The sequence below is a fragment of the Pseudolysinimonas kribbensis genome, assembly GCF_039531715.1.
Classification (GTDB): domain Bacteria; phylum Actinomycetota; class Actinomycetes; order Actinomycetales; family Microbacteriaceae; genus Pseudolysinimonas; species Pseudolysinimonas kribbensis.
Genome location: NZ_BAAAQO010000002.1, coordinates 236,887 through 290,354 on the forward strand (window position 1 = coordinate 236,887; position 53,468 = coordinate 290,354).

The 53,468-nt window shown below is 68.9% G+C and carries 47 protein-coding genes (1 of these 47 running past the window's edge); 13 read left to right on the top strand and 34 right to left on the bottom strand.

Annotated features, from left to right (window positions below):
* The 3 genes in view from ABD285_RS01800 to ABD285_RS01810 are tightly spaced (at most 22 nt apart) and all read right to left on the bottom strand, a layout consistent with a single transcriptional unit that may run on beyond the window.
* Nucleotides 1–146: the start of a dihydrofolate reductase family protein gene (locus ABD285_RS01800; RefSeq protein ID WP_344199785.1), read on the bottom strand. 412 nt of this gene lie to the left of the window's left edge; only the first 146 of its 558 coding nucleotides appear in the window; its start codon is at nucleotides 144–146; its stop codon lies off the left edge, out of view.
* A 22-nt stretch (nucleotides 147–168) separates the two neighbouring features.
* Nucleotides 169–1,746 carry a multicopper oxidase family protein gene (locus ABD285_RS01805; protein ID WP_344199788.1) on the bottom strand — a complete coding sequence of 526 codons (1,578 nt, stop codon included), beginning with the start codon at nucleotides 1,744–1,746 and terminating at the stop codon, nucleotides 169–171.
* Nucleotides 1,734–2,138, bottom strand: coding sequence for a hypothetical protein (locus tag ABD285_RS01810; protein WP_344199791.1), 405 nt, complete (start codon nucleotides 2,136–2,138; stop codon nucleotides 1,734–1,736). The genes ABD285_RS01805 and ABD285_RS01810 overlap by 13 nt, the downstream gene beginning before the upstream one ends.
* A gap of 85 nt (nucleotides 2,139–2,223) precedes the next feature.
* Between ABD285_RS01810 and ABD285_RS01815 the strand changes: the two genes are divergently transcribed.
* The gene (locus ABD285_RS01815; RefSeq protein ID WP_284253570.1) at nucleotides 2,224–2,646 is read left to right on the top strand and encodes a MarR family winged helix-turn-helix transcriptional regulator; all 423 of its coding nucleotides are present in this window, start codon (nucleotides 2,224–2,226) and stop codon (nucleotides 2,644–2,646) included.
* A gap of 508 nt (nucleotides 2,647–3,154) precedes the next feature.
* Nucleotides 3,155–4,429, top strand: coding sequence for a DUF3644 domain-containing protein (locus tag ABD285_RS01820; RefSeq protein WP_284253571.1), 1,275 nt, complete (start codon nucleotides 3,155–3,157; stop codon nucleotides 4,427–4,429).
* Here the strand turns inward: ABD285_RS01820 and ABD285_RS01825 are convergent.
* The 8 genes from ABD285_RS01825 to ABD285_RS01860 all read right to left on the bottom strand — a co-directional run bounded on the left by ABD285_RS01825 (nucleotide 4,426) and on the right by ABD285_RS01860 (nucleotide 13,367).
* Complete coding sequence (locus ABD285_RS01825) at nucleotides 4,426–5,058, bottom strand: phosphatase PAP2 family protein (RefSeq protein WP_284253572.1); 633 nt, start codon at nucleotides 5,056–5,058, stop codon at nucleotides 4,426–4,428. The genes ABD285_RS01820 and ABD285_RS01825 overlap by 4 nt on opposite strands.
* A 56-nt stretch (nucleotides 5,059–5,114) precedes the next feature.
* Nucleotides 5,115–5,906, bottom strand: a complete 792-nt coding sequence (locus ABD285_RS01830) for a COG4705 family protein (RefSeq protein WP_284253573.1) — start codon at nucleotides 5,904–5,906, stop codon at nucleotides 5,115–5,117.
* Between the two features lie 155 nt (nucleotides 5,907–6,061).
* On the bottom strand, nucleotides 6,062–8,668 hold the full coding sequence (locus ABD285_RS01835) for a CDP-glycerol glycerophosphotransferase family protein (protein WP_344199798.1): 2,607 nt from the start codon (nucleotides 8,666–8,668) through the stop codon (nucleotides 6,062–6,064).
* 35 nt (nucleotides 8,669–8,703) lie between these two features.
* Nucleotides 8,704–10,206, bottom strand: coding sequence for a glycosyltransferase family 39 protein (locus ABD285_RS01840; RefSeq protein ID WP_284253576.1), 1,503 nt, complete (start codon nucleotides 10,204–10,206; stop codon nucleotides 8,704–8,706).
* Nucleotides 10,207–10,268: 62 nt separating this feature from the next.
* Entirely contained in the window at nucleotides 10,269–11,258 is a 990-nt protein-coding gene (locus ABD285_RS01845) for a sensor histidine kinase (RefSeq protein ID WP_284253577.1), read from the bottom strand.
* Nucleotides 11,255–11,920 (bottom strand): response regulator transcription factor, encoded by a 666-nt coding sequence (locus ABD285_RS01850; protein ID WP_344199804.1) that lies wholly within the window; start codon nucleotides 11,918–11,920, stop codon nucleotides 11,255–11,257. Before ABD285_RS01850 ends, ABD285_RS01845 begins: the two co-directional genes overlap by 4 nt.
* Nucleotides 11,921–11,956: 36 nt before the next feature.
* The gene (locus tag ABD285_RS01855; RefSeq protein ID WP_284253580.1) at nucleotides 11,957–12,730 is read right to left on the bottom strand and encodes a COG4705 family protein; all 774 of its coding nucleotides are present in this window, start codon (nucleotides 12,728–12,730) and stop codon (nucleotides 11,957–11,959) included.
* 34 nt (nucleotides 12,731–12,764) lie between these two features.
* Complete coding sequence (locus tag ABD285_RS01860) at nucleotides 12,765–13,367, bottom strand: DedA family protein (protein ID WP_284253581.1); 603 nt, start codon at nucleotides 13,365–13,367, stop codon at nucleotides 12,765–12,767.
* 81 nt (nucleotides 13,368–13,448) lie between these two features.
* Between ABD285_RS01860 and ABD285_RS01865 the strand changes: the two genes are divergently transcribed.
* Entirely contained in the window at nucleotides 13,449–14,009 is a 561-nt protein-coding gene (locus tag ABD285_RS01865; RefSeq protein WP_284253582.1) for a Chromate resistance protein ChrB, read from the top strand.
* Between the two features lie 32 nt (nucleotides 14,010–14,041).
* Here the strand turns inward: ABD285_RS01865 and ABD285_RS01870 are convergent, their stop codons facing one another.
* From ABD285_RS01870 to ABD285_RS01910, 9 genes are all read right to left on the bottom strand, one after another.
* Nucleotides 14,042–15,091 carry a COG4280 domain-containing protein gene (locus ABD285_RS01870; RefSeq protein ID WP_284253583.1) on the bottom strand — a complete coding sequence of 350 codons (1,050 nt, stop codon included), beginning with the start codon at nucleotides 15,089–15,091 and terminating at the stop codon, nucleotides 14,042–14,044.
* A 29-nt stretch (nucleotides 15,092–15,120) separates the two neighbouring features.
* Entirely contained in the window at nucleotides 15,121–16,266 is a 1,146-nt protein-coding gene (locus tag ABD285_RS01875) for an ABC transporter ATP-binding protein (RefSeq protein WP_284253584.1), read from the bottom strand.
* Entirely contained in the window at nucleotides 16,263–18,044 is a 1,782-nt protein-coding gene (locus ABD285_RS01880) for an ABC transporter permease (protein WP_284253585.1), read from the bottom strand. Before ABD285_RS01880 ends, ABD285_RS01875 begins: the two co-directional genes overlap by 4 nt.
* Nucleotides 18,041–19,114, bottom strand: coding sequence for an ABC transporter substrate-binding protein (locus tag ABD285_RS01885; RefSeq protein ID WP_284253586.1), 1,074 nt, complete (start codon nucleotides 19,112–19,114; stop codon nucleotides 18,041–18,043). The genes ABD285_RS01880 and ABD285_RS01885 overlap by 4 nt, the downstream gene beginning before the upstream one ends.
* Before the next feature lie 171 nt (nucleotides 19,115–19,285).
* Complete coding sequence (locus ABD285_RS01890) at nucleotides 19,286–20,059, bottom strand: ZIP family metal transporter (protein ID WP_344199815.1); 774 nt, start codon at nucleotides 20,057–20,059, stop codon at nucleotides 19,286–19,288.
* A 777-nt stretch (nucleotides 20,060–20,836) separates the two neighbouring features.
* The gene (locus ABD285_RS01895) at nucleotides 20,837–22,507 is read right to left on the bottom strand and encodes a dihydroxyacetone kinase family protein (protein ID WP_344199818.1); all 1,671 of its coding nucleotides are present in this window, start codon (nucleotides 22,505–22,507) and stop codon (nucleotides 20,837–20,839) included.
* A 6-nt stretch (nucleotides 22,508–22,513) separates the two neighbouring features.
* Nucleotides 22,514–24,457, bottom strand: coding sequence for a glycoside hydrolase 5 family protein (locus ABD285_RS01900; protein WP_344199821.1), 1,944 nt, complete (start codon nucleotides 24,455–24,457; stop codon nucleotides 22,514–22,516).
* Nucleotides 24,458–24,497: 40 nt separating this feature from the next.
* On the bottom strand, nucleotides 24,498–25,640 hold the full coding sequence (gene mtnK / locus ABD285_RS01905; protein WP_344199824.1) for an S-methyl-5-thioribose kinase: 1,143 nt from the start codon (nucleotides 25,638–25,640) through the stop codon (nucleotides 24,498–24,500).
* Nucleotides 25,637–26,389 carry a GntR family transcriptional regulator gene (locus ABD285_RS01910; protein WP_284253593.1) on the bottom strand — a complete coding sequence of 251 codons (753 nt, stop codon included), beginning with the start codon at nucleotides 26,387–26,389 and terminating at the stop codon, nucleotides 25,637–25,639. The genes mtnK and ABD285_RS01910 overlap by 4 nt, the downstream gene beginning before the upstream one ends.
* A 172-nt stretch (nucleotides 26,390–26,561) precedes the next feature.
* Between ABD285_RS01910 and ABD285_RS01915 the strand changes: the two genes are divergently transcribed.
* The 7 genes from ABD285_RS01915 to ABD285_RS01945 are packed head-to-tail and all read left to right on the top strand — an operon-like array spanning nucleotide 26,562 to nucleotide 35,149.
* The gene (locus ABD285_RS01915) at nucleotides 26,562–28,220 is read left to right on the top strand and encodes an ABC transporter substrate-binding protein (protein ID WP_344199827.1); all 1,659 of its coding nucleotides are present in this window, start codon (nucleotides 26,562–26,564) and stop codon (nucleotides 28,218–28,220) included.
* A 46-nt stretch (nucleotides 28,221–28,266) separates the two neighbouring features.
* Complete coding sequence (locus tag ABD285_RS01920) at nucleotides 28,267–29,250, top strand: ABC transporter permease (RefSeq protein ID WP_344199830.1); 984 nt, start codon at nucleotides 28,267–28,269, stop codon at nucleotides 29,248–29,250.
* A complete protein-coding gene (locus tag ABD285_RS01925) occupies nucleotides 29,247–30,185 on the top strand; it encodes an ABC transporter permease (protein ID WP_284253597.1) in 939 nt (312 codons plus the stop codon). The genes ABD285_RS01920 and ABD285_RS01925 overlap by 4 nt, the downstream gene beginning before the upstream one ends.
* Nucleotides 30,182–31,255 (top strand): ABC transporter ATP-binding protein, encoded by a 1,074-nt coding sequence (locus ABD285_RS01930; RefSeq protein WP_344199833.1) that lies wholly within the window; start codon nucleotides 30,182–30,184, stop codon nucleotides 31,253–31,255. The genes ABD285_RS01925 and ABD285_RS01930 overlap by 4 nt, the downstream gene beginning before the upstream one ends.
* Entirely contained in the window at nucleotides 31,252–32,244 is a 993-nt protein-coding gene (locus ABD285_RS01935) for an ABC transporter ATP-binding protein (protein WP_344199836.1), read from the top strand. Before ABD285_RS01930 ends, ABD285_RS01935 begins: the two co-directional genes overlap by 4 nt.
* On the top strand, nucleotides 32,241–34,337 hold the full coding sequence (locus ABD285_RS01940; protein ID WP_344199839.1) for a GMC oxidoreductase: 2,097 nt from the start codon (nucleotides 32,241–32,243) through the stop codon (nucleotides 34,335–34,337). The genes ABD285_RS01935 and ABD285_RS01940 overlap by 4 nt, the downstream gene beginning before the upstream one ends.
* Nucleotides 34,334–35,149, top strand: coding sequence for an MBL fold metallo-hydrolase (locus ABD285_RS01945; RefSeq protein WP_344199842.1), 816 nt, complete (start codon nucleotides 34,334–34,336; stop codon nucleotides 35,147–35,149). The genes ABD285_RS01940 and ABD285_RS01945 overlap by 4 nt, the downstream gene beginning before the upstream one ends.
* On the opposite strand, the gene ABD285_RS01950 is transcribed toward ABD285_RS01945, so the two are convergent.
* The 7 genes from ABD285_RS01950 to ABD285_RS01980 form a co-directional block, all read right to left on the bottom strand.
* Nucleotides 35,146–36,063, bottom strand: a complete 918-nt coding sequence (locus tag ABD285_RS01950; protein ID WP_344199845.1) for a Gfo/Idh/MocA family protein — start codon at nucleotides 36,061–36,063, stop codon at nucleotides 35,146–35,148. The two genes, ABD285_RS01945 and ABD285_RS01950, sit on opposite strands and share 4 nt — an antisense overlap.
* Before the next feature lie 42 nt (nucleotides 36,064–36,105).
* Entirely contained in the window at nucleotides 36,106–37,128 is a 1,023-nt protein-coding gene (locus ABD285_RS01955; protein WP_344199848.1) for an aldo/keto reductase, read from the bottom strand.
* A gap of 25 nt (nucleotides 37,129–37,153) precedes the next feature.
* Nucleotides 37,154–38,059 (bottom strand): carbohydrate ABC transporter permease, encoded by a 906-nt coding sequence (locus tag ABD285_RS01960; protein WP_344199851.1) that lies wholly within the window; start codon nucleotides 38,057–38,059, stop codon nucleotides 37,154–37,156.
* Nucleotides 38,049–38,987, bottom strand: a complete 939-nt coding sequence (locus ABD285_RS01965) for a carbohydrate ABC transporter permease (RefSeq protein WP_284253611.1) — start codon at nucleotides 38,985–38,987, stop codon at nucleotides 38,049–38,051. The genes ABD285_RS01960 and ABD285_RS01965 overlap by 11 nt, the downstream gene beginning before the upstream one ends.
* 87 nt (nucleotides 38,988–39,074) lie before the next feature.
* The gene (locus ABD285_RS01970; protein WP_284253612.1) at nucleotides 39,075–40,460 is read right to left on the bottom strand and encodes an ABC transporter substrate-binding protein; all 1,386 of its coding nucleotides are present in this window, start codon (nucleotides 40,458–40,460) and stop codon (nucleotides 39,075–39,077) included.
* Between the two features lie 244 nt (nucleotides 40,461–40,704).
* Nucleotides 40,705–41,223 (bottom strand): GNAT family N-acetyltransferase, encoded by a 519-nt coding sequence (locus tag ABD285_RS01975; RefSeq protein WP_284253613.1) that lies wholly within the window; start codon nucleotides 41,221–41,223, stop codon nucleotides 40,705–40,707.
* A gap of 76 nt (nucleotides 41,224–41,299) precedes the next feature.
* On the bottom strand, nucleotides 41,300–43,792 hold the full coding sequence (locus ABD285_RS01980; RefSeq protein WP_284253614.1) for a glycoside hydrolase family 2 protein: 2,493 nt from the start codon (nucleotides 43,790–43,792) through the stop codon (nucleotides 41,300–41,302).
* A gap of 158 nt (nucleotides 43,793–43,950) precedes the next feature.
* Between ABD285_RS01980 and ABD285_RS01985 the strand changes: the two genes are divergently transcribed.
* On the top strand, nucleotides 43,951–44,685 hold the full coding sequence (locus ABD285_RS01985) for a fumarylacetoacetate hydrolase family protein (RefSeq protein WP_284253616.1): 735 nt from the start codon (nucleotides 43,951–43,953) through the stop codon (nucleotides 44,683–44,685).
* Nucleotides 44,686–44,794: 109 nt separating this feature from the next.
* Entirely contained in the window at nucleotides 44,795–45,454 is a 660-nt protein-coding gene (locus tag ABD285_RS01990; protein WP_284253617.1) for a GntR family transcriptional regulator, read from the top strand.
* Nucleotides 45,455–45,470: 16 nt separating this feature from the next.
* Here ABD285_RS01990 and ABD285_RS01995 read toward each other — a convergent pair whose 3' ends face one another.
* The 3 genes from ABD285_RS01995 to ABD285_RS02005 form a co-directional block, all read right to left on the bottom strand.
* Nucleotides 45,471–46,463 (bottom strand): D-2-hydroxyacid dehydrogenase, encoded by a 993-nt coding sequence (locus ABD285_RS01995; RefSeq protein ID WP_284253618.1) that lies wholly within the window; start codon nucleotides 46,461–46,463, stop codon nucleotides 45,471–45,473.
* A gap of 3 nt (nucleotides 46,464–46,466) precedes the next feature.
* Complete coding sequence (locus ABD285_RS02000) at nucleotides 46,467–47,360, bottom strand: NAD(P)-dependent oxidoreductase (protein WP_284253619.1); 894 nt, start codon at nucleotides 47,358–47,360, stop codon at nucleotides 46,467–46,469.
* 135 nt (nucleotides 47,361–47,495) lie between these two features.
* Nucleotides 47,496–48,344, bottom strand: coding sequence for an NAD(P)H-binding protein (locus tag ABD285_RS02005; protein ID WP_284253620.1), 849 nt, complete (start codon nucleotides 48,342–48,344; stop codon nucleotides 47,496–47,498).
* A gap of 111 nt (nucleotides 48,345–48,455) precedes the next feature.
* Between ABD285_RS02005 and ABD285_RS02010 the strand changes: the two genes are divergently transcribed.
* A complete protein-coding gene (locus ABD285_RS02010) occupies nucleotides 48,456–49,055 on the top strand; it encodes a CGNR zinc finger domain-containing protein (RefSeq protein ID WP_284253621.1) in 600 nt (199 codons plus the stop codon).
* Here ABD285_RS02010 and ABD285_RS02015 read toward each other — a convergent pair.
* The 4 genes from ABD285_RS02015 to ABD285_RS02030 form a co-directional block, all read right to left on the bottom strand.
* Nucleotides 49,039–49,461 carry a GNAT family N-acetyltransferase gene (locus tag ABD285_RS02015; protein ID WP_284253622.1) on the bottom strand — a complete coding sequence of 141 codons (423 nt, stop codon included), beginning with the start codon at nucleotides 49,459–49,461 and terminating at the stop codon, nucleotides 49,039–49,041. The two genes, ABD285_RS02010 and ABD285_RS02015, sit on opposite strands and share 17 nt — an antisense overlap.
* Nucleotides 49,462–49,550: 89 nt before the next feature.
* The gene (locus ABD285_RS02020; RefSeq protein WP_284253623.1) at nucleotides 49,551–49,826 is read right to left on the bottom strand and encodes a type II toxin-antitoxin system TacA family antitoxin; all 276 of its coding nucleotides are present in this window, start codon (nucleotides 49,824–49,826) and stop codon (nucleotides 49,551–49,553) included.
* 86 nt (nucleotides 49,827–49,912) lie between these two features.
* Nucleotides 49,913–52,414 carry a glycoside hydrolase family 2 protein gene (locus ABD285_RS02025; protein WP_344199868.1) on the bottom strand — a complete coding sequence of 834 codons (2,502 nt, stop codon included), beginning with the start codon at nucleotides 52,412–52,414 and terminating at the stop codon, nucleotides 49,913–49,915.
* On the bottom strand, nucleotides 52,414–53,468 hold a 1,055-nt coding region (locus ABD285_RS02030), incomplete at its 5' end, for a glycoside hydrolase family 1 protein (RefSeq protein ID WP_344199871.1). The genes ABD285_RS02030 and ABD285_RS02025, both read right to left, overlap by 1 nt.

Genomic DNA, 53,468 nt, shown 5'->3' on the forward strand with positions numbered 1-53,468 from the left:
CCGTACAGGAGCGTGCCGACGGAGCGCATGAGGTCCGTGTGAGCCGCGAACACCTCGTCGTCGACCGGGAAGAAGTCGAACGCTCCGCTCGCATCCTCGATGTACCCGTCGAGGGTCGTGTTCGTCGCGTAGATCAGTCGTGTCATGGAGCGCGCCTCCCGGATCGTCTCATGCCGTGACGAAGTTGGCCATCATCGCCATGTCCTCGTGCTCGAGGTTGTGGCAGTGGAAGACGAACCGGCCGGGATGGTCGCGGAAGCGCACCGCGATCCGGGCCTGCTCGCCGGGGCTGAGGTCGATCGTGTCCTTCCATCCCGCGTCGAACGGGCCCGGTCCGTAGATCCCGCGACCCACCACCTGGAACGGGTCGAGGTGCACGTGCACCGGATGGTGGAAGTCGGCGAACAGCTGCCAGATCTCGATGTCGCCGAGCTTCGGCCGGGCCGCGACGGAGGTCGGGCTGAAGGGCTCCTCGTTGATGATCCAGCCGTCGCGGTGGCCCACCGAGCCTCGCTGGAATCGGAAGGTGCGCGTGACGGTCGCCTTCGTGGGGTCGAGCGGTTCGATCGTCGAGAGCGTCGCGGGCGCGGTGAAACGCGGGCCGACGCGCTCGCCGACGCGGAATCGCATGATCTGATGCATCCGGCCGTCGGCGAAATCGTCGTACAGGGTGACGAGCGCGCCGACCGGGAAGCGCGAGAAGTCGACGAGCGCGTCCAGCCGTTGCGCCGGCGCGAGCTCGAACGAGTCGTGCTGCAGCGGTGCCGCCAGCAGTCCGCCCTCCGTGCCGATCTGCAGGAGCCCGTCGTGCGGTTCCGGATCCAGCCGCAATCGCAGCCGGCGAGCGTTGCACGCGTTGAGGAACCGGAGGCGGTAGGTCGCGCGGTCCACGTCGGCGAACGGCCACGGCACCCCGTTGACGAGCATGACGTCGCCGAGCACGCCGGCGACGTACGGATCCGTGACGCCCGGCGTGTTGACGAGCGTGGCGTCGACACTCGGATAGAGCAACGACCCGTCGGCGTCGAACGCGCGGTCCGTGAGCACGAGCGGCAGTTCGTAGCGGCCGCGAGGAAGGCCGAGCGCGTCCTCCTCGTCGTCGCGCACGATGTGCAGACCGGCCAGGCCGCGCCACACCGAGGGGCCGGTGAAGTCCATCCGGTGATCGTGATACCAGAGCATCGCGGCGCGCTGTTGCATCGGGTAGCGGTAGACCCGCTCCCCGTGGCTGACGTCGCCGGCCGGCATCGGGGCATGACCATCCATCCCGGTCATGCCCTGATGCCGATGCAGATAGGTCATGTCCTGGGGATAGATGTCATCGGTCGGGTAGCCGTCGCTCTCGTGCGGGGTGTGCCCGCCGTGCAGATGGACCACGATCGGGATCGGCAGCCGGTTGCGGTGCCGCACCGCGACGGGACGCCCGCGCCGGCTCTCGATCGTCGGGCCGGGGAACACCCCCTCGAAGCCGAGGATCGGCGTCGTGAGCCCGGGCAGGATGTGCGCCGTCGCCCCCCGGGTCGTCATCATGTAGCGGTCCACGCCCTCCTCGGTCGAGGACGGTCGGAGGGTGGGCGGGAGCCGAAGCGGCAGCGTGAAGGAGCGCGGCAGACGCGCGGTGCTCCGCAACTGCTCACCGGTCGAATGCCGCCCCGTGCCCTCGAGAGCGAACGGCAGCCCCACCGCGAGGCCGACCCCGGCCAGTACGCCGCCGCCGATGAACGCGCGGCGGCTCACCGCGGCCATGTCCGCCTCCACGCCCAGACGGCGAGGGCCGTGGCGATCAGGATGATCGCGACGCCGAGCGGTATGTGCAGGGCCAGTGTGTGCATGAAGCCGAGCAGGATCTGCAGCCCGATGAGCCCGAAGAGCAGCACGTACCCGACGATCGGCCACCACGGCCCGCGGCCCGGCCGGAATTGCAGCACCGCCGCGACGGCGGCGACGAGCACGCAGATGCCGGCATAGGTGGCGTTCTCGCGATGCAGGTCCAGCGCCGGGTAGACGCCCGACAGGAACTGACCTGCGAAGATCGCCTGGTCGAAGAGCATGACCGCGGCCAGCGTCGCCGTGACGCGAAAGACCCAGCGCGGCCACCGCGGTCCGCTCCTGGTCACGGGCGTGACCTCGTCGTGCACGAGAGACCTGGTCAACGTTCCCCCAACTAGTTTCATCTGGAACGGTTTCAGATGAGAAAAACATGGGCGCGGAGAGAGGATCCACATGAGGGATGGCGCGATGCGCCTCGGGCTGCTCCTGCGACAGTCCCACCGACGCGCGGCGCAGGCCCTCGACGCGGCATTGGCTCCCCTCGGCCTGGCCGGGCGCCACTTCGGGGTGCTCCTGATCATCGACCGCGACGGCACCTCCACCCAGCGCGACCTCCTCGCTCAGACCGGCGGAGACAAGGCGGGCATGGCCCGAACGGTCGCCGAGCTCGAGGACCTGGCGCTCCTGGCCCGCGACGTGGACGCCGTGGATCGCCGCCTCGTCCACCTCCGCCTCACCGAGCTCGGCGAGACCCGGTTCCGGGAGGCGCGCAAGCTCGCCGCCGCCGTCGGCGACGAGCTGGTCCGAGACCTCGACGATGCCGAGCTCGCTCACCTCATCGCGCTCCTGCAGCGCCTTCACGGCGAAACGCGATAAGGGCCCGGATAAATCCGGGCCAGTAGCGAGGGCGGGACTCGAACCCGCGACACCACGATTAGTTCGACGTCGTCGCCACGGGATGACGGACTTGCCGACGACCCGCAATCACGGGGAATCGAGAAGCCCCCGATGACGTCGTCCCCGCTGACTGACGACCAATGTGCGGGGTAAGTGCGGGGTCTCACGCTGGTACCGGTGGGACTTGAATTCGTCGGGCGAGAGGAACCCACAAAGTCTGAGCCTCCGTCGGAGCATCAACTAAGGAAGTAGATATGAGCCCTCTCGAGGAGGCATCGACCGCTCCAGCACGTCAGCGTTGATGCGAGCCGATTGAGCGACCTCGACCCACGGCATGATCTGTTCGCGCTGACGGAACTTTCTCGCTTGATCGGGGCTCTCGGTCATCGCCACGTACTCTCGCTCGCCTCGCACCCGACCGAGAAATGGCCTGCTGATCACGATCGGCTGTGCTCAGTCAGGGGTCTGTGTGGGCGCGGCGCGTCGGTTGGGCGAGGAGCGTCGTGCCGAAATCGTAGGCATACCCGTTTCGGCACGATCCGGTTTCGGCACAGGGTTTCGGCATGGCCTCGATCGGCGTGTCGCGCGTGTGGATGTCGATGCGGCAGTTGTGCCGAAAACGATCGTTATCGGCACGGCCGAGAGCAGGGGAGATACTGACGCGGTGAGGATGCGTCGGCAGGCCGCCATGTATCTGGAGAGTGCGATCGAATCGTTGGTCCTCGCGATCGAGCTCTTCAACCGCCCTTCCCCGATCGCGCGGGATCACGCTGTCCCGATGCTGCTCGGGCACTCGTTCGAGATGTTGCTGAAGAGCATCATCTTCCAAGCGCGTCGGACGGTCCGTGATCGTGGGGACGAGCTGACCTACTCCCTGGCGCGCTGCATCGGCATTGCCGCGGACGACCTGCAGATCATTTCGAAGGACGAGCGGGCCCTGATCGCCGCGCTCAAGCAGGATCGGGACTGCGCGACGCACGATTCGATCTCGATGAGCGAGCAACTGCTCTGGGTGCACATGCGATCGGGCATTTCGGTCATTCGGCGCCTGCTGCGAGACGAGCTCCAGCTCGACTTGACCGACCTCTTGCCGGGGAGGGTGATCCCCGTGAGCACTGAGCCGCCGCATGAGTTGCACGCTCTTGTCGAGGATGAGCTCGCGACGATCGCTGCTCTCCTTGCGCCGGGCACGCGGAAGGGTCCCGAGGCGAGAGCGCGTCTGCGGCCTCTGCTGAGTCTGGACGGCGCGGCGACGGGACGAGTCGACCCGCCAACCGAGGCGGAGGTGGCACGCGCTGAGGCAGCCTTGCGCGCCCGAACAGAGTGGACGCGGGTGCTGCCCGGACTAGCGACGTTGAGCGTGACACCTGTCGCGCCCGACGGTGATGCGCAGGAGGTGATCCTGCGTGTCGGCAGAGGCGCCGAGGCGATCCCAGTCCGGAAGGCGCGCCGTGACGAAGAGGCTCTGGCTTATCGGTCGATGGATCCGTTCGAGGAGTACGGCGGCCGGCTACGGGAGTTCGGGTCTCGGCTTGGCATCACTCAGCAGCAGGGCTATGCGCTTATCGAGCATCTCGCGATCAAGGATGACGATGCGGCGTACTTCTGCCGGAAGACGAAGAACGGGAACGTGCAGTACCAGGGTCTGAGCGCCCGCGCCTACGACTTGGGCCGGAAGGCCATCGCCGCAGGCGTCGACCTTGACGCGATCACCGCGCGGTACAACGTCGCGCACGCCCGTCGAGCCCCCGGCGCTCGCTAGCGCGCGGGGGTCTGCGTCGATGAGGTCGGGCCCTTGCCGTTGGGGCGAAAGAGCCTGATCCGAGGCACTACGGCTCGCGACCACAGGGCACCGACCAGGGGCGCGACTCCTCCGCCCCAGATGGCTGAGGCGATGACGTCGGTCGGGTAGTGCAACCCGTCCGTGAGGACGCAGAACGCCACGAGTAGGGTCCCCGCGATTCCCGCGATCACCCAGATTCGGCGAACCGCGCGGGACCGGGTGATGAGCACCGCGGCGATCGCGAGGGCGATAAGGAATACGGTGTGTCCGCTTGGGTAGGACGCGTCAGGTTGCGTGTGCGGAGGGTGCGGCAGTAATGACTGCGGTGGGCGCGGCCGGGCGACCATGATCTTGATGAAGGCCGCGGGCAGCCAGGTGGCGGCGACCGTGATCGCGAATGTCGATGCTGCCGCGAGATCTCGTCGCACGGCCGCGATGATGACCGTGATGATCACGGTGCCGATGATCGCCGGCAGCGGCCCGACGAGTTTGTAGACGCCGTCCCCGATCGTCCCGATGAGGCCACGGTGCAATCCGTTGAGGGCTTGGACCGGGGACAGGTCGAACGAGCTCGAACGCAGGGCCAGCCCTCCCGCGATCACGAGCACGACGCTGATCGCGGCGATGACAGCCAGCGGCCGCAGCGGGCTCGGCGATACGTCGGTCACGCTTCCGCCGCCGTGTCGCCTGCCTCGCGCCGGCCGCGGAGCTGGATCGACTGCACGACGACGAGGACGACGATCACGATGAGGAAGATCAGGCTGGTGAACGTGGTGCCGAGTCCGGCCCCGCCGTTCTTGAGGTCTTGCGACAGCAGGTCGCCGGTGGAGGCGCCGAGCGGGCGGGTGAGGATGTACGCGATCCAGAAGGCGAGGATCGCGTTGATGTGGGCGAATCGGTAGATGAGTCCGATCGCGGCGATCGCGGCCGCGAAGACCACCAGCGAGAGCACGTAGCCGAGGTTCAGGCTCTCGGCCAGGAGGTCGCCGGCGGCGGTGCCGAGCGCGAAGGTGAACAGCACCGCGAGCCAGTAGAAGGTCTCGCGGCGGCGGGTGACGATGGAGTGGATCGACAGGGTCCGCTCGAAGACGTACCAGGTGGTGAACACGGCGGCGAGGACGACGGTGAAGACCGACGTGGTGACCCACAGCGGCACTCCGAGGCCGTCGGTGAGGTTGTCGGTGATGAGGGTGCCGACGACACTGATCAGCACCACAGCGAGCCAGTAGACCGCCGGCACGTAGCGGCGCAGGGCGAACTGCACGATCAGAGCGACGATGAGCAGGGCTCCCATGACGACGGAGGTCACCTGCAGCCCGAGGCCGAGCTGCACGTTGAGGAAGTCGGCGGCTGTCTCGCCGACGGTGGTGGCGAGCACCTTGATGATCCAGAACACCGCGGTGACCTGAGGCACCTTGTTGCTCGTCGGCGGTCGCAGCGCGGCGGTGGTGGTCATAGTTCGGTCTCCTGTTCAAGGGGGCTGACGGGTCCACGGAACCAGGACGGTTTTGAGATGCCTCAGATCGTTGCGGGCCGCACCGCTTCGCTCGAGCAGGACGATTAGAGGGACATGTGACCATCGTCGCGAGCATGGGACTCAGTTGATGCTGATCAGTCCGTAGAGGTCGTCATGTGGTGGATCGTCGGGATCGCCGCCGCTGTGGTGGTCGTGCTGGTGGCGATCATCTGGGCCTTGATCGCGGTGCTCGCGGAGGTGGGGTCGATGGTGGACGACGAAGCCGACGATGACTTCACCGAGGCGTCGCCCAAGATCGCAGCTTCGGCCTCGCGACGCGCGTCGCGGTTGTAGCTCTCGACGTCCAGGTGCGCGGGCGGGACCTCGCCGCGGAGGAAGGCGCGCATCCCGTCCGCGAGAGCATCCGGGTTCGGCGCGACGACGGTGATGGCTTCTCCGGGGAGGGCGTCTCGGACTGAGCCGAAGTCGGTGCTGATGATCGGCAGCTCGAGGGCTCCTGCCTCCAGGAGCACCATCGGTTGCCCCTCGTAGTCGCTGGAGAGCACGAAGCACTTCGCCGCGGCCATGAGCGCGAAGGGGTTGGAGATCGCGCCGGTGAGGATGGCGATGCCGTCGAGTCCGAGGCGGTGGACTTCGCGCTCGAGTGTGGGGGCTTCGGGGCCGTCGCCGACGATCAGCAGCCGCGCGCTGGGGACCGCCGCGTGCACCGTGGCGAACGCGTCCAGCAGGCGACGCTGGTTCTTCTCCGGGCTCAGTCGTCCGACGTTGATGAACCAGGACAGCTCTGGGTTGTTCAGCTCCTTCACCCACGCCGGAGGGCTCGGCTCCTGCAGCTCGGGAAGGGTCGCGACGGCGACCGCAGCACCCCTGCGGATGCGGTCCTCGTCGATGAGGTTGCGCGCCGAAATGAACACCTCCGACGACAGGTCCGTGGTGGGGGCGAGGGCGGCGCAGTTCAGCTTCGCGAGCTCGGGCGACACCGACACCAGGGCATCGAATCGGGGATAGAGGACGAACACCGCGGGGAGGCTGCGGCGCATCCGGGCGCGACCACGGATCGGGCGATGCACTTCAGCGGCCATGTCGTTGTGGAGCCAGATGCTGCGCCGAGCGATCGGCGAGTGGAGCAGGATCTGGCTCCAGAATCGGCTGTACCCGCTGAAGTCGGCGACGGCGTCGAAGCGGGCGTCACCAACGAGGCGGTGCCATTCGTTGCGGTAGACGCGGGTCTGGTGCGCGGTCTCGCCGGCGTCGGGTCGGAGCCGTTCCCTGAGCTTGAGGCGAGCCAGCGCGGTCTTGCCTGCCGTCATGCCGCCCTGTCGGATGAACTGCCGCACTCGGGAGTCGATGAGGGCCTGGTTGGCTCGCTGCTGCGCGTTCGCGGGCCGCGCCATCAGTACGGAGACGTCGATGCGGCTGTGGTCGATGGAGCGCAGCAGGTTCAGGGCGGCGCTGGTGATGCCGTTGGATCGCATCCCTCCGACGTAGATCAGGATCTTGCGGCGCGAGTCCGAGGCGTCAGCGGCGCGGATCATGCCATCTCGGAACACGGCGTCGATGAACCGGTCGGCGGCGTGCCCGTCGCTGCGGGGGGTGAATCGTTCGGCCCAGTCGCGTCTCTTGTCCAGGTGCGGGTCGACCTCGGCCTGGATCCGGTGGGCGAGGGTGTCGAGGTCGTGGACGACCTCACCGGGGAGCTCGTCGTCGGCGAAGTACGCGCCGCGCTCCTCTCGATACTGGCCCGCCTGGGGGACGTAGAAGGTGATGGGCCGGTCCTGGGCGAGGTAGTCGAAGAAGATCGACGAGAAGTCGGTGATGAGGTGGTCGGTAACGCCGAGCAGCGCGTTGGTGGGCAGGTCGTTGGAGATCAGCACCGATCGTGCGTCGGGCCGGTCGGCGAGCAGGTGGTGCACCGACTGGTGCGCCTTGAGGACGACCCGGTAGGTGGATCCGAGACGCTGTTGGAGGCCGGCGACGGTGGCGAGCATCGCGTCGGCCTCGTCGCGTGGTGCGCCGAACCTCTCTCCGGTCCAGGTCGGCGCGTACACGACGACCTGCCGGCCCGGGTCGCTCCCGACTCGGATCGAGGCGCGCAGCGCGGCGTCTTCGGCGGGCGTGAGCGCCTGCCGGTCGACGCGGGGGTAGCCGATCTCGAGGATGCGTCCCTCGTAGATGCCGCGCAGCTTGTAGGCGTCGAGGTACATCTGCTGGGTCATCCACGGGCTCTGCGCGAGGAGGACGTCGGCGGCGAGGAAGTTGCGCAGGACGTTGCCGGATTGGAGGGCGCCGTCGGGCATGTCGTACCCCATGTGTTTGAGCGGGGTGCCGTGCCAGGTGTTCACGTACAGCTGCCCGGGGCGCTTGTCGAACTCGTGCGGGAAGGTCGCGTTGTTAATCAGCACGCGCGACCGAGCGATCGCGCGGAAATACCCGGACGAGCGGTGCCGCACGATCCGAACACGAGGGTCATCGCGGAACTCGGCACGGAACTCCTGGTGGCCGCGGGTGAGCACCCAGATGTGCCGCAGGTGCGCTTGGTCCGGGGCTGCGAGCAGGGCGCGGAAGATCGCCTCGGGGTTGTCGAGCGCACCGTTGCCGGCGAAGGACTCGTACAGCACCGTGTCGTTCCAGAGCGGCTGCCGGAAGGCGCGGGCCCTGACCTCCGCCTCCCATGCCCTCACCAGCCGGGTGATCAGCTTGCGGGTGCGGCGGGACAGACGCGTGAAGATGGAGTCGCTCACCTCATCGAGGCTCGTCCGGCGACGCAGATCTATCTCTAATCCGCACGGGTGAACTCGATGATGCGGCTGCGGTGGGTGGCCAGCTCGGTGTTGCCACGCACGAACCCGAGGTTGGCGAGGTCCTGGATGCCGTAGCTGTCGACCTTGTACCCGATCGCGTACTCGACCACCCACACCCGCGTGACGCCGCTGAACCGGCCGGCGGCGGCAGCGACCGGGATGGTCAGGGCGTCATCGTGCCAGGTCGTGTTCTGCCAGAACGGCACCCCGAGGGTGGGATCACGCAGCTGCACCGAGACCGGGTAGGTGCGAAGCGCGAGCCGGGTGCGACGGGAGGGGCGCACGGATTCGTCGAACACCACTGCGTCGCCGGGGTGGGTGACGCGCTGCAGGTCGGCGGAGATCACCGCCCAGTCGCTGTTGTTCTTCGCGTAGGGGCCGCGTTGGCTGACCCACGGCGCGATCGCGACGCCCACAACCACCGCGGTGCCGAGGGCCAGCGCGGGTCGCCACCGGGTCGCCAGTGCGGCCAACGGCAGGCTCATCAGGAGCGCGACGGCGGGGCTGCACAGGGCGAGGTACCGGGCGGTGAAGTCGGCGACGATCGGGCTGGTCCCGATCAGGATCGCGGACGGCACCAGGAACCAGCTCGCCACGAGAAGCCCGATCGGGCTGCGCGGCGACTCCGGTCGCCGACGGATCCACGGGACGAGCGCGATGGCGAGTCCGGCGACGGTGAGCAGCCATCCGATGATCGCGAATGGGATCTGCCCGAACCAGATCGTGACCAGCACCGAGTCGGCCGTGATCTCGGTGCGGGTGGCGAGGTAGGCGATCTGGTTGCGCTCGAATAGGGCAGCGACGATCACCGGCGCGGCGGCGACGAGGGCGCATGCGGTGGCGATCGCCCACGGGATGAGGATCCGGCGGCGGCGTGCGGCGATCAGCAGGACGAGGCCCTGCGCAACCGCGATGAGCCCGAGGTAGAGGAACATGTACACCCCGACCGCGAGCACCGCTCCGTAGGCGATCCAGACGCCTCGGTTCTTGCCGTGTCGGGTCAGCGCGACGATCAGGATCAGGCTCAGCCAGGCGGCGATCGCGGCGCTGAACGCGTAGGACCTAGCTTCCTCGCCAATGTAGGTGATCCGCGGGAGGACGGCGCAGATCAGGCCCGCGGTCACGCCCACGGGCACCGAGCGCAGACGGGCTCCGATGAGGACGACGGCGGCGGCCGCGGCGCCGATGGCGAGGGCGCTGGGGAAGCGGATGGCGAACGGTGTGGTGCCGAACAGCTGGATCCAGAAGTGCAGGAACAGGTAGTAGGTGCCGTGCACGGCGTCGACGTGGGAGATCTCGAGCAGCAGCGATGGGATCGACCTTTCGGCCGAGAGGAGGCTGGCGGCCTCGTCGCCCCATAGTGACGGGATCCAGGATCCGATGGCGGCGACCGCGACCGCGATGATGCCGACGAGGAGCGCAGCGGAGGTCGATCGGGTCAGATGGACCCGGGCTCGGGACCGCAGCGGCAGCAGCATGGCTCTACGCCATCAGCGCGGACCACAGAATCCTTTGATCTGCGATCCAGACCTCGATTGCGTCAGCTGCGGCGGCGCCTGCGGGGCGCATCAGCCCGCGGGAGGCGGATGACGATCTCGGTGCCCTGCGGGCCGGTCGCTTCGACCCGGACGCTCCCGCCGGCGCGCTGCACCGTGTCGCGGACCAGGGAAAGTCCTATGCCGAACCCGGCACGGTCGCCCACCTCGGTGCCGCGCGCGAACCGGTCGAAGATGGCGCCCGGGTCGATGCCGCGGATGCCGCTGCCTTGGTCTTTCACGGACAGCTCGGCGGTCGGCCCGTCGCTTCGCAGGCCGACCTCGACGGTGGAGCCGGGCGGTGAGAACTTCATCGCGTTGTCGACCAGCGCGATCACGCAGCGGTGGATGCTGGGCGCCGGCACCGCGAGGTGGATCTCCTCGTCGTCGGTGAACGTCACGGTGATGTCGCGTTCGGTTCCGAGGAGCTGCAGCGACTCCACGGCTAGGGCGATGACGGGGTTGACGAGGACGATGCCGTCGCTGGCCGGTCCGTCCTCGGCAGCCTCGAGCAAGTCGTTGACGATCTGCACGAGCGTGGCGGTGTCGCGGCGCAGCTCGATCACCGTGGGAGCGGCGACGTCGTCATCGGAGAGCTTGCGTTGGAGGGTCTGCAGGCGGGTGTCCAGCACGGCGAGGGGTGTGCGGAGCTCGTGGCTGGCGTTGGCGACGAACGCGCGTTGTGAGTGGAGGGCCTCACCCAGTGGCCGGACCGCTCGGCGGGTGGCGAACCAGCTGAGCGCGGCCGCGAGGATCACGGCGGAACCGCCGATGATGATCGCGCCTTCGATGATATCGAGGCCGCCGATGTCGATCGTGGCCTCGCGGTGGCTGAACAGCCGGTCGGCCCGGATGTGGTCCAGCACGAACGCGAATGCCACGACCACCACCACGACGACGAGGATCGTGGCGGCGCCGGTGATCTGCAGCCCGACGATGAGGGAAGCGCGTCGGATCGCCCGCTCGTCGGGGTCGTCCGGCCGCTGTCGTGTCACAGTTGACCCAGTCGGTAGCCCTGTCCTCGCACGGTGGTGATGATGTCAGGATCGGTCTTGCGGCGCACGTAGTGCACGTAGGTGTCGACGTTGCCCGGCAGGTCTGCCTCGTCGAAGACGGCGCGGAGGATCTGCTCCCGGGTGAAGGTGCGCTGCGGGTGCTCGGCGAACAGCCGCAGCAGCTGGTTCTCCCGCTGGGTGAGGATGCATCGTCCGTCGTAGGGGGAGTAGATGGCGCGGCTGTCCGGGTAGAACTCCCACGCGCCGATGCGGATGAAGGGACCCTCGCCGGAGTAGACGCGGCGGATCGCGCGCAGCCGGGCGAAGAGCTCGTCGAACTCGAACGGCTTGACCAGGTAGTCGTTGGCTCCGGCGTCAAGGCCGCGGACCCGGTCGTGGAGGGTCCCCAGCGCGGTGAGCATGAGCATCGGGGTGGTGATCCCGGCCTTGCGGAGGGATTCGACGACGTCGATCCCGTCGGCGCCGGGCAGCCGGCGGTCGACGATGAGGGCGTCGAACTCGCCGTCGCGTGCGGTCTCGAACCCGGACCGGGCATCCGCGCAGAGCGTCACCGCATAGCTCTCTTCGAGGACGCCGCGCATCATCGGGCCGAGATCGCGATCGTCTTCGATCAGCAGCAGACGGGGTCGTGCGTCGTTCATGCGGGCTCCTCTGTCAAGGATGCTCCCTACCTGGCTTCAAGAAACTTCAGATGTTGATGCGGTGAGGCGCTGCAGGCGCCGTTGACGGGTTTGCATCACGGCGACGCCGGCGATGATCAGCGCGGCCCCGGCGGCGCTGATGGGGAGGGTGCCCAGGGCGAGGCCGCCGCGGCTGTGGTCGACGGCCAGCCAGTCGGCGAAGGAGGCCCCGAGCGGTCGGGTGAGTACGTAGGCCCACCAGAATGCGATCGTCGCCGGCAGGTGGAAGCGGTAGGCGATGCCGGGCATGGCGATGAGGATCGCGAACACGATCCCCGAGCCGAGATATCCGAGGGTGAACGTGGTGGCGGTGAGGTCGCCCACCGCGGTGCCGAGCGCGAACGTGGCGAGCACGGTCGCCCAATAGAACAACTCACGCCGGCCGGTGGTGACCGAGTGGACCGAGACGGTGCCCTCGGTGATGCGCCACACGATGAAGATCACGACGAGCACCGCGGCGAAGGCGATCGTGGAGAGGAGGTACGGCACCCCGATGACGATGTGGGTGACGTCGGCGACCATCGTCCCGAACACGGCGACCATGCACACGAAAAGCCAGTAGCGCCAGGGCACGTACCGTCGGGCCGTGAATTGGATCACGAAGCAGATCGCGAATAGCACGGCGGCGACCAGGACCACCGGGACGGGATCGAGGGTCTTCACGAAGTAGTCGGAGGTGGTCTCGCCGACGCCGGTGCTGAGCAGCTTCACCACCCAGAAGAGAAGGGTGAGCTGCGGAACCCGTTGCAGACGATCAAGGGGCGATGCCACGCTCGTACGTTCCCAAAATCTCTCAGATGAGTGTCTAAGACTCGGCAGCCTTCGCGCGGTGCCTGCGCACGAGGGCGGTGATCAGGATCGGCCCCACGGACACGATGATGATGCCCAGCGCGATCCACTCGATATTGCCGGCTACCCACGGGATCGAGCCGAGGAAGAGTCCCGCCGTCCCGAGCAGCGCCGCCCAGACCAGGCCGCCGAGCGCGTTCCAGATCGAGAAGGTGCGGTGCGCGACGGTGGAGGCGCCGATCGCGGGCGAGATGTAGGTCCGCACGATCGGCACGAACCGTGCCAGGACGATCGAGCCGCGGCCCCACCGCGCGAAGAACCGGTCGGCCTCCTCGAGGTAGCGCGTCTTGAACAGACGCGCGTCCGGCTTGAACAGCCGCCGGCCGTAGCGGCGGCCGATGGCGAATCCGACCTCGGCGCCCCCGATCGCGCACCCGGCGGCGATCGCGACGATCAGGTACCAGGGCACGTGTAGTGGGACGGCGATGATCGCAGCGGCGAAGATCAGGCTGTCGCCCGGGAGGAACGGGAACAGGAGCCCGTTCTCGATGAACACCATCGCGCCGATCACGACGAGTGCCGCGGGGCCTACCGCGACGAGGATCGTGGTGAGATTCACACCCTGACCATGCGGCGCGACCTCAGATGCCCCGTCAAGAATCCGCGGATTCTGGTCATCGGCGCTGGCTAGGGTAAGGGCGTGGCGTCCCCGAAGGCATCTGCCCCTGACGCGGGCGAGTGGCTCGTGCTGATCTACAAGATCCCGGCGGAGCCCACGCGCCTTCGATCCGGGGCCTGGCGGCGTCTCAAGGCGCTCGGGGCGGTGTACCTGCAGAACTCGGTCGCAGCCTTTCCGCGGACGCCGACAGCGGAGCGGGCTCTGCGTAAGCTCCGCCACGACATCATCGAGATGTCCGGCACGGCCGTCCTCCTGAACAGCTCGATCCTCGTCGGTGACGACACCGTCCTCGGGGCCTTCCAAGCCGCGCGATCCGACGAGTTCGAGGAGATCGTGGATCGTTGCGAGGACTTCTTGAAGGGCTTGAAGAAGGAGTGGGACGCATCCCACTTCACCTATGCCGAGCTCGAGGAGAACGAGGTCGACTACAACAAGCTCGTCAACTGGTTCCAGAGCGTCGGAGAGCGCGACCAGTTCGGAGCCGAAGGACGCGCTGCGGCCGAAGACGGACTGTCACGCTGCGAACGGGCCCTCGAGGAGTACGCAGCTCGCGTCTATGCCGAGGAGCCCGAGGGGCACTGATCGTGCCGCCTCGGGCCCATTCGTGAATGCCGTCAGCTCCGGGCGGCGCGCGCGATACCGATCAGCATCGCGACAAGAACGACTGCCGACATCAGGATCCATGCGAGCTGCGCGACGGAGAGCGCCACCGCAGCGGTGGCGCCGAGTCCGAGGACGACGATCGCCGTGATGACCCAATCGTCACCGACGATGAAGTCCCACCAGAACAAGCCGAAAGCGCGGATGCGGCCCGGCTTCCGTGCAGCGACCGGCGCCGTCGACGCCATCGCCGACTCGGGGGTCGCCTCGGCACCCGCACCTCCGACCGCCGCCCCCACCGGCACGAGCGTCGGGGCCGGTGTGGACACCTGCTGGGGCCGGGGACGCGACCGCAGGACAGCGACGATCAGCAGCGAGATGACAGCGACAACGGGAGCGATCACCAGCAAGGAGATGTCGGCTCCTGGCCACTCGGCCCCCGCTCCCTCAGCGGCCCAGAACAGGCCGAAGGCCGTGAGCATGATGCCGACGACGAACTTGAGTGTGTTCTCGGGAACCCGCGCGAGCGGTCCACGCACCACGACCGCGATGAGGATCACCACGATCGCGGCGGCACCCGCAGCGATGGAGGCGAGGCCAACAGCTTTGGCGTTCGTGCCGAAGGTGAGCACGATGAACACGACTTCGAGCCCCTCCAGCAGTACACCCTTGAACGCGAGCGTGAAGGCGTAGGGGTCGCCCAGCAGGCCCGAGCGTTCGATGGTCGCCGCGCGAGCCTTATCGACCTCTCGCTCGTAGATCGCTGCCTCATCGTGGAGGGCCTTGCGACCGGAGGCTCGCAGCACGGCCTTGCGGATCCACTGGAGTCCGAACACGAGGAGCAAGCCTCCGACGACGATCCGGAGCACCTCGATCGGGATGAGCGTGATCGCCGGGCCGAGTGCGGCGATCGCGATCGCCAGGACGATCAGCGCGGCGGCGACGCCCTTCATCGTGGACCGCCAGTCGCGGGAGGTTCCTGCGGCGAGGACGATGGTGGCCGCTTCGACGGCTTCGACGAAGCAGGCGATGAAGGTCGCGATGAACAGGGCGGGAAGGCTCATGGATTCCTCTCAGTGGTTCGTTTATCAGTCTAACGGTTGTTACCGAATGCGAACGTCGCCGCCACCGCGACGGAGATCATGCATCGACTCCCGCGCGGATGCGACTGAGCGTCGCGCACGCCGGTCAGCCGCCCGAGCGAGCTCTCAACGACGTGGTCATAGCCGGCGCCGCGGTAGGCGCTGTCGATGACGGTGCCTTCCACCAACCCGTGGACCGCCTCATCGACTCGGGTCCCGTCCGGGACGATCGCGAGCGCGGTGGCTCGGGCGATCACATCGACACGCTCTCCCGGCATCGCCTGGCCGATGAGCGTCACCCAGAGCTCGCATCCGGAGACGTCGACGACCGCACGACCGTCGCCCAGATGCCGGAGCGTTCCGTTCGACCCGCCCGAGATCCCGGTGAACCGCGCGACGAAGGGCGTCGCAGGGTGGGAGAAGATGCTCTCAGGCGACCCGACCTGCACGATGCGGCCCGCCTCGACGACGGCGATGACGTCGGCCAGAGCGAAGGCCTCCGACTGGTCATGTGTGATGTAGATCGCCGTAGCTCCGGACTCGCGGACCAAGGTCGAGATCTCGACCCTCATGCGCTCGCGGAGGTCGGCGTCGAGATTGGACAGCGGTTCGTCGAACAACAGGAGCGAGGGGTTCGCGACGATGGCGCGGGCGAGGGCGACCCGCTGCTGCTGTCCGCCGGAGAGCTCGTTCGGGTAGCGGGGGCCATGCTCGCCGAGCCCGACCCGACCCAGCACCTCGTCGACCCGTGCCCGTCGATCGGCGATCGGGATTCGCGTCCGACGGAGCGCGAACGCGACGTTGTCGCGCACGGTCATGTGGGGCCAGAGCGCATAGTCCTGGAACACCATGCCGAGATCACGGCGGTCGGCCGACGTCGTCGACCCTCGGCGGCTCAGCACTCGCTCCCCCAGGCGGATCGTGCCCGCATCGACGGTTTCGATGCCCGCGACCGCGCGCAGCAGGGTGGTCTTTCCGGAGCCGGAAGGTCCGAGCAGCACAGCGATCTGCCCGGGTTCGATCGCCAGCGACACGTCGTCGAGGGCCGCCACGGAGCCGAACGAGCGACTCACGCCCGAGATCTCGACCTCGACGCCGGTGCCGGCGGGGAGCTCGAAGGACGCGGGCGCGCCGGATGCGGCGAGCACGGCGGTCACCGCGCCACCCCGATCCGCTTCCAGCCACGCGGGGCAAGGAGATGGAACAGGCCGTAGGCGATTGCGACGATCGCGAGAGCCGAGAGGATGGCGAGGATCTCCATGGCGGTGCCGCCTCCATAGTCGTAGCGGTTGAGAGCGACGGTGATGCCGACCGAGATCGGCTGCGATCCCGGGGGCGCCAAGAGCTGCGAGACGGGCAGCTCGAGCAACGTCGCCGAGTAGGTGAGCAGCCAAGCCGAGAGAAGCGGCCGGGCCAGGATCGGCAGGCTCACCCGCAGCCAGGTGCCGATCGAACCGGCGCCGTGTACGCGCGCCGCCTGGCTCATCGAGTCGTGCTGTTGGCTCATCGCGCCCACGAGCAGGCGCGTGGTCGACGGAAGCGCGGTCGCAAGGTAGGCGAGCAGCAGAAGTGCCGAGGTGCCGTAGATGCGGATGCCGAGGGCATTCACGATCGGCAGGTTGTACGCGAATATGTACCCCGCTGCGAACACGATGCCCGGCAGCGCGACGGCGCCGAGAAGGGCGGTGTCGAGGAGCCGTCCGAGTCGGCTTCCGCCCCGGGTGGCGAGAACCCGCGCGCACATGAGGGCGAGGACGACCGCGGCGCTCGCGCAGATCGTCGCGAGGATCGCCGAGTAGACGAGCGGTCCACCCAGCTCCGGGCTCACCAGCACACGCTGGTAGTTGTGAAGGTTCCAGGCGTGCGAGCCGGAGATGCTCCCGAGGCCGTCGATGAGCGAAGCGGAGACGGCGCCGACCACGGGCACGCCGAGACTCGTGGCGATGAGGGTGACGAACGCGACGAGCCAGATCGCGATCGAGCCCGCACGCATCCTCACGATCAGGGGCTGCCGCGCCCGGCCGGAGAAGACCTGGAAGCTGCGGCCGTTGAGCGCCCGGTTCTGCAGCCACAGAGCCACCACGACGAGCAAGAGCAGCAGCCAGCTGATCGCCGAGGCGAGCGGGAAGTCGACGGGGAAGGCTTCGACCGCGTTGTAGAGCTCGGAGGTCGCCACGGGGAAATGCGCTGAGTTGGCAAGGGTGGCTGCGACGCCGTAGTCGCTGATCGATTCCGCGAAGACGATCGCCAGGGCGCTCCAGATCGCAGGGGCGAGCATGGCAACGGTCATGCGGATGCTGCGCAGAGGTCCGCCTCCATGGGCGCGAACGGCGTCGTCGTACTCGCGTCCCAGTCCGCGGAGCGCATTCGAGACGGTGAGGTAGGCGAAGGGGATGCCCTTGACCGCGAGGATCAGCGCAACGCCGATCGGACCGTAGATGACGCTGCGGATGCCGGCCGGGTCGAAGCCCACGGCCTGCAGCACGCCATTGGGTTCGAGCAGACGCTCCCACCCGAGCGCGATGAGGTAGGACGGCGTCAGGAACAGCGCGAACAAGAGGCCGGTCGTGAGTCCGCGCAACGGCGCGTCAGTGCGCAAGAGGATCCATGCGAGCCCGAAACCGACGCCGGCGGCGACCGCCGCCGCGATAACGGCGACGACGATCGAGTCGAGGAACCCGCGGAGAGTCGGGCCCGTCAGGGCCCTGGCGAACGCGTCGACCGACAGCCACGCCGGACCCTGGTCGAGGAGAGCGGGGCTGATGGCCACGGCAAGGAAGACGGCGATCGGCAGCACCAGTATCAGCACGATGACGATCCAGAACGCGAGGAAGGCCTTGGACCGTCCGATGGCGACGCGGCGGGCTCGCCGCGGCGCGCCGAGGAACGACTGTCCTCGGCGCGCCGCGGGAAGAGCGACCGTCAGTCGAGTCACTTGATGTTCTGCTCGAACCAGCTGACGATCCCGGGCTCCTGCGAGCCCCAGTACGTCGGGTCGATGCGCTGGTAGGCGGACGGGAATGCCGGCAGCTGCGGCAACGCCTTGACGCTCGTGACGATCGGCCAGTAGAGGGAATCGCCGCTCGTGTCTTCAGCTTGCATCACCTTCTGGCCGGCGGCGGACAGGGCGAAGTCGACGAACTTCTTGGCCTCGGCCTGCTGGGTGGCGTCGATGTGCTTGTCGATGCCGAGCACGCTCGGCAGCAACGTCGACTTGGGCAGGTACACGATCTTCGGCTGGTAGTCGGCCGTCGGCTTGACCTTGATCGTCTCCCCGATCGCGGCGCTGCTCTGGATCAGTCCGTACTCGACCTGTCCGGTCTCCAGAGCGTGGAGGGTATCGCCGTTCGTCGGGTAGACGTGCAGTCCGTTGGCCTTGAGCTTCTCGAAGAACGCCTCACCCGCCTTGATGCCAGTGGCCTTGCTGCCGTCCTGGTTCATGACGCCCGCGATGAAGGGGTAGGTCGGACCGGACTGCGCCGGGTCGTTCATCCCCACCTTGCCGATGTACGCGGCGCCGAGCAGCTCGTCGTAGCTGGTCGGAACCGAGGTGGTCTTGGCCGCGTTGTAGATGAGGGCGGCCATGACGGTGGTGCCGGTCGGAGTGTAGGAGTGGTCGGCCGGTGCGATCGTCTTTCCTACAGCGTTCAGTGCCGCCGGGGACTGGTAAGCCAGGAGCTGGCCCTGCTGCGCGAGGGACGCGAACGCCTGGTCTCCGTCGACCCAGAGCATCGACCACTGCGGGTTGTTCTTCTCGGCCGCGACCTTGGTGAGCAGCGGGCCCGTGCTGTCGTCGTCCACCTTCACCGGGATCCCGGTCTTCGCCGTGAACGCCTTGCCCATGTTGGCGTCGTATCCCTCCGCCGCGTAGAGGACGAGGGGCTCCAGCTTGGCGCCAGCAGAGCCGCTGGCCGCCGGCGCCGCGGCAGCTGCGGAGCAGCCGGCGAGCAGCGCGATGCCGGCGAGAGCTGCAGCTGCTCCCAGAGCTCGGGTTCGGGTCTTCACAGAATCCTCCAATAGAGCGTCACGTTGCGAATCGAACGGCGGTTACATACCGTGCCGAACGAACGTGGCGCGCAAGGTCCACGAAGGTAACGAGAAGATGAACGAGTGCGCGGGACGCACGAAGGGGCGGCCGATTCACGGCCACCCCTTCATCGCTTCGAGTCGTCGGGCTCAGGCACCCGCCGCCGTGAGGACAGCGTCGGTCGCGAACCCGGCCACCAGCCCCACGAAACCCCCGGCCGCGATCAGTTCGGGGCGCCGCGCCTTGGACATGCTCCCGACGAGCTGAACGATCACATAGATGATCGAACCGCCGGCGAGCGTCAAGAACATGATCGACAGCAGATCACTCACGACAATCGCACCCAGGGCAGCGCCCACGACGGTGGGGCCTCCCCCGATCAGCGCCAGGACGAGGAGAAAGGGCCAGGTCGGCCGCTCGGACTCCCCGGCCAGCGGCGCGACGATGCCGAACCCCTCCGTCGCGTTGTGGAGTGCAAAACCCACCACGAGGACGACCGCGAGGTCGAGAGCGCCGCTCGCGGCGGATTGGCCGATCGCCAGGCCCTCGGCGAAGTTGTGCACGCCGATGCCCGCCGCGATCAGGGTCGCGAGATGTCGGGGCTCCAAGTCGGCTCCGCGAGCCGCGCGCAACCGCCGCTCCGCGACGGCCAACCCGACCAGGCCGCCCCCCAGGCCCACAACGAAGACGGCCCCGTCCAGGGCGATCGTGGAGGCACCCTGAACGTCCGCGAGTGCTGCGTCGATCGGTTCCCACGCATGAGTCAGCACGTCCCACACCAGGAACAGCAGCACCCCGACGGAGATCGCGCTCAGGAGAAGACGAACGCTGGGCCCTAAATTGCGAAGGCGGCCGACGGGCATCCCCAGGAGGATCGTCACACCAGCGATCAGGCCCAGCATGACGATTTGGACGTAGTTCACACCAGCTCCATTTGGCAAGCCTTACCTAACTCGCTGGAGCCTATGGGCCGCCGGCCGACCCCGCAAATCGCCGACAGAACTCGAGGAGTTGAGTCTCGAACGCCCCGGCGTGACTGTGGCTCGCGCTCGCGTGCGTACAGATCTACCGCTGGTCGCCGCACCCCCTGCGCAGCCAGCGCGCCTAGGCAGCTCGCTCCCGACGCGCACCAATCAATCGCCACGACCCTGCGGGTCGGGAACCGCGTCGTTCGTCGACGTGGTCCCGGAACCCTCTAACTGAAAGTGCGGGGCAAAGTGCGGGATTTTCATGCGCGAGGCTAACAAAACACCGGTATAAAACTGCCCTGATCAGGACTTTTTGTAGCGAGGGCGGGACTCGAACCCGCGACACCACGATTATGAGCCGTGTGCTCGAACCGCAGCCCGATCAGGACGTTGACCGAGCCGAAAACCTCGACGATAGCGGTGACTGCAACTTCACCTGAATGACCAGCATGACAGGGCGACGTGGGCAAAATGTGGGCACGATCTCGCGTCACGCCGGGACGTCGCCGGTCGATCGCCAGCCGAACGAGCGGAGCGCGGAAGCCCGACTCGCGGTCCATTTGGGCCGTGGCCCCATGCACCGGTGCAGAGCGCGTCACGAAACCCGCGGGACGCGGAGGATATTGAACGCGACGTCGCTGGCCAACTGCGCAGAATGCGGCCGCCGTAGCGTTCGCACGCGCCATGGCCCGGCTGATCGATTGTGCCGAAGAAGATCCGGCGCTTCAGACTTCAGCGAGTCCGGGTCGCTCGAAGATCCTCGAGGAACCGCAGATAGGCGACCATGCCCGGATCGCGCAGCCCGACACTCCGCTCCTGCAGCCACGCGGCCCGGCCCCGCTTCGAGGTGCGTTCCGCGCCGTCGTCAACTGCGCGCCGCACGGCGTCGATGACCGCGTCCAGATCGGTGCCCGCGCCTGCGCCGGCGAGGAGCGCGTCGACGACGGTCTTGTCGCCCGCTTCCGCGCCGCCCCGCGCGCGGATCCGATCCGCGACGGACGAGGCCAGGGCAGAGGCTACGAGCGGATCGAGCGGATCGCCCGACAGGTCGGCGGCTGCGCCCACGACGGCACCGCCGACAAGGGCGGCAAACGTGGACGGGTTGGCGGATGCGAACGCGGCACCGGCACGGCGCAGCAGCTCGGCGGGCTCAAGTGACGGATCGCGCCGCATGGCGTCACCGGCCGCGCGCGAGCCCTCGGCCACGGTGATGCCGAGGTCGCCGTCGCCGAGAGCGGCGTCGAGCTCGCGGAGTTCTTCCGCGTGCTCGGGAAGCACGGCGAGCACGGCGAGCACGCGCTCGGCGAAGGCCGTCGGAACGGCATCGGGATGGTCACCGATCGCGGCGGTCGCCGATGCCGCGACCGGCCCGGCGGCGGGCTCGACGTCGAGCACGTCGACGGCGCCGTGTCGGAAGAAGGGCGACGCAGCCGGAGCGTCGAGCAGCTCCGTGAGCTCGTCGTCGAGGAGCAGCACCGAGATCGACGCTCCGGCGGCCTCGAGGCTAGTCACGTAGTTGCCGACGAGGGGTGCGTGGATCGACAGGTCGCGCTCGGCGATCAGCCGGGCGGCACGACGGTAGAGGATGTAGAGCTCTTCGAGCGGGGTCGCGCCGAGGCCGTTCACCAGCACCGACACGGTGCTGCCGGCCGGCGCGTCGAGGTCATCGAGAACGGCGCCGACCAGCCGGTCGGCGATCTGATCGGCGGTCTCGAGCCGGCCCCGGTGCACACCCGGCTCGCCGTGGATGCCGATGCCCACCTCCATCTCGCCCTCGTCGAGATGGAAGGTCGGCTCACCCGCCGCCGGCAGGATCGTCGGCGACAGCCCGACTCCCATCGTGCGGGTACGCTCCCCGACGCGCCGGGCGATCGACGCCACACCGGCGAGGTCGTCGCCGCGTTCTGCGGCGGCTCCGGCGATCTTGAACGCGTAGATCATGCCCGCGACTCCTCGACGCGTGGCTCGGCTCGCAGCCGGCGCGCTCGCCACGTCGTCGGCGGCGAGCGCCGTCTCGGTGGTGATGCCCTCCGCCGCGACGAGGTCGGCGGCGATGTCGAAGTTGTAGATGTCGCCGCCGTAGTTGCCGTAGAGGTAGAGCACGCCGGCGCCGCCGTCGACGGCGCGCGTCGCGTCGGCGATCTGCTCGGCCGACGGCGACGAGAAGGTGTTGCCGACCGCCACCCCGTCGCAGAGGCCGAGGCCCACGTAGCCGAGGAACACGGGAAGGTGACCCGAACCGCCGCCCGTGACGATGCCGACCTTGCCGCTGCGGCCGGCATCCGCCCGCACGAGGGCTCGCCCGCCCGCGACGGCGCGTCGGAGGGCGCCGGGGTGGGCGGCGATGATGCCCTCGATGGTCTCGTCGGTGAAGGCGTCCGGGTCGTTGATGATCTTGCGCATGGCGGTCTACTTCTCGTAATGCACGACGGCGACGTCGTACGGCTTCAGATGCAGGGTCGCGACGTCGGCACCGTCGAGGTCGCGGAGGGTGCCCGATTCGAGGCGCGGCTGGATGTCGAGGGGCTCGGGCGACTGGCTGACGAACCACGCGTAGCGCGATCCGTCGTCGTGCACCATCTCGGCGCACATGACGCGCGGGTCGTCGACGCGGATCGGCCGCGGCACGGCGGCGAGGTCGGCCAGTCCGTCGTAGACGCGCCAGGTCGGCTCGGGGTTGGCCTCCGGCAGCACGGCGGCGAAGTACTCGAGCGGCACGGTGGCGAGCACCATCCACCCGGATCCGACGCGGCGGCGCAGCAGGATCGGGCGACCGCGACCGTCGACGGCGACGACCTCGGCATCCGTCGGCTCGACGGGAAGGTAGGTGCGCGACAGCGGTGACCCCGCCGGCCGGATGACGACGACCTCGCCCGCCGGGATGCCGCCGAATTCCTGCACGAACTCGACCTGCAGCTCGTCGTCGTCGAGCAGGTCGACGATGCCGTACCTGGTGCGCTTCTCGACGCCGAACATGCCGTCGACGTCGGGCCACCAGAGGCCGCGCTGCGATCCGTTGTCGCCGACGAAGTAGGAGGCGAACACGACGGCGCCGCGGCGGGCCTGCTCGACCAGGAAGGTCCAGGTCGTGGCGAGCAACTGCTTGCTGGACGGCACGATGTAGAGCGCAAGGTCGTCGGGCAGGCCGTCGGCTTCGCGGGCGACGCCGACCGGGATGTCGGCCTCCTTCGCGGCGATGTACGCCTGCCGCGTCGTGGTCAGCACGAAGCCGGCGTCGACGCTGTCGAGGAACGGGTACTTCGCCTCGAGGAACGACGACACCACGATCGCGGCGTTGGCGTCGGGTCGCTCTAGCCCCGGCATGTCGATGCGCTCGGCCAGCTCCGCGAAGGCGCGCATCTCGAGCGCCTGCGGCTTCGGGGTGCCGTGCGCGTCGGTGATGCCGAAGTGCATCTCGAACGGATGATGCGAGTACGGCGCTCGGTCGGCCAGGTGGTCGTAGTCGGTGTTGTTCCAGGCCAGCCAGCCCGTGGCCCCCGCGAGCAGCGAGTTGTGCAGCACCTGGCGGTAGTAGGAGGCGGCGTTGTCGGGGCTGACGTAGTCGCTGGTTAGCCCGAACTCCTCGACGACGACCGGCAGCTCGCCGATGTCGAGCAGTTCGCAGATGTAGGCGGCGGCGAGGTTCTGCCGCACGCTGTCGGTTTCCATGCGGTACACGTGCGGCCCGTGGAAGTCGATGAGCGGAGCGAGCTCACGCACCCGGAACCCGTTGTCGCTGCCGCTGACCTCGACGCCCCAGACGCCGTCGCCGATCGACACCGGCTGGTGCGCGCCGCCGGCACGGAGCGCGTCGATGAGGATCTGCGCCCAGGCGGTGATGACCTCGGCGTCGTTGCGGCCGTGGCCGCCCGACTTCTGGTCGCCGTAGATCGGCACCTCGTTGCTGAGCAGCCATGCCGCGACCGCGGGATGGTCGGCGAAGCGCGCCCCCAGTTCGCGGATGTACCAGGCCTGGCGTCCGACGAAGCGGATGTCGCTGTAGAGGTCGCGGCCGTCGCGCCACGCGGGATCCCAGTTCTCGCCCGACATGTGCCCGACCAGGAAGGTGGGGATCGTGGTCATGCCGTGCTTCGTGTGACGGTCGAGGAAGTCGCGGTAGTGCTCGACCTTCTGCTCGTCGAGGGCTACGGCCGTGGGCATGAAGTCGGGCCAGTAGAAGAAGCTGCGGGTGAGGCTGATGCCGAGGTCGCGCATCTGGGCGAGTTCGGCGTCGATCACCTCCCCGTCGTATTCGTCCCACATGCGCGGGCCGCCCGCCCGGGACCAGAAGTTGACGCCGATCCAGTTCACGGGTCGGCCGTCGAGGTGGAGCTTGCGTGACGGGCGGTGCATGGGCGTCCTTTCGGGGCGGCGGCCGCGTAGCGGCGGCGGGTCAGATCAGGTGGTCGTTGCGGGTGGCCCGAGCCCAGAGCTCGGCGAAGGTCGTGCACGTCGGCCCGAGCACGAGCGACCGACCGCCGTCGACGGACTGCAGCTGCGCGGCGAGACGGGGGGCCTCCGGCAGCGAGTCGATGTCGCGCACGTGGGCGAGGCCGACGGTGCGGCGGATCATCTCGAGGCCCGCGAAGCGGGCGGCATCGGCGATGACTCCCGCGATGAACGGGTGGAACCAGGGCTCGCCGGGGCGCCAGATCCGGGCGCTCTCGTCGACGAATGCGTTCCAGAACTCGGCGGCGTAGCCGGCGACCACGCGGGCGTACCGCTCATTGCCGTTGCTCGCGTGAGCGATCGACGAGAGGGCGAGATTGCCGATGAGCAGCCCGATGTCGAAGCCCATCGGCCCGAAGAACGCGAACTCGAGGTCGATGATGCGGGCGCCGTCGGCGCCGACCAGCACCGAGCCGCTGTGCAGGTCACCGTGGATGAGGGCCTCGTTGCGGGTGCGGAACACGTAGCGCAGCTGCGCGGCCGCCGCGCGCAGGGCCGAGTCGGATGCCAGCGCGGCCACCGTGGGCGCGAGCGCGTCCTCGACGCGGTTCGATTCGGCGGCCGTGAACGGGGCGGTGAACACCAGGGTTTCGGTGAGCAGGCAGAGGTCGGAGTATCCGAAGGTGCGTCGCATGGCGGTCCGCCGCTGGCCCGTCGCCAGGTGGCCGGTGCCGAGCAGCACCGCCGCGGAGTAGCGGCCCACCTGGGCCGCGATACCGGGGGTCTCGCGCCCGGCGATGAGCAGGTCGCGCCAGTTCTCGTGGGCGTGCAGGTCTTCGAGCACGAGCGCCGACAGGTCGTCGTCGAAGTGGATCACGTCGGGCAGCAGGTCGGGCACCATCTCGCCGTGCGCTTCGAGCGCCGAGCGCTCGATCCAGGCGCGACGTCGGGTGAGCGGCCAGTCGGCGCCCGCGACCTTCAGGTACGGCAGGGCCTGCTTGACGACCACCGAGCCGCGTTTGCCCCCCACCCGGAAGACCCGGTTGAGATTGCCGTCGCCGACCTCCGATGAGCTCAGTGCGCCGCCGACGAAGTCGTCGGCGAAGCGCGCCGCACCGGCCAGGTCGAACTCGTAGTAGTCCATCATCGGGTGGTGCGCAGCACGTTGAAGGCGAAGCGGCCCTCGACGAAGTAACTGCGGGTGTGCATGAACGGACGGCCCTCGAGGTCGAACTGGAGCTGATCGAGCAGTACGAAGAGGTCGGGGGCGTCGTCGCCGTCGGCATCCCACGCGATGTCCTTCGAAACGACGGCGTGCACCTGGGCGGTGCCCCAGTCGGGTGTCGGCCCGCCGATCTCGGCCAGCTTGCCGAACACGGAGCCGGTGAGGTCGTCGGGGCTGAAGTCGGCGGGGAAGGCCCAGCGCGGCAGGATGTCGAACGAGTAGGCGACGACGATGCCGTTGGCGAGGATGCGCCGCCGGATGTCGAGCACTTCGGCGCCGGCATCCAGTCGGAGCCGCTGCGCCTCCTCCTCGGTCGCGGGGCGGATCACGCGGTGGTGGTACTCCATGCCGGGGGTGAGCCCCATCTCGGCGATGGTCGAGGTGATCGACTTGAGCTCCTGCATGCCGGTGCGGATCAGGGCGGTCTCCGACACGAAGCTGCCGACGCCCTGCCGGATCACGATCAATCCGTCGCCGCCGAGGGACCGCAGGGCCTGCCGGACGGTCGCGCGCGAGACGCCGTAATGGGCGCACAGCTCGCTCTCAGTGGGGAGCTTGTCGCCGGCGCCCCATTCACCGTCGTCCAGCCGCTGCCGCAGGTCGTTGGCGAGTCGGGTGGGCAGGTCGAGACCGCTGGTCAGGCGACCCGAGGGCGTGACGGGCGTGCTCATTCTCGGCGAGCTCCTTCCTTCGAGCAGTGCCAGGATGGCATGACCCAGTCCACATTGACAGATATCAGTTGTCTGACGACTATTGTCTCACAGCACGCAGGCTTTTGTGTCTGCGCGGCGGGCTCCCGTCCGTCGCGATCCAACGAAGGATCGATCAGAAAGGGCATCAACAGTGCGAAACAGACTGTGGCGCGTTTCCCTCGCCGCCGCTGCCACGCTTGCCGCGGGCATCCTGCTCGCCGGCTGCACCGGCGGCACCAACACGGGCGGCTCCGGAGCCGACCGCACCGTCACCGCCGAGACCGGCCAGGCCGGCCAGTTCGTCGACAACTTCAACCCGTTCTCCCCTAACGCGCAGCGCCCGACGCTCGGCATGATCTACGAGCCGCTGTTCTTCTTCAACATCGCCAAGGCCGGCACCCCGCAGCCGTGGCTCGCCAAGTCGTACGCATGGTCGAATGGCGGCAAGACCATCACCTTCACGATGCGCACCAACGCGAAGTGGACCGATGGCCAGGCCGTCACGGCGGCCGACGTGGCCTACACGTTCAATCTGCTGAAGTCGAACCCGGCGCTGAACTCGGCCGGTCTTCCGATCGACAGCGCCTCCGCCCCGAACGCGACCACCGCTGTCGTGAACTTCACGCAGTCGTCGTACGCGGCGGTCGACTACATCGCCGGCAGCACCTACATCCTGCCGCAGCACGTGTGGTCGAAGATCAGCAACCCCACCACCACCCTGAACCCGAAGCCCGTCGGCTCCGGCGCCTACACGGTGCAGTCGGTGACGGGCCAGGCGCTCACCCTCAAGGCCAACCCGAACTACTACATGGCCGGGCTGCCCAAGGTGAAGAGCTACCGCTTCCTGTACTTCAACGGCAACCAGGCGGCGAACCTCGCGATCGAGAACGGGCAGGTCGACTGGGCGAACACCTACATCCCCAACATCGACACCGTCTACAAGAAGAAGAACCCCAAGTTCGCGGTCTCGAACACCCCGGTCGCGATCACGTCGCTGGTGCCCAACTTCCAGGACCCGGTCGTCTCGCAGCTGCCCGTCCGCCAGGCGATCAGCTATGCACTCGATCGCGACACCATCAGCAAGACGGTCTACAACGGCTACGCCAACCCGATCTCGACGTCCGGGCTCATCAGCCCGAACTTCGACAACGTCGCCGACCCGACGCTGAAGGACTCGAAGTTCGAGTTCAGCGTCTCGAAGGCGAAGAGCACGCTCGAGTCGGCCGGCTACACGATGGGCTCCGACGGGTTCTTCGCGAAGGACGGCAAGGAGCTGACCTTGACGGTACAGGTGCCGTCGGGTTACACCGACTACGTGCAGGCGCTCCAGATCATGGTGCAGCAGCTCAAGTCGGCGGGCATCAACCTCGTCGTGCAGGGTGAGTCGGTCAACGCGTGGACCTCGGCGTTCTACAACGGCCAGTTCCAGCTGCTCATGACCTACCAGGGCTTCACCTCGAGCCCGTACGTGTACTACAAGACGCTGATCGGCAGCGACGGACTGCCGCCGATCGGCCAGGAGGACACCGCGGGCAACCAGGGTCGCTACACCAACCCGGAGGTCGACACGCTCCTCCAGCAGATCGCCTCCACCCCGGACGTGAGTGCGCAGAAGCCGTCGTTTGTGCAGATCCAGCAGATCTTCGCGCGCGACCTGCCCGTCATCCCGCTGTTCCAGCAGCAGAATGAGGGCACCTTCAACGGCAACCACATCACCGGGTTCCCGACGCCTGACAACCCGTACGCCTCGTCCGGCCAGCAGCAGCCGAACGTCGGCTGGGTGGCGATGCACCTCACGCCCGTCAAGTAACCGCACCACCTCTGCCCGGCGCGCGCCGGGGAAGGAACGAACGACGATGAAGTACTTCGCCCGCAAGGTCGGCTTCTATCTGCTGGCCCTGTGGGGGGCACTGACCCTCAACTTCTTCCTTCCCCGGCTCGTGCCCGGCGACCCGGTGAGCATCCTCATCGCGCGCATGTCGCAGAACGGCGCACCCCCGCCGGGCGAGCGCGCCGCCCTCACCAAGCTGCTCGGGCTCGGCCACGGCAACCTCTTCGTGCAGTACGGGCAGTACCTCGACCAGCTCGCCCACGGCAACCTCGGCATCTCGGTCACCAACTTCCCGGAGCCCGTGACCCAGGTCATCGCGAGCGGACTGCCGTGGACGCTGACCCTCGTCGGCGTCTCGACGGTGCTGTCGTTCGTGATCGGCACCGGCCTCGGGGCCCTCGCCGGATGGCGCAGCAACCGGTTCCTCACCGCCCTCGCCCCGGCCACCACCTTCCTCACCGCGGTGCCCTACTTCTGGCTCGCGCTGCTGTTCCTCTACCTCTTCGGGGTGATCTGGCAGGTCGCGCCCCTCAACGGCGGCTATGACTCGTCGCTGATCCCCGCCTTCGACGGCCCGTTCATCCTGTCGGCGATCTCGCACTCGATCATCCCGGCGCTCACGATCGTGCTCGCCCAGCTGGGCGGATGGATGCTGAGCATGCGCAACATGACGCTGCTGACGCGCTCGGAGGACTACGTGATCGCGGCCTCCGCCAAGGGCCTCACGCCGCGCCGCATCCTCATGGGATACGCCGGCCGCAACGCCGTGCTGCCGAGCGTCACCGGCTTCGCGATCTCACTCGGCTTCGTCGTCAGCGGGTCGCTGATCATGGAGATCGTCTTCTCGTACCCCGGCATCGGATACCTGCTGCTGCAGGCCGTGCAGAACAGCGACTACGCGCAGATGCAGGGGATCTTCCTCGTCATCACGCTCGCGGTGCTCGGGGCCAACTTCCTCGTGGACATCCTCTACGGGTTCGTCGATCCCCGGACGAGGCAGAGCGCATGAGCACCATCCCCACCACGGCCGCCGTCGGAGCCGACAACCTCGCCGACGCCGGCGGGCGACGCGACCTGCGCCGCACTCTCCGACGTCTGACGTCGTCGCCGCAGATGGTCGTCGGCGTCATCGTGCTCGCCATCTTCGTGATCGCGGCGATCGTCGGCCCGATCGCGATCCCCAACCCCGACGCCCTCGTCGGCCCGAGCCTCGCGCCGCCGTCGCTGCAGTTCCCGCTCGGCACCACCCAATCCGGCCAGAGCGTGCTCAGCCAGGTGATCGTGTCGGCGCAGGGCACCCTGATCGTCGGTTTCGCCGCCGGGCTCATCGCGACCGTCATCGGCCTGATCGTCGGCGTCGGGGGCGCCTTCATCGGCGGGATCGCCGACGACGTGCTCAACCTCATCACGAACGTCGTGCTCGTCATCCCGGCCCTGCCGCTCGTGATCGTGATCTCGGCGAATCTGGCGGCGAAGGGCTACACGACGTCGATCATCGTGATTGCGGTGACGAGCTGGGCCGGCGGCGCGCGCGTGCTGCGCGGGCTGACCCTCTCGATGCGCTCCCGGGACTACGTCGCCGCGGCGCGGGTCTCCGGCGAGCGCACCTGGCGCATCGTCGTGGTCGAGGTGCTGCCGAATCTGCTCGCCTTCATCCTGTCGAGCTTCATCTTCAGCGTCGTCTTCGCGATCCTGACGCAGGCGGGCCTGGCCTTCATCGGGCTCGACAGCCCCAGCGATCAGACGTGGGGCAACATGCTCTACTTCGCCCAGAACTCCGAAGCGCTGTCGTCGGGCGCCTGGTGGTGGTTCGTGCCGCCGGGCCTCGCGATCGCCCTCGTCGGCACCGCCCTCACGCTCATCAACCTGGGCCTCGACTCCATCATCAACCCGAAGCTCCGGGCTGCGGTGCGCACGCGTCGCCCCCGAAAGGACGCCTCATGAGCACCGCCACGGCCCCCGATGCCGTCATCCGCGCGACCGGCATCTCGGTCGACTACCAGGGCGAGGCCGACACCCACGCCGTGCGCGATGTCAGCCTCGAGCTGATGCGCGGCGAGATCCTCGGCATCGCCGGCGAGAGCGGATGCGGCAAGTCGACGCTCGCCTACGCCCTGACGCGCCTGCTGCAGGCTCCGGCCGCCCTCGTCGGCGGCAGCCTGGAGTACCGGCCGGCGGACGGCCCCCCGGTCGACGTGCTCGCCCTCGACCCGGCCGAGCTGCGGGCCTTCCGCTGGTCGGAGATCGCCATGGTGTTCCAGGGCGCCATGAACTCCCTCAACCCGGTGACCCGGCTGCGCAAGCAGTTCGACGACATCTTCGAGGCGCATCGGCCCGACATGGACAGGGCGGCCCGGCTCGCGCGGGCGCGGGAGCTGCTCGACACCGTCGGCATCGACCCCGACCGGGTCATGTCGTATGCGCACGAACTGTCGGGCGGCATGCGACAGCGGGTTGGGATCGCGATGGCGCTCGCCCTCGACCCGCACGTCATCATCATGGACGAGCCCACCACCGCCCTCGACGTGGTCGTGCAGCGCGAGATCATCGACGAGATCAAGCGGCTGCAGGCGCAGCTGGGCCTGAGCATCGTCTTCATCACGCACGACCTGTCGCTGCTGCTGGAGCTCAGCGACCGGATCGCGATCATGTACGCGGGCGAGATCGTCGAGATCGGCACGACCGACGAGATCGGGCAGTGGCCGGCGCATCCCTACACCTCGGCCCTGCTGCACTCCTTTCCCGAGCTGGAGGCCGAGAACCCCGACCTCATGGGCATCCCGGGCTCGCCGCCCGATCTGCGCCGGCCGCCCGCCGGGTGCCCCTTCGCGGCGCGCTGCCCGTACGTCTTCGACGCGTGCCGCACGATCGATCCGCCGCTCCAGACGCCGCGGCATCGTCCCGCGTCGGACGGCTGGCTGGTCGCCTGTCACCTGCACGATCCGGAGCTGGCGCCGGACGGCCCGCCGGAGGCCCTCCGCGACGGGCTCGCGCCCGCGGCGGTGGCACGATGAGCGCGCTCGAGGTGCAGGACCTGGTCGTGGACTACGCCGGCCGCGGGGTGCCGCGCTTCCGGGCCGTCGACCACGTGTCGTTCTCGATGAACCAGGGAGAGACGCTCGCGCTGGTCGGCGAGAGCGGCAGCGGCAAGTCGACGATCGTGCGCGCGATCGCCCAGCTGACGAAGGTCACCTCGGGCCGCATCCTGCTCGACGGCAAGGACGCGCCGCGGCACGGCCGCGGGCTGCGCCGCTACCGCGGCGAGGTGCAGGTGGTCTTCCAGGATCCCTTCGCCTCCCTGAACCCCTCCTTCTCCGTCGGCCACCATGTACGGCGGCCGCTGATCATCCACGGCACGCGCCGGGGCGAGGTCGAGGCGGAGGTGCGCCGGCTCCTCGAGACGGTCAGCCTGACGCCGGCCGCCGACGTGGCCAAGAAGTTCCCGCACGAGCTGTCGGGCGGCCAGCGTCAGCGGGTCGCGATCGCCCGGGCCGTCGCGCCCGACCCCGCGGTGCTGCTCGCCGACGAACCGGTCTCGATGCTCGACGTGTCGATCCGGCTCGAGATCATGAACCTGCTCGACCGCATGAAGCGCGACCGGCGGCTGGCGCTCCTGTACGTGACCCACGACCTCGCGACCGCCCGGCACTTCTCGACGAACATCATGGTGATGTACCGCGGCGAGATCGTGGAGCGCGGCACCGCCGACGACGTGATCCTGCGGCCCAAGCACCCGTACACGCGCCTGCTCGCCGAGTCGGCGCCGAGCCGTGCGGCGACGGCACGGCGCAAGACGATCATCGACGCCAAGCCGGCGCAGCGCGAGCGGCGCGACGCCCCCGTCGGCGACGGCTGCAAGTTCCGGCCCCGCTGCCCGTTCGCGATGGAGATCTGCAAGACCCGACCCCCGGAGTTCGAGACGGGCAACGGTCAGACGGCGAAATGCTGGCTGTTCGATCCCGATCGCGCGTCGGCGCCGGAGGAGGGCGCCGCGGCCGCGTGACGGAGTCGCTCGACCCGCGCCGGCGTGCGGTGCTGCGCGCCGTCGTCGATCGCATGATCCCCGCCGATGATCTGCCGTCCGGCTGGGACGCCGGCGTCGGCGGCTTCATCGACGGCATGCTGCGCCGTGACGACGTGCCGTGGCGCGATCGGCTGCTGACCGGTCTCGATGCGCTCGACGGCTCCTCGGGAGGATTCGCAGAGCTGGCCGCCGACGAGCAGGACGCGCTCCTGCGCCGGGGAGACGATCCTGCGGGATTCGTCGACCTCGTGGCCGCGCTCTGCGCGCAGGGGTACTACGGCGAGGGCACCGACCGCACGCGGCGCTCGCTCGGCTACGCGATCCTGCCGGCCGGCGCGAGCTGGCCGGCGCCCGAACCCGCCGCGAGCCCGACCATCGCGCTCGACGGGCTGCGCGACCGGTACGACTGCGTCGTGGTGGGGGCGGGAGCCGGTGGCGGGATCGCCGCGCAGGTGCTCGCCGAGTCGGGTCTGACGGTGCTGCTGGTGGAGCGGGGCGCCGCCCTGTCGAGCCGCGACCTGCCCCTCGATCCGCTGCGCAGCGAGCGATCGCCGACGGGATATCCGACCCGAACGGGCCCGTCGCCGACCGGAGACCCGCGCGTCGTCGAGAGCAGCGCGGGCGATGCGATCGTCTACGGCCCCGATCTGCGCTGGAGCGCGAACGCCTTCGCCGTCGGAGGGGGCACGCGTGTCTACGGTGCGCAGGCCTGGCGGTTCGCTCCCGACGACTTCCGGATGGCGTCCGTCTACGGAACCCCGGAGGGCAGCTCCCTCGCCGACTGGCCGATCGGCTACGACGACCTGGAGCCCTGGTACGACCGCTGCGAGTGGGAGTACGGGGTCTCCGGCGATACCGAAGGGGTGCGCTCGGCCGGGCCGCGCCGCCGTGGGTATCCGATGCCCCCGCTGCCCGACACCGTCGGCACCGCCACGCTGCGGCGGGGCGCCGCCGCGCTCGGGCTCACCACCAGCTCCGTGCCCCTGCTCATCAACTCCGAGCCGTTCGACGGCCGCGCCGCCTGCGTGCGCTGCGGGGCGTGCGTCGGCTTCGCCTGCCACGCGGGCGCCAAGAACGGCGCCCACAACACGGCGATCCCCCGCGCCCTGGCCACCGGACGCTGCGACCTGCTGCCGCTCGTGCAGGCCGAGCGCCTGCTGCTCGACGACAGCGGCGCCGTCGTGGGAGTCGCGCTCGCCTCGGCGGAGGGAGGTCGGGTGCAGCGCCGGGAGGTGCGGGCCGGGCGCATCGTCGTCGCCGCTGGCGCCATCGAGACCGCCCGCCTGCTGCTCAACAGCACGGGGCCCGGCGCATCCCGAGGCGTCGGCAACGACCACGACCAGGTGGGACGGAACCTGCAGGCCCACGTCTACGCCGGCTCGATCGGCTTCTTCTCCGACGTGGTGCAGGACTCCCTCGGACCGGGCCCGAACATCGCGACCAACGACTTCCGTCACGCCAACGCGGGGATCGTCGGCGGCGGCATGATCGCGAACGACTTCGTGCCGACGCCGCTGAACGTCTGGGACACGCTCACGGCCCTCGGCGTGCTCCCCCGCTGGGGCGCCGACACGAAGCGGGGCATGCGCGAGCTGTGGCCGCGGATGCTCATGGTGTTCGGGCCTGTGCAGGAGGTGCCGAATCCGGACTCACGGGTCGAGGTCGACGCGGAGGTGACCGACCGCTTCGGCGTGCCGGTCGCGCGGCTGAGCGGCGACATTCGCGCGGAGGACCGGCAGGCGGCGGCCCTCCTGGCCGACCGGGCCGCCGACTGGCTGACGGCGTCGGGCGCCGAACGGGTCGTGCGCATGGACGCGTCGGACCGCCCGGCCGGCCCGAGCGGCGGCCAGCACCAGGCGGGAACCTGCCGCATGGGCGACGATCCGGCCTCGTCGGTCACCGACTCGTGGGGGCGGGTCTGGGGTCATCCGGAGCTGCTGATCGCCGACGGCTCCGTGCACGTCACCAACGGCGGCGTGAATCCCGTGCTCACGATCATGGCGCTCGCCTACCGCAACAGCACCCGGTTCGCCCAGGACGCCGTCGCCGATCCCGTGATGAGCCCGGCGTGAGCGCGCCCGACTTCCGCACCCGCCGCTACCGGATCGGCGACCTCGACCTCCTCGCCCTCGTCGACGGCCACATCGACATGGACCGCGACTTCGTCGGATCCCCGCAGCACCCGACCGCCGCCTGGGACCGGTATCACGACGACGCCGGCGACTGGACGGTGCCCGTAGGCTGCTTCCTCATCCCGAGCGATCCCGTGACGCTCATCGACCTCGGGTTCGGACCGCTCGCCGACCCGCCGCCTCACCTCAGCGGCGGCCGCCTTCTCGGCGCCCTCGCCGAGGTCGGCTTCGCTCCGGACGACATCGCCATCGTGGCCATCAGCCACCTGCACTCCGACCACATCGGCTGGATCGCGGATGCCGAGGGCGCTCCGGTCTTCGGGCACGCCACGACGGTTCTCGGCCGGGCGGACTGGGACCACTTCGTCGACGGCAGCCCGGCGGAAGGGGCACCGTCGGATCGGGCCACGTCGGCCATGAGGGCGCTCGCCGTCGCCGGCCGACTCGACCTGCGCGACGGCGCCGACACGCCTGTGCGCCCCGGGATGCGCCGCATGGCCGCGCCCGGGCACACCCCCGGCCACGCCGTCTTCGCCGCGCACGACGGTACCGAGCGCGCCCTCCTGCTCGGCGACGCCATCCACTGCCCCGCGCAGCTCACCCACACCGACTGGGACGCCGTCACCGATGTCGACCCGGCTCTGGCACGTCGCACGCGCGCCGAGCTCGCCCGCCTGATCGACGACGACCACGACACGGTGCTGGGATGCCACTTCACCGGCCTCGAGGCGGGGCGCCTCCTGCGCGCCTAGGCCGAAAGTCCGACGCGCACGCCGTCGCGGGCCGACCGCTCCGCGGCCTCCAGCACCCGGGTGACGTCGACGGCGAACCGCGCGTCGAGCAGCGACCCGGTGGCCCGACCCGCGGCCGCCTCCGCCAGATGACCGAGGGCGCGTTCCGCGGCCGATGCCGCCAGGTCGCCCCAGTCGTTGTCGGGCGGCACCGCGACGCCCTCGCGGGTCAGCACGCGCGTGCCCACGTCGCTCACCGGGGCATCGCCGCGCAGGGCGATCTCGGCCGACCCCCCGGCATGGCCGATGGTCACCAGCGAGAGGTCGCCCTGCCCGCGCAGGCACTGCACCTCGTGAGCCGGGCCGAGCAGCCGCAGCGCCATCGCGACCTCGTGCGGCGCCGAGTCCCAGAGCTGTCCGCGCTCATGCCGCCACGCCGAGGCTCCGAAGGGGTTCGCGGGGTCGACGAGGGTTCGCGCGATGTTGCGCATCTGAGCCAGCCACGCCCCCTCGTCGCGCGTGCGCTGCACCCACGCGTCGAACTCCGGCGCGAGCTGCGCGGTGAAGAACACCACGGAGGCGACGCCGTGCTCGTCGACGGCGTCGGCGAGCACGAGGGCGCAGGCCGTCGAGAACCCGGTCGGCTTCTCGAGCAGCAGCTGACGCCCGGCCCGCGCGGCCGTGAGTGCGAGGGGGTGCTGCACGTCGGGCGGAACCGCGAAGACGACGACGTCGACCGCGTCGATCAGCTCGTGCGGGTCGGCGTAGGCCGTGGCGCCGTGCGCGTCGGCGAGCGCACGCGCGGCGTCGGGGTTGCGACCCCAGACGCCGCCGAAGCGCACCCGGTCATCGCGCGCGATCGCCGGCGCGTGCACCGAGGCGGCCCACGGCCCGGTGCCGATCAGGCCGACGCGTGCACGATCGTCGTTCTCCATGTGTCGTCCAGCCTATTGGCGGGGCTGCGGCCGGATGACGGGCTACGGCAGCGGCCGGCCCCGCAGGACCGTGCCGGTGTCACCGTAGGGGTAGCCCGGGAAGTCGGGCCGGCTGACCTCGGTGAGGTGATCCGACTCCTCCGGCGTGAGCTCGAGGTCCGCCGCCGCGATGTTGTCGTCGAACTGCTCCGGAGTGCGCACCCCGAGGATGACCGACGTCACGGCCGGACGCGCCTCGACCCAGGCGAGAGCGACGCGCGACATCGGCACCTCGCGCGCGTCGGCGACTTCGCGGACGGCATCGATGATGCGCCAGGTGCGCTCCTTCGCATTCCTCACCCGCCACGCCTCCGATCCGCGCTCGGGGTTCTCGCCCATCCGGGTCGCCGGATCGGGCGCGCTGTCGCGCTGGTACTTGCCCGTCAGCCACCCGGCGGCCAGCGGAGACCACGGCAGGATGCCCAGTCCGGTGTCGAGGCACGCCGGGATGATCTCGGCCTCGATCTCGCGCACGAGCAGGTTGTATTGCGGCTGCAGCGTGACGGGGGGGTTCAGGCCGAGCCGGTCGACGATGTGGGCGGCCTTCGCGATCTCCCAGCCGACGTAGTTCGAGAAGCCGAAGTGGGCGATCTTGCCGTTGCTCACCGAGTCGGAGAGGAAGCGCAGGGTCTCGTCGAGCGGCGTCAGCGGGTCCCAGGAGTGCATCTGGTAGAGGTCGATCTGCTCCACGCCGAGTCGCGCCAACGACGCATCCAGAGCCCGGCCGAGGTGCACACGTGACGACCCCAGGTCGTTCGGCGCGGACCCCATGCCCAGCCGGCCCTTCGTGGCCACGACCACTCGGCCGCGGTCGGCCGGGTGCTTCGCGAGCCAGCTGCCGACGATCTCCTCGGACGCCCCGTGACCGTAGACGTCGGCGGTGTCGATCAGGTTGCCGCCGACGTCGAGGTACGAGTCGAGGATCGCGTGCGAGGTCTCCTCGTCGGTCTCGACCCCGAAGGTCATCGTTCCGAGAGCGTAGGTGGAGACGACCGTCCCACTCCGTCCCAGCGTCCGGTATCTCACGAGTGCGTCCTCCTCATCGTCGGGCCTATTTGAAACCGGAGGTGGCGATGCCCTCGGAGAGGAAGCGCTGCGTCGCCAGGAAGACGGCGACCACCGGCCCGAGACCGATGACGCACATCGCGAAGAGCGGGCCCCAGGCGGATGCGGCGCCGGTGCCGCCGGAGTTCGTGAAGGCGGTGAGTCCGAGCGGCACGGTGAACTTCGAGGGCGTCGTGATGTAGAGCAGCGGCCCGAGGAAGTCGTTCCAGCTCTGCACGAAGCTGAACAGGGCGACCGTCGCCATCGCCGGCAGGGCGAGCGGCACGATCACGCGCGTGAAGATCCAGAAGTGACTTCCGCCGTCCATCTTCGCGGCCTCGTCGAGCTCGGTCGGGAGACCCCGGATGAACTGCACCATCAGGAAGATGTAGAAGCCGTCCGTCGCGAGCCACCGGGGCACGATGAGCGGCAGGTAGGTGTTCAGCCATCCGATCTGATGGAACGCGATGTACTGCGGAATGATCAGCACCTGCGCCGGCAGCAGGATCGTCACGAGCATGACGGCGAAGGCGACCCCCCGGAATCGGAACTTGAGGCGGGCGAACGCGTACGCCGCCATCGTGCACGACACCACGTTGCCGATCACCGAGAGCACCGAGATGATCAGCGAGTTCGCGAAGAACGACGAGAACGAGAGCCCTGGCAGCAGATTCCAGCCGTTGACGTAGTTCGACAGGGTCCAGGTGTGGCGCAGCAGGCCCGTGTTCGTGAACACCTCTGCGGTCGGGCCGAATGAGGCGAAGACGAGCCACACCAGCGGGTACAGCATGAAGATCAGGATCACGATGAGCACGATGTGCCGCAGGAGCTTGCCGGGCACGATCGCGCGACGCGGCCCCACGATGAAGCGCCGCCCCTGTCGCGGGCCGATGTTCGCCTGACTAATCGCCATAGTGCACCCAGAATCGTGAGGTCGAGAAGGCAATGGCGGTCAAGCCGCCGATGATGATGACGAGCACCCATGCCGCCGCCGCCGCATATCCCATCCGGAGCTGCTCGAAGCCGACCTGATAGACGTACAGCGAGTAGAGCAGCGTCGAGTTCACCGGGCCGCCGGTGCCGTTGCTCACGACGTAGGCCGGGGTGAACGACTGGAACGCCGCGATCGTCACCATCAGACCGTTGAAGAAGATCACCGGAGAGAGGGTGGGGAACGTCACCGACGTGAACTTGCGCCAGCGGCCGGCTCCGTCGAGCTCAGCCGCCTCATAGAGGCTCACCGGGATCTGCCGCAGCCCGGCCAGGAAGATCACCATCGTGCCGCCGAAGGTCCAGACGTTCAGCGCCACCAGTGTGTACAGCGCGGTCGACGGGTCGCCCAGCCACGACAACCCGGTGATGTGGAAGATCGAGAGCAGGTTGTTGACGGCGCCGTTGGTCGAGAACAGTTCGCTCCAGAGCACCGCGATGGCGACACTCGCCCCCAGGAGAGTGGGGATGTAGAAGAGCGTGCGGTAGATCACCATCCCGCGCAGCTTCGCGTTGAGGGCGGAGGCCAGCAGCAGCGCGAGCACCAGCACCAGGGGCACGGAGACGACGACGTAGATGAGCGTCGCCCCTGCCGAGGCGAGGAAGTTCGGGTCGTTGAACAGGGCGATGAAGTTGCTGAAGCCCACCCACACGGGCGCCGAGATCAGGTTGTACTGCGTGAACGACAGGTAGAGCGACGCGAGCAGCGGGCCGGCGGTGACGAGCAGGATGCCGAGGAGCCACGGGGCGAGGAAGACCAGGGCGGCCCGGCCATCCCGTCTCTTCTTGGCACGCCGCCGCGGGAGCGCCGCGGCCGCCGCGGGCCGGGCCGTCCTGGTGATCGTTGTCACGTGTGTCCCACCTGTTCTTCGTCGTTCCGGCACGGTACCGGGTGCGATGCAGCGGAGCGCCGCCACGAGGGCGGCGCTCCGCTGCACCTACTGAGCGGCCGCGGCCTGCGCCAGCGTCGCGTTCGCTTCGCTGATGAACGTCGAAGCCGCCGCCTTCGCCGACTGTCGGCCGAACTGCACGTTCTGCACCACGGTCTGGAGCTGGGTGAGGAGCGTCGGGTAGCCGGCCGCGTGCACCTGAACGGGGAAGTTGTCCTTCAGCATCTGGTCGTTGAACTTCAGGCTCGCCGTGGTGGCTGGGTCGTTGGTCGTGGCCGTCAGCTGAGGGGCGAGGAGCTTCGGGTTCGTGACGGCACCGAGGTTCGACGCGAACGTCGCGACGGCGGTGGGGTCGTTGATCCAGAAGTTCACGAACGCGGCGGCAGCGGGCTTGTCGGCGCAGTCCGCGGCGATCGAGGGCCCGGAGACGTCGAACACGTTGCCGTTGGTCTTGGCCGGCCCGTACGGGAAGTACGTCGCGGCCGCGACCTGCTTGCTCGCGTTGAGCGTGGTCTGGTCGGCGAGCAGGTTGCTCGTCGCGACCTCCACGAGGGCCTTGCCCTGAGCGAGATAGTCGTCACCGGCCGTCGTCGGCTCCTCGGATGCCTGCGCGGGCGTCGTGGTGACGCCGGCCTTCTGCAGGTTCGCCCACCAGTCGAAGTAGTCGGTCAGGGTCTTCTGCGTGACGCCGAGCTTGTATCCGGTCTTGGTCTTCACGTAGATGTCGTCGCCGTAGCCGCGTGCGTAGGCGTAGAGCATGTCCATCGCGTTCCACTCGCCCTGGATGTCGATGGCGCTGACGCCTGCCGGCAGCTTCTTCTGCGCCGCGATCAGCCACTTGGTGTAGTCGTCCCACGTCATCTTCGTGGTGAGCGCCGGGATGCCGTACTGCTTCGCCATCGTCGTGTTCCAGACGAGGGTCGTCGACGAGGCGCCCGTGCCGATCATGTAGATCGAGCCGGACGAGGCGCCGTTGGCCCGGCCGCCGTTGATGATCGACTCCGGGATGCCGTCGGTGCTGATCGTGCCGTCCTTGATCAGGCTGTTGAGAGGCATCAGGACGCTCGGGTTGGTGTAGTTGGCCAGGTAGGTGGTCGCCTGCATGGCGACGCACGGCACGTTCTTGGCCGCGGCCTCGACGCTCAGCTGAGTCCAGTAGTCGGGGAAGTTCGCCTGCGGCTCGCCCGAGACGGTGACGTTCGGGTACTTCGCCTCGAACTGCGAGATCACCTGGTCGATGAGCGCGGAGCGGGCGGTGCTGCCCCACCACGAGAAGCGGATGTTGCCCGAGATCTCGCCGGGCTTGGATGAGGTTGCTGATGCGGTGGGGGTCGCGCCTCCCGAACTGCACGCCGTGACGGCGATGGCGATCCCCGCGACGAGCAGGCCGGCAGCGAGCCGCCGCCCTACCGAACGCACGTGGAAGTTACTCACTGTGATGGCTCTCCTCCGTTGGGGCCTACGCGGATCTGGGGCGATCCGCGCCTTCTGAGCTCGGGCTCGTCATGTCGCGCCTGCGCGCAGACGACCCGCCGGTAGGGACCATAACTTTCGGCAAGACTGTCTGTCAAGTATTCTGGTCGAGCGATTCAGCGGGCGGTCGGATACGGGCTCCATGAAGCCGCAGGCGCGGTTCGAAGCGGTCCGCAGAGCGGGCCCGGCACACCCCTCGCGGGCGTCAGCCCCAGCGGACGAGGCGCACTTCCCAGGCGTCCGCGGCGGCATCGTGCAGCCGGCCGTCGTCGGGTGAGAAGCCATGCCGCCGGTAGAAGGCGGCAGCGCGCTCATTGCCCTCGAACATCCACAACTGCGCCGGTCGATCGCCGAGCGCGTTCTTCAGCAGGGCGCCCCCGACCCCTCTCCCGAAATGGGCGGCGTCGACGTAGATCGACTTGAGCTCGAGTGGGGGCAGCCGCTCGGCGGGAACGTCGGCGGGGCCCCAGCTCGCGACCCCCAGCAGCCGGCCCTCGGCGTCGTGCGCCATCGCGATCGAACGGGAGCCGCTCTCGAGGTAGGCCTCCCACTCGAGCTCGATGGCGGGCACCGACAGCGAGCTCAGATAGGAGGCCGAGAGGATCCCCGCATAAGCCTCCTGCCATGCCGTCCGCTGGAACCGCGCGATCGCCGGCACGTCGCCAGCATCGGCGCGACGGATCAGCACCGACCCGGCCGGGCCCGCGTCTCGACGTCGCTCCATCGCCTTCGCCTCACTATCGATGTGGCCGTGCAACGTCACGTCGGCACGCCCCACCTAGTGTGCCCCTGTCCTGCGCTCAATCGAGGACGACTTCGGTGACCTCCCGGCCGTCGAGGGAGTGCACGCGCAGCGTCCTCGCCGCCGCCCCGGACGAGTCGGTCGCCGTGACCCGGACCGTTCTCGGATATCCCGCGACGAGGGGCAGGAAGTTGTCGCTCATGACGAGATCGTCGGCGCCGTCGATCTGCGTGAGCTTCGACACCCCCGCGACCGACAGCGTCAGATCCCATATCCCCGCACCGGCTCGGGCAACCTCGACGGCGACCTCCGATCGCGGCGTGCGGAGTTCTGCCAGAGGGCACAGCAGCAGCAGATCCTCCGAGACGGGCTCGCCGTCGATGCTGAGGCGCGCGAGGATCACCTCGGTGCTCCGATCGATCACCTCGCGGTAATAGCCGTCCAGCGACAGCACCTCGGCGTTCGTGTCCTCGGCGACCTCGACCGACTGGTGCCAGCGCTTGATCACTGTTCCGTCGGTGCGCACGTGCACGATCTCGAGTTCGCCGGCCACCGCCCGCCGCGATCGGTTGGAGACGATCACGCGCACGGTGTCGTTGTCTCGGTACGCACCGACGACGGTCTGGGCATACAGCCGCGCGACCACGTAGTGGCTCATGAGCGGGCGCAGCCGGTAGTCGACGGCACCGAACTGGAAGAGGGGGCCGCCCTTGTTGAACGACCAGTAGACGATGCCGCGGTTCGAGCTGCTCCTCAAACGGAAGTTCGAGAGGGCGAAGTAGTCGGCCATTCCCTGCTCGACCTCGAGGGCGGCGAGGTACTCCCGCAGGCCGCCCTCGCTGTGGTAGTCGGTGAACGGCATCCTGATGAAGAGACCGAGATGGGTGCGGGCCTGCCACCGCTCGGCCCAGCCGAGCCCCGCGAACTCGTCGACGTCGAGACCCATGACCTCGGCGAGCGTCTCCGGCCGCGAATAGCTCTCCTGGCCCCAGCACGTCTCGGTCACGAACAGCGGGTCCTTGGTGGAGTTGAAGAAGCTGCCCCAGATGTGACCCTCGCCCGCCAGAGGCGACTGCGACGTCGATCCACCGTGCGGCGAGTTGTCGATATAGGGGATGCCGGAGTCGAGCTCGGCGACGATGGCCGGGATCGTCTCGGTGATCAGCTTCTCGCCGTAGAAGCGGTCCATCGTGTCGCGCCAGCCCCACTCGTCCCAGCCCTCGCGCTGCTCGTTGCCGCCGCACAACAGCACGAGGCCGGCGTGACGGCGGAGCTGGTGGACCATCTCCCGGCTCTCCGCCGCGAACTCCGCGACGAACTCGGGGTCGTAGTCGGGGTACACATTGCTGTGCAGGTAGAAGTCCTGCCAGATCATGATCCCGAGCCGGTCGCACTCGTCGTAGAAGCTGTCGGACTCGACGGCTCCGCCGCCCCACATCCGCAGCAGGTTGTTGTTGCCGTTCACGAGCAGCTCGAACACCCGGCGATAGGCCCCCTCGTCGCCGTGCACCTTCAGGTAGTCGACCGGGATGTAGTTGGTACCGCGCACGTGCACCGGCACCCCGTTGACGACGAACTCGAAGGTGGCCCGACCGGAGGGCAGCTCCTCACGCAGCTCGACGGTCTTGATGCCGACCGGCTGGCGGACGGCGTCGACGACGACGTCACCCGATTCGATGGTCGCACGAGCCTCGTGCAGCACGGCCTCGCCGTACCCGCGCGGCCACCACAGCTTCGCATCCGGTACCTCGAGGCGCAGATGCACGTCCGTCGGTCCGTCGCCTGCGGGCACCTCGGCGACGGCATCGGCCACGACGGTGTCGGGATCATCGGGCGACATCAACCTCACCCGGGCGCGAACCGCCGTGCCCGGGGCCGTGCGCGTGATCGCCACGCGCGCGTCGAGCGTCGCGGTGCCGTCGGCGACATCGACGGTCTTGACGAAGAGATCGGTGATCGTCGCGGCGGGCAGCGGCACGAGACTGACCGGGCGATGGATGCCGATTCCCAGCACGCTGGTGCCCACGTTCAGCAGGCTGCTGCCCGTGAAGAAGCTCCGCTGATAGCGGCGGATCAGCGCTTTGCCCGTCCGGCCCTCGATGCCGTCGGTGACGCGCAGCCGCTCGCGCGCCTCGGGGATCTTGTCGGCGACGCCGGACGCGTGGTTCCGCAGGCGCACGACGAGCCGGTTGCCGGTCGGCGTCAGTCGACTCGATTCGAGCTCGAAGTCGTAGTTGCGGTACGCGTTGCCGGTCCGGCCGAGGAGCTGCCCGTTGAGCCACACCTCGGCGAAGGTGTCGATGCCGTCGAAGTGCAGGCCCCAGCGGGGCGCCGACTCGAGGTCGGGAGCATCGAAGTCGGTCGCGTAGACCCAGTCCGACTCCGCGACCCACGCCGCCTCGCGTGCCGCCTCGGTGCCGCCGAAGGGGTTCTCGAGTCGACCCGCGCGCACCAGGTCGTACTGGATGACGCCCGGCACCACGGCCGGCAGCCAGTCGGCGTTCGCGGGCTCGGGGCCGTCGTCGGCCGGAGCCTGATCCCATCGGGTCACTCGCCACTCGCCATCGAGAGACAGGGCGGGGGTGTCGTGTTTCACTGGTTCTCCGCATCGTCGCGCGCCGGTGGCCCTGCTGGGCCGTCGAATCGACAATAGTCTGACAAGTAATCTGATAAGACAGAAATTTGTCGAGAGTCGCCAGGAGGCAGACCATGCGCATCGCCCGGGTTCAGACAGGCGAGGGCGCCGTGCCCGTCATGTGGCAGGACGGCCTGTGGGCGGTGATCGACGACCCGTTCGCCGTCGAACCGACCCCGACCGGTCAGACTATCGACGCCGACACCGCCCGGCTCCTCGCTCCGAGCGTGCCCACCGTCATCCTCGGCATGGCGCACAACGGCTCGCGCGCCGATCGAGCGCTCCCGCCGCAGGCTTTCCACAAGTCGGCGCGCACCCTCGCCGGCCCTGGCGACGTGGTGCCCATCGACGAGTCGCTGGGCCGGGTCGTCGTCGAGGGCGAGCTGGGCGTCGTCATCCGGCGCCGCGCCCGTCGACTCCAGGAGCGCGACGCCCTCGACGCCGTCCTGGGATACACGGTCGTGAACGACGTGAGCGCCGCAGACCAGAGCCCCCTCGACAGCTTCTGGACCCAGACGAAGAACGGCGAGAACTACAGCCCGGTCGGGCCGTGGATCGAGACCGACCTCGATCCGAGCGCCCTGTCCATCCGTCTGCGGGTGGCAGGAGCGGAGGTCGCGACGGGGTCGACGGCCGACCTCGCCCGCAGTGTGCCCGAGCTGCTGACCTACGTCACCCGGTACATGGAACTCGGGCCCGGAGACGTCATCATGACGGGGTGCCCCGGCACGATGCACGCCGTCCACGCCGGCGAAGAGGTCGCCATCGAGATCGAGGGAATCGGAACGCTCGCCAACCTCGCCGGCTGAGATCGCATCCCACCGCTCCCCCATCGCGCGCACGCCACATTACGTGTGTATATCTAGTGTGCTAGCAATACGGGGCGGCAAGCTTCTCCGACGAAGCTGAGGGAGTGACGTGACCATTGAGCTGAAGACGCCGAGCATCGTGGATGCCCTGGCCGACGCCGTGCGCACACGAGTGCTGACCGGTGAGTTCCCTGCCGGCTCCCGGCTCACCGAACAGGAGGTCGCGAGCCTCTACGGGGTCGCGCGTCCGACGGCCAAGGCCGCCATCGAGCGCGTGGTGCAGACCGGCATCCTCCGACGCACCGCGAACAAGTCCGCCCTGGTGCCGATCCTGTCGGTGGCCGACATCGAGGATCTCTACCGCAGCCGCATCTTCTTCGAGCGGGAGGTCGTCGCGAACCTGGCGGGCCGCCGCCTGGTGACCCCGGAGGCGAGCGCCGCGCTCGACTCGCTTCGGATGGCGGAGGGACCGGACGCGACGGCGCAGGCGGTCGGGTTCGATATCGGCTTCCACGAGGCGCTGGTGCACGCCGTCGGCAGCGAACGGCTGAACCGGATGTACGAGACCATCGTCGGCGAGGCCCACCTGTGCGTCGCGCACGAGCAGTCGATCTTCGACCCGACCCTCAACTGGCAGGAGCACAGCAACCTGCTCGAGGCGATCCGGACGGGCGACGTGGAGCTCGCCGTCCACCGCATCACCGACCATCTTCAGACGGCGGCCGATCGCCTGGTCGCCGCGCGGGCGGACGGCGCGGGGCTGCGCTGATCCTCGCGCTGCCCGTTCAGTGCGTGTAGAGGTCGCCCGCCGCCATCGCGTTCTCCAGTGGCTCGCCGGCGCGGTACCGGTCGACGTTCCGCTCGATGATCGCCAGCGAGCGCGCCACCAGATCCGGCATCTCGGCGGTGACGTGCGGTGTGATGATCGTGTTCGGCGCGTCCCAGATCTCCGCATCCGCGGGCAACGGCTCGCGCTCGAAGACATCGAGGCCGGCTCCGGCGATCGTGCCTGCGCGGAGGGCGGCGACCAGCGCGTGCTCGTCGACGACCGACCCCCGCGCCAGGTTGATGAGATAGGAGGTCGACCTCATCGCCTCGAGCTGCTGCTCGCCGATCAGGTGATAGGTCTCGTCGGTCAACCGCACGCAGAGCACCACGACATCGCTGCGGCCGAGCACCTCGTCGAGGCGGCCGCCGGCCGCGGCATCCACGTACTCGTCGAGTCCGGCGACCTGGCCCTGTGCCGCACCGCGGCCGTAGCCGATCACCCGCATGCCCAGAGCGCCCGCGAGTCGCACGACCTCTCGTCCGGTGTGCCCGAGGCCGACGACCGTCATGGTCTTGCCCATGAGGCCCCGGCGATCCTCATAGCCCGGCAGTCCGCGCCACAGTCGACGGCTCTTCATCTCCACCAGACCGGGCGCGTCATAGGTGAGAGCGAGGGCGAAGAAGATGGCGTGCTGCGCCAAGGCCGGCGCGGCTCGTCCCGCCGAGGCGGTGACCACGAGGTCGCGCCGCCCGATGATCTCCGGCCGAGCGCTGGCGTTCAGACCGGCATGGTCGCAGTGGATCCACCGCAGCCCCGGCGCCCGGGCGATCTGATCGCTCACGTCGCCGGCGAGCACGGCGACATCGGACCTCTCCAGCGCCCGATCGATGGCGGCGACATCCGACGCCGAGACGAACTCGACGTCGGCAGGCGCGAACAGTCGCCGCAGGTGCTCGCGATGGGCCGGTGAGTAGTCGACCGTCGCGAGCACGTGATGGATGGCCGGCACGGGTCAGACCATCGCCTCGGCGCGGCGGGTGTTCAGCTCGTCCGCCAGCAGATACAGAGCCGAGTGGTCGAGTGCGCCGTAACCCTGGGCGACGAGCGCCTGCATGAACTGCGACACCAACGCCGTCGCCGGCAGGGCCACCCCTTTGCGCCTCGCGGCGTTCTGCACGATGGCGAGATCCTTGTTGTGCAGCTCCACCCGGAAGCCGGGCCGATAGTCCTGCTCGAGGATCGCGTTCTGCTTGCGCGCGAGAACGGTGCTCCCGGCGAGGCCTGCACCCAGCACCGCGAGCGCGCCCCGCTCATCCACGTCGTGCGCTTTGAGCAACACGATCGCCTCGGCCAGCATCTGCAGATGGCCGGCCACCATGAGTTGATTCGCGGCCTTCACGACCTGCCCGGAACCCGCACCTCCGACGAGGATCGCGCTGGCCCCGATCGCGTAGAACAGCTCGCGTGCGGCATCGAAGTCCTCACGAGTGCCGCCCGCCATGATCGACAGGGTGCCCTCGATCGAGGCGACCTCTCCGCCGCTCACCGGAGCGTCCAGGCATCCGATGCCGGCCCTCGCCGCGGCATCGTGGACGCGCAGCGCACCTTCGGGATCGATCGTGCTCATGTCGATGTAGAGCGCGCCCCGCCGCATGCCGGCCAGGGCTCCGCCGTCACCGAGGGCGACCGCCTCGACATCGGGAGTGTCGGGCAGCATGGTGATGACGACGTCGGCGTCCGCCACGGCCGCATCCAGCGAGCCGACGATCGGCACGCCCTGCGCGGCGGCCGCATCACGGCTTCGGCCGGTGCGGCTGAATCCGCGCACGTCGAATCCCGCCTTCACGAGATTGACGGCCATCGGGCGTCCCATGATCCCCAGCCCGATAAATGCGACCGTCGCCATCCTCGCCACCCTCAGTCGAACCGAAAACGCCTCCCGGGAGGCTCGGCACTCAACGAATACTTGTCAGACAAAGTGACGTTAGCGGAGGTGTTGGGCAAAGGGAAGCCACGGGCGGCCGCGAGCACGGCGGCACGTCTACTCGACGGTGAAGGCCAGCCAGGCCGAGAGCGGCCGAGGCGCACGGCCCACGATCTCGGAGAACGTCGGTGAGACCTCGGCCATGATGTCGTCGCGGGTCATCTTGTCGATGCCCAGCAGGATGCCGATGAACGCCTCGGGCACTCCGGCGCCGGCGAGCAACTGGGTCTGCTCGGCCTCGGTGCGCTGGGTGAAGGTGATCTGGGTTCCGCGCTGGGCGCTGAGCGCGGCCGCGACCTGCTCGAGCGAGAGCGACTGGGGGCCGGTGATCGTGTAGATCTTGCCGGCGTGCGAGGTCGGTCCGTCGATCAGCAGACGTGCGGAGAACGCAGCGACGTCGTCGGTGTCGATGAACGCGGCCGTGCCCGGGTCGGTCACGCCGCCCCACGCGCCGGCCTCGATGAACCCGGCCGGCAGGTCGATGATGGAGCCGAAGTAGGTGGCGGGGCGCACGATCGTCCACGCCACGTCGCTCTCCTGCAGGTGCGCCTCGATGGCGGTGTTCAGCTGCTGCACCACGACCGGGTAGTCGCCGCCCGCGCCGATCACCGACAGCTTCACGATGTAGCCGACGCCCGCCTTGGTGGCGGCGTCGATCAGGGCGATCTCGTCCTGCGCCTGCGTCTCAGAGACGCCCGCGGCGATGTAGGCGCGGTCGGCGCCCGCGAAGGCCGCCTCGAGGGTGGCCGGGTCGGCGAAGTCGACGACGGCGACCTCGGCGCGCCCGGCGAACGCGGCGGCGTTGTCGGCGTCGCGGGTGGTGACGCGCACCTGCTCGCCGGCATCCAGCAGCTGCAGGGTGAGCGGCGTGCCGACGTGGCCGGTCGCTCCAGTGATGACGATCATCGGGACGCCTCGAAGTGTTGGTGGGGTGGAAACGGTCAAAACCGTAACACCAATTTCACGCGGAGACACACCCATCCGGCTTTTGCCTCTTTCGCGCGCTACCATCGCAGCATGACGTGGAGCGCGACCGCCCGCTATGGCACCGACGCGGCGCCCGGACAGCTCGCGTTCGTGCACGACTTCCTGAGCACCGCCCCGGTGGGTCACCCCGCGCTGACCGACCTCCTGGACGACCTCGGGCCTGCGCAGTCGTGGTTGGACGAGGCCGTGCGCGCGCGCGGAGCCGATCCCGCCGAGGTGAAGCTGGGCTCCGACGACCTGGCACCGTTGAAGCGCCTGCGCAGCGCCCTCCTGACCTCACTCGACGGCGAGGCCGACGTCACGACGTCCGCTCCGAGCGCGAAGCTCTCCATCTCCCTCGACGCGAACGGCAGCGTGCAGCTGGACGGCGAAGGAGGGGCGGCGGCCCGTCTCACGGCAACCCTGCTCCGCGACGTCTACGACGCACAGCAGCAGGGAACCTGGCGCCGGCTCAAGGCATGCCGCAACCCGAGCTGCCGCATCGTCTTCTTCGACCGGTCCAAGAACAACAGCCGCGTGTGGGACGACCTCGCCACCTGCGGCAACCGCGAGCACCTCCGCACCTTCCGCGCGCGCCAGCGCGCCATGGAGAGCGAAGGCGACGCCGGTTCCCTCACGCCAGATCGGTGATGGTCTTCTCGGCATCCTTCGTCAGCAGGTACATGACCCGAGGCGAGTCCGGGACTTCGGCGAATCCGAACTTGCGGTAGAAGGCGACGGCGCCGTCGTTGAGGGCGTGGACGAGGAAGGCGCGGGAGCCCACGGTGCGCGATGCCTCGATCCCCTTGATGACGGCGTCCTGCAGGAGAGACGCGCCGAGGCCTTGTCCCGTGAATCGCTCGTCCACCGCGAGCCGGCCGATCAGGATGACCGGGATCGGGTTCGGGGTGCCATGACCGCCCAGAAGTCGGCCCGAGTGTTCGCGAGCGATCGACGATGAGCTCAGGCAGTAGTACCCGGCGACGACGTCGGTCTCACGCTCGATCGAGACGAACGTGCGGGATGCGTTCGCGACTTCGTTCCTGATGGCGCGCATACTGAGCCAGCTGTCCAGGGACTGCTCGCCGCAGCGGAACCCCGTGACGTCATCCCGCGGCGTGATCGCCCGAGGCCGGCTGAACGAGGTCAATCGTTGAAAACAGAGGGGCGGCGGAGCAGATCGGCGAGACCCGCAAGGGAGGCGGCCGGTCGGTCGAGGATCTCGTTGAAGGCGTCCCATGCATCGGCGGACATGTGGAGTTCGCGGTCCTGACGGATCACCTCGGCGGCCTCGTCCACCAGAAGCGGAACCGAGAAGTCCGTCACCGACCGACCCGAGATCGTTGCCGCCTGCTCGATGGTGCGCTTCTGCTCCCCCGTGAGACGGAGCTCGATGCGTTCGTTCTTCAGCGCCGCAGGCATGGAAGCCAGTGTACGGCAATCTTCCGTACAACGGCCTGCGGCCGCCCCTCTCGCAGCAGGGGATCTTGGCGGACCCAGGCGCAGATTTAGGACGTGCTCACCGTGCGGACGCGATCCCGCCCGGCGCCCGCCACGGTCGCGGATCCAAGCAGGTCGTTGAGCGACCGGACGACGTCGGCCTCCGCGAACCTGCTCGGATCCCCGTCCCAGCTCGTGCGGATGTCGACCACGACGGACTCGCCAGGGAGAAGGTCGATGAGCGACCGATCCGCGACCGCCTCCGGATCGACGATGTCGGCCAGGATCGCGAGGTCGCGGACCAGACCGCGAGCCGTGATCCGCAGCCGGCATCCGCCGTCGATTCGCTCCGCGACCGCGTCCACTGCCCCGGGATCGAGTGCGGAGTCGCGCGGCTCGGCGAAGAACCACAGCGCGCGCTCGTCGCCGAGCGTCGCCACGATCAGCTCGCCGCGCGCGTCCCCCGGCGCCGCGATGGCGGGCGTGATCGCGACGTGCTCGGCGCCCCATCCCTGCGCCGTCACCTCCTGCGACGACGTGGCGAGCTCGGTTCCGTTGACGGCGCGTCGGGTCACCACGAGCGTCGCGGACCAGTCCTCGGCCAGGTCGTTGACGGCCGCGACAGTGAAGCCGTCGCCGTCGGGTTGGATCGTCAGCAGCCGCGGGCGATAGGCCTCGCGCAGGGCATACCACAGCGGCTTCCGCCGTCCGAGACCGTCAATCGCCGCCCACGAGACGACGGGCCAGCAGTCGTTGAGCTGCCAGAGGATCGTGCCCATGCAGTGGGGCTGCAGGGAGCGGAACCACTCCACTGCGGTGCGGATCGCCATCGCCTGGTTCAGCGACATCGCCCAATGCCAGTCCCGCATGTCGTTCGGGAGCGGCAGATGCGGCACGAGGCCGTCGGTCAGTTTGACGTTGCCGTTCTCGGCTTTCTGGTGCACGAGCATTCCGGGCGACTCGGGTGTGAGCGGGTGGTCGGGAATCCAGGACTCGAGAGTCGACCACGTCGGCGGCCCCTGCCATCCGAACTCCGATACGAATCGCGGCCGGTAGTCGCGGTAGTGCGGATAGTCCTTCTGGTTCCAGAGGTCCCAGATGTGCATCGTGCCGTGCTCGGGGTCGTTGGGGTGGTGCTCGTCGTCCGGCGAGAACGGGCTCCCGGGGGTGTAGCCCACGTGCGGCGCGAGCTCGTTGGCGATCGCCGGGAACAGCTCGTGGTAGTAGAAGGCACCCCAGCTGCGGCCCTCCAGTCGCGGCTTCCAACCCCAGGCCTCATGGCCCCAGAGGTTCTCGTTGTTGCCGTTCAGGACCACGAGGGCGGGGTGCGAGCCGATGCGTGCGACGTTCTCCCGCGCCTCCGCCTCGATCTCCGATCGCAGCGGCTCCTCCTCCGAGTATGCGGCGCATGCGAGGAGGAAGTCCTGCCAGATCAGCAAGCCGCGCTCGTCGGCCAGGTCGTAGAAGTCGTCGCTCTCGAAGAGACCGCCACCCCAGACCCGGAGCAGGTTGACGTTCGCGTCCACGGCCTGGTCCAGGCGTGTCGCCAGCCGGTGGCGCTCAATCCGCGACGGGAACGCATCGTCCGGGATCCAGTTGACGCCCTTCACGGCGATTGGCCGGCCGTTGACGACGATGCGGAAGGGGGTTCCGGCGTCGTCCGGCGTCGTGTCCAGCTCGACCGTTCGGAATCCGATGGTGCGGTGTGCGGCGTCGAGAACGTCGTCGCCGTCGAGGAGTTCGACATCAACAGCCGTGAGCGGCTGCTCGCCGTATCCGCGGGGCCACCAGAGCGCGACATCCGAGATCCGGACCGTGAGCTCACCGCCGTCGCTCGTGATCTCGATCTCCTCGCTCGCCTCTCCCGCGCGCACCCGGAGCCGCAGCTGCGCGTCGCCGGCGCACTCGACATCCGCCCGCACGTTCAGCACACCGTCGGAGCCCTCGACGACCGGCGACAGCACGAGTCCGGCGATGCGCGCCCGGGACCAGCTCTCGAGGCCGATGGGACGCCAGATGCCCGATGTCGCGGTGTCGGGCCCCCAGTCCCAGCCGAAGCTGCAGGCCATCTTCCGCAGGGCGTTGAACGGGTGATGGTTCACGTGCGGTCGGTAGCCCAGCTCGAGACTGCGGCGGTCGGCCTCGGGGACCGGAGCGGCGAAGCGGATCTCGAGCTCGTTGTCGCCCGCGACCAGCAGCTCGCGCACCGGCACGCGGTAGCCGCGGTGCTGGTTCTGCGACGACAGGATCGACCGGCCGTTCAGGAGCACCTCGGCGACGGTGTCCAGTCCCTCCAGCACGAGGTCGGTGCGCGCGGCATCGTCGGGCCACCAGATGAAGGTCGTGCGATAGCGCCACGAGGTGCTGCCGATCCACTCCTGGGCCTTCTCCGCGAGACCGCGGTAGGGGTCGTCGATGAGTGCCGCCGCGATGAGATCGAGGTGGACGACCCCCGGGACCGCTGCGGGGACGGATCCCGCCGCGCGCACCGCGGTGGGCACGGGCCCCTCGATCGGCTCGACGGTCCAGCCGTCGTGAAGGGGGCGGCGGACGAGCGGTCCGGTGGTCATCATGCTCCTCTCGCGAGCTCTCCGCCGAGGAGGGCGGCGAGCCATCGTGCGCTGGTCTTGGGGATGCGTCGCTGCGTCGGGTAGTCGACGTACACGACGCCGAACCGACGGCTGTAGCCATACGCCCATTCGAAGTTGTCCAGGAGGGACCAGACGAAGTAGCCACGCAGCGGAAGGCCCTCTGCGATCGCGTCGCGCGAGGCCGCGAGGTGCGCCTCCAGGTACGCGGTGCGCTCCGGGTCGTCGACGGTGCCGTCGGGGGCGATCGTGTCGGGCCATGCCGAGCCGTTCTCCGTCACGTACAGCGGAAGTCCCGGTGCGCGCTCCGCCGCCATCCGCAGTACGTCGATGAGACCATCGGGATGGATCTCCCAGCCCATCTGCGTCGTGGCTGCTCCTGTGTCGACCATCCTGACGAACTCGCTTCCGGGATTCGCGCTGGGACCAGGCGGCGGCGCACCGGTCGCGGTCGTGTGCCGGCTGTAGTAGTTCACGCCCAGGAAGTCGATCGGCCGCGAGATCTCGACCAGATCGGCAGCGCCCGCGTTTTCGTCGAACCACTCGCGCTGGCCCAGGTCATCGAGCACGTCCCCCGGGTACGCGCCGCGGAGCACTGGATCGAGGAAGAACCGGTTCGACAGTCCATCGATCCGCCGCGCCGCGTCGTGGTCGGCGCCGGAGTCGCCGGCCGGGACCACGGAGTACAGGTTGAGCGTGATGCCGACCCGCGCCTCGGAGCTCGCGCTACGGATCGCCTCGATCGCCCGACCGTGACCGAGGAGCAGGTGGTGCGCGGCCCTCGCCGCCGATGCGCCTTCGTGACGACCCGGCGCGTGCTGGCCGCTGGCGTATCCCAGGAACGAGGAGCACCAGGGCTCGTTCAGCGTGATCCAGTCGCCGATGACGTCGCCCAGCGCATCCACGACGATGCCCGCGTAGTCGGCGAACCGATCCGCCGTGCTGCGGTTCATCCATCCGTCGGCGTCCTCGAGCGCCTGGGGCAGGTCCCAGTGGTACAGCGTCGCCCACGGCGTGATGTCCGCCTCGTGCAGGG

Bases quoted from the DNA above. Each gene is read 5' to 3' on its own strand.
- ABD285_RS02005 (WP_284253620.1), bottom strand. From the start codon at position 48,344: ATGATCGTCATCACTGGAGCGACCGGCCACGTCGGCACGCCGCTCACC.
- ABD285_RS01975 (WP_284253613.1), bottom strand. From the start codon at position 41,223: ATGGAGCGACGTCGAGACGCGGGCCCGGCCGGGTCGGTGCTGATCCGT.
- ABD285_RS01985 (WP_284253616.1), top strand. From the start codon at position 43,951: ATGCGCATCGCCCGGGTTCAGACAGGCGAGGGCGCCGTGCCCGTCATG.
- ABD285_RS01920 (WP_344199830.1), top strand. From the start codon at position 28,267: ATGAAGTACTTCGCCCGCAAGGTCGGCTTCTATCTGCTGGCCCTGTGG.
- ABD285_RS01895 (WP_344199818.1), bottom strand. From the start codon at position 22,507: ATGCGCAAGATCATCAACGACCCGGACGCCTTCACCGACGAGACCATC.
- ABD285_RS02015 (WP_284253622.1), bottom strand. From the start codon at position 49,461: ATGCGCGCCATCAGGAACGAAGTCGCGAACGCATCCCGCACGTTCGTC.
- ABD285_RS01805 (WP_344199788.1), bottom strand. From the start codon at position 1,746: ATGGCCGCGGTGAGCCGCCGCGCGTTCATCGGCGGCGGCGTACTGGCC.
- ABD285_RS01925 (WP_284253597.1), top strand. From the start codon at position 29,247: ATGAGCACCATCCCCACCACGGCCGCCGTCGGAGCCGACAACCTCGCC.
- mtnK (WP_344199824.1), bottom strand. From the start codon at position 25,640: ATGATGGACTACTACGAGTTCGACCTGGCCGGTGCGGCGCGCTTCGCC.
- ABD285_RS01815 (WP_284253570.1), top strand. From the start codon at position 2,224: ATGAGGGATGGCGCGATGCGCCTCGGGCTGCTCCTGCGACAGTCCCAC.
- ABD285_RS02025 (WP_344199868.1), bottom strand. From the start codon at position 52,414: ATGACCACCGGACCGCTCGTCCGCCGCCCCCTTCACGACGGCTGGACC.
- ABD285_RS01950 (WP_344199845.1), bottom strand. From the start codon at position 36,063: ATGGAGAACGACGATCGTGCACGCGTCGGCCTGATCGGCACCGGGCCG.
- ABD285_RS01900 (WP_344199821.1), bottom strand. From the start codon at position 24,457: ATGCACCGCCCGTCACGCAAGCTCCACCTCGACGGCCGACCCGTGAAC.
- ABD285_RS01840 (WP_284253576.1), bottom strand. From the start codon at position 10,206: ATGCTGCTGCCGCTGCGGTCCCGAGCCCGGGTCCATCTGACCCGATCG.
- ABD285_RS02020 (WP_284253623.1), bottom strand. From the start codon at position 49,826: ATGCCTGCGGCGCTGAAGAACGAACGCATCGAGCTCCGTCTCACGGGG.
- ABD285_RS02000 (WP_284253619.1), bottom strand. From the start codon at position 47,360: ATGGCGACGGTCGCATTTATCGGGCTGGGGATCATGGGACGCCCGATG.
- ABD285_RS01870 (WP_284253583.1), bottom strand. From the start codon at position 15,091: ATGAGCCTTCCCGCCCTGTTCATCGCGACCTTCATCGCCTGCTTCGTC.
- ABD285_RS01930 (WP_344199833.1), top strand. From the start codon at position 30,182: ATGAGCACCGCCACGGCCCCCGATGCCGTCATCCGCGCGACCGGCATC.
- ABD285_RS01935 (WP_344199836.1), top strand. From the start codon at position 31,252: ATGAGCGCGCTCGAGGTGCAGGACCTGGTCGTGGACTACGCCGGCCGC.
- ABD285_RS01910 (WP_284253593.1), bottom strand. From the start codon at position 26,389: ATGAGCACGCCCGTCACGCCCTCGGGTCGCCTGACCAGCGGTCTCGAC.
- ABD285_RS02010 (WP_284253621.1), top strand. From the start codon at position 48,456: ATGACGTGGAGCGCGACCGCCCGCTATGGCACCGACGCGGCGCCCGGA.
- ABD285_RS01960 (WP_344199851.1), bottom strand. From the start codon at position 38,059: ATGGCGATTAGTCAGGCGAACATCGGCCCGCGACAGGGGCGGCGCTTC.
- ABD285_RS01830 (WP_284253573.1), bottom strand. From the start codon at position 5,906: ATGACCACCACCGCCGCGCTGCGACCGCCGACGAGCAACAAGGTGCCT.
- ABD285_RS01850 (WP_344199804.1), bottom strand. From the start codon at position 11,920: ATGAACGACGCACGACCCCGTCTGCTGCTGATCGAAGACGATCGCGAT.